At 72.8% G+C, this 57,671-nt stretch carries 42 protein-coding genes (1 of these 42 running past the window's edge); 12 read left to right on the forward strand and 30 right to left on the reverse strand.

Features of this window, described 5'->3' with window-relative positions; all coding sequences use genetic code 11:
- Window positions 1–459 precede the first annotated feature (459 nt).
- Window positions 460–1,017, forward strand: coding sequence for a GNAT family N-acetyltransferase (locus Q6349_RS00005; protein WP_304602346.1), 558 nt, complete (start codon window positions 460–462; stop codon window positions 1,015–1,017).
- 11 nt (window positions 1,018–1,028) lie between these two features.
- Here the strand turns inward: Q6349_RS00005 and Q6349_RS00010 are convergent, their stop codons facing one another.
- The 5 genes from Q6349_RS00010 to Q6349_RS00030 all read right to left on the reverse strand — a co-directional run bounded on the left by Q6349_RS00010 (window position 1,029) and on the right by Q6349_RS00030 (window position 7,005).
- Complete coding sequence (locus Q6349_RS00010; protein WP_304602347.1) at window positions 1,029–2,030, reverse strand: sugar phosphate isomerase/epimerase; 1,002 nt, start codon at window positions 2,028–2,030, stop codon at window positions 1,029–1,031.
- Between the two features lie 19 nt (window positions 2,031–2,049).
- Window positions 2,050–3,228 carry a Gfo/Idh/MocA family protein gene (locus Q6349_RS00015; protein WP_304602348.1) on the reverse strand — a complete coding sequence of 393 codons (1,179 nt, stop codon included), beginning with the start codon at window positions 3,226–3,228 and terminating at the stop codon, window positions 2,050–2,052.
- A 102-nt stretch (window positions 3,229–3,330) separates the two neighbouring features.
- Window positions 3,331–4,398 carry a substrate-binding domain-containing protein gene (locus Q6349_RS00020; protein ID WP_304602349.1) on the reverse strand — a complete coding sequence of 356 codons (1,068 nt, stop codon included), beginning with the start codon at window positions 4,396–4,398 and terminating at the stop codon, window positions 3,331–3,333.
- 64 nt (window positions 4,399–4,462) lie between these two features.
- Window positions 4,463–5,488, reverse strand: a complete 1,026-nt coding sequence (locus tag Q6349_RS00025; protein WP_304602350.1) for an ABC transporter permease — start codon at window positions 5,486–5,488, stop codon at window positions 4,463–4,465.
- Entirely contained in the window at window positions 5,485–7,005 is a 1,521-nt protein-coding gene (locus Q6349_RS00030; protein WP_304602351.1) for a sugar ABC transporter ATP-binding protein, read from the reverse strand. Before Q6349_RS00030 ends, Q6349_RS00025 begins: the two co-directional genes overlap by 4 nt.
- Before the next feature lie 177 nt (window positions 7,006–7,182).
- On the opposite strand from Q6349_RS00030, the gene Q6349_RS00035 reads away from it, so the two are divergent.
- Both Q6349_RS00035 and Q6349_RS00040 read left to right on the forward strand, forming a co-directional pair.
- Window positions 7,183–8,328, forward strand: coding sequence for an ROK family protein (locus tag Q6349_RS00035; protein ID WP_304602352.1), 1,146 nt, complete (start codon window positions 7,183–7,185; stop codon window positions 8,326–8,328).
- Window positions 8,325–8,996 carry a ThuA domain-containing protein gene (locus Q6349_RS00040; protein ID WP_304602353.1) on the forward strand — a complete coding sequence of 224 codons (672 nt, stop codon included), beginning with the start codon at window positions 8,325–8,327 and terminating at the stop codon, window positions 8,994–8,996. Before Q6349_RS00035 ends, Q6349_RS00040 begins: the two co-directional genes overlap by 4 nt.
- 28 nt (window positions 8,997–9,024) lie before the next feature.
- On the opposite strand, the gene ligA is transcribed toward Q6349_RS00040, so the two are convergent.
- Complete coding sequence (gene ligA / locus Q6349_RS00045; RefSeq protein ID WP_304602354.1) at window positions 9,025–11,457, reverse strand: NAD-dependent DNA ligase LigA; 2,433 nt, start codon at window positions 11,455–11,457, stop codon at window positions 9,025–9,027.
- Between the two features lie 43 nt (window positions 11,458–11,500).
- Window positions 11,501–21,223: a SpvB/TcaC N-terminal domain-containing protein gene (locus tag Q6349_RS00050; protein ID WP_304602355.1), complete on the reverse strand. Its 9,723-nt coding sequence runs from the start codon at window positions 21,221–21,223 to the stop codon at window positions 11,501–11,503.
- A 148-nt stretch (window positions 21,224–21,371) separates the two neighbouring features.
- Here Q6349_RS00050 and Q6349_RS00055 point away from each other — a divergent pair, with 148 nt between their 5' ends.
- Both Q6349_RS00055 and Q6349_RS00060 read left to right on the forward strand, forming a co-directional pair.
- Complete coding sequence (locus tag Q6349_RS00055) at window positions 21,372–22,148, forward strand: hypothetical protein (protein WP_304602356.1); 777 nt, start codon at window positions 21,372–21,374, stop codon at window positions 22,146–22,148.
- Window positions 22,149–22,236: 88 nt separating this feature from the next.
- Window positions 22,237–23,733 (forward strand): NAD(P)/FAD-dependent oxidoreductase, encoded by a 1,497-nt coding sequence (locus Q6349_RS00060; protein WP_304602357.1) that lies wholly within the window; start codon window positions 22,237–22,239, stop codon window positions 23,731–23,733.
- Between the two features lie 7 nt (window positions 23,734–23,740).
- Here the strand turns inward: Q6349_RS00060 and Q6349_RS00065 are convergent, their stop codons facing one another.
- The 5 genes from Q6349_RS00065 to Q6349_RS00085 are packed head-to-tail and all read right to left on the reverse strand — an operon-like array spanning window position 23,741 to window position 27,704.
- Window positions 23,741–24,970 (reverse strand): hypothetical protein, encoded by a 1,230-nt coding sequence (locus tag Q6349_RS00065; protein WP_304602358.1) that lies wholly within the window; start codon window positions 24,968–24,970, stop codon window positions 23,741–23,743.
- Entirely contained in the window at window positions 24,967–25,590 is a 624-nt protein-coding gene (locus Q6349_RS00070; RefSeq protein ID WP_304602359.1) for an ATP/GTP-binding protein, read from the reverse strand. The genes Q6349_RS00065 and Q6349_RS00070 overlap by 4 nt, the downstream gene beginning before the upstream one ends.
- On the reverse strand, window positions 25,571–25,924 hold the full coding sequence (locus Q6349_RS00075; RefSeq protein ID WP_171245552.1) for a DUF742 domain-containing protein: 354 nt from the start codon (window positions 25,922–25,924) through the stop codon (window positions 25,571–25,573). The genes Q6349_RS00070 and Q6349_RS00075 overlap by 20 nt, the downstream gene beginning before the upstream one ends.
- A gap of 12 nt (window positions 25,925–25,936) precedes the next feature.
- Entirely contained in the window at window positions 25,937–26,359 is a 423-nt protein-coding gene (locus Q6349_RS00080; RefSeq protein ID WP_216077205.1) for a roadblock/LC7 domain-containing protein, read from the reverse strand.
- Window positions 26,337–27,704, reverse strand: a complete 1,368-nt coding sequence (locus Q6349_RS00085; protein WP_304602360.1) for an ATP-binding protein — start codon at window positions 27,702–27,704, stop codon at window positions 26,337–26,339. The genes Q6349_RS00080 and Q6349_RS00085 overlap by 23 nt, the downstream gene beginning before the upstream one ends.
- Window positions 27,705–27,891: 187 nt before the next feature.
- On the opposite strand from Q6349_RS00085, the gene Q6349_RS00090 reads away from it, so the two are divergent.
- Window positions 27,892–30,063: a prolyl oligopeptidase family protein gene (locus Q6349_RS00090; RefSeq protein ID WP_304602361.1), complete on the forward strand. Its 2,172-nt coding sequence runs from the start codon at window positions 27,892–27,894 to the stop codon at window positions 30,061–30,063.
- Window positions 30,064–30,087: 24 nt separating this feature from the next.
- Here the strand turns inward: Q6349_RS00090 and Q6349_RS00095 are convergent, their stop codons facing one another.
- The 11 genes from Q6349_RS00095 to Q6349_RS00145 all read right to left on the reverse strand — a co-directional run bounded on the left by Q6349_RS00095 (window position 30,088) and on the right by Q6349_RS00145 (window position 46,767).
- The gene (locus Q6349_RS00095) at window positions 30,088–32,565 is read right to left on the reverse strand and encodes a glycoside hydrolase family 65 protein (protein ID WP_304602362.1); all 2,478 of its coding nucleotides are present in this window, start codon (window positions 32,563–32,565) and stop codon (window positions 30,088–30,090) included.
- A complete protein-coding gene (locus Q6349_RS00100; protein WP_304602363.1) occupies window positions 32,562–33,302 on the reverse strand; it encodes an HAD family phosphatase in 741 nt (246 codons plus the stop codon). The genes Q6349_RS00095 and Q6349_RS00100 overlap by 4 nt, the downstream gene beginning before the upstream one ends.
- A 157-nt stretch (window positions 33,303–33,459) precedes the next feature.
- Window positions 33,460–36,186: a bifunctional acetaldehyde-CoA/alcohol dehydrogenase gene (gene adhE / locus Q6349_RS00105; protein WP_304602364.1), complete on the reverse strand. Its 2,727-nt coding sequence runs from the start codon at window positions 36,184–36,186 to the stop codon at window positions 33,460–33,462.
- A gap of 162 nt (window positions 36,187–36,348) precedes the next feature.
- The gene (locus Q6349_RS00110; protein ID WP_304602365.1) at window positions 36,349–37,386 is read right to left on the reverse strand and encodes a hypothetical protein; all 1,038 of its coding nucleotides are present in this window, start codon (window positions 37,384–37,386) and stop codon (window positions 36,349–36,351) included.
- Window positions 37,383–38,516, reverse strand: a complete 1,134-nt coding sequence (gene mnmA, locus Q6349_RS00115; protein WP_304602366.1) for a tRNA 2-thiouridine(34) synthase MnmA — start codon at window positions 38,514–38,516, stop codon at window positions 37,383–37,385. Before mnmA ends, Q6349_RS00110 begins: the two co-directional genes overlap by 4 nt.
- Window positions 38,513–39,760, reverse strand: a complete 1,248-nt coding sequence (locus Q6349_RS00120; protein ID WP_304602367.1) for a cysteine desulfurase family protein — start codon at window positions 39,758–39,760, stop codon at window positions 38,513–38,515. Before Q6349_RS00120 ends, mnmA begins: the two co-directional genes overlap by 4 nt.
- Before the next feature lie 236 nt (window positions 39,761–39,996).
- Window positions 39,997–42,168, reverse strand: a complete 2,172-nt coding sequence (locus tag Q6349_RS00125; RefSeq protein ID WP_304602368.1) for a PhoX family phosphatase — start codon at window positions 42,166–42,168, stop codon at window positions 39,997–39,999.
- 112 nt (window positions 42,169–42,280) lie between these two features.
- Window positions 42,281–43,393, reverse strand: a complete 1,113-nt coding sequence (locus Q6349_RS00130; RefSeq protein WP_304602369.1) for a molybdenum cofactor biosynthesis protein MoaE — start codon at window positions 43,391–43,393, stop codon at window positions 42,281–42,283.
- On the reverse strand, window positions 43,390–43,869 hold the full coding sequence (moaC, locus tag Q6349_RS00135) for a cyclic pyranopterin monophosphate synthase MoaC (protein WP_304602370.1): 480 nt from the start codon (window positions 43,867–43,869) through the stop codon (window positions 43,390–43,392). The genes Q6349_RS00130 and moaC overlap by 4 nt, the downstream gene beginning before the upstream one ends.
- On the reverse strand, window positions 43,866–45,194 hold the full coding sequence (glp, locus tag Q6349_RS00140) for a gephyrin-like molybdotransferase Glp (protein WP_370375587.1): 1,329 nt from the start codon (window positions 45,192–45,194) through the stop codon (window positions 43,866–43,868). Before glp ends, moaC begins: the two co-directional genes overlap by 4 nt.
- 1,165 nt (window positions 45,195–46,359) lie before the next feature.
- Window positions 46,360–46,767, reverse strand: a complete 408-nt coding sequence (locus Q6349_RS00145; protein WP_304602372.1) for a hypothetical protein — start codon at window positions 46,765–46,767, stop codon at window positions 46,360–46,362.
- Window positions 46,768–47,007: 240 nt separating this feature from the next.
- Here Q6349_RS00145 and Q6349_RS00150 point away from each other — a divergent pair, with 240 nt between their 5' ends.
- The 4 genes from Q6349_RS00150 to Q6349_RS00165 are packed head-to-tail and all read left to right on the forward strand — an operon-like array spanning window position 47,008 to window position 50,112.
- Complete coding sequence (locus Q6349_RS00150) at window positions 47,008–47,415, forward strand: molybdopterin-binding protein (protein WP_304602373.1); 408 nt, start codon at window positions 47,008–47,010, stop codon at window positions 47,413–47,415.
- Window positions 47,412–48,218: a molybdate ABC transporter substrate-binding protein gene (gene modA, locus Q6349_RS00155; protein WP_304602375.1), complete on the forward strand. Its 807-nt coding sequence runs from the start codon at window positions 47,412–47,414 to the stop codon at window positions 48,216–48,218. The genes Q6349_RS00150 and modA overlap by 4 nt, the downstream gene beginning before the upstream one ends.
- Entirely contained in the window at window positions 48,215–49,063 is an 849-nt protein-coding gene (locus Q6349_RS00160; RefSeq protein ID WP_304602376.1) for an ABC transporter permease, read from the forward strand. The genes modA and Q6349_RS00160 overlap by 4 nt, the downstream gene beginning before the upstream one ends.
- Entirely contained in the window at window positions 49,060–50,112 is a 1,053-nt protein-coding gene (locus Q6349_RS00165) for a sulfate/molybdate ABC transporter ATP-binding protein (RefSeq protein WP_304602377.1), read from the forward strand. The genes Q6349_RS00160 and Q6349_RS00165 overlap by 4 nt, the downstream gene beginning before the upstream one ends.
- Here Q6349_RS00165 and Q6349_RS00170 read toward each other — a convergent pair.
- From Q6349_RS00170 to Q6349_RS00190, 5 genes are read right to left on the reverse strand one after another with little or no spacing between them, the layout of a single operon-like run.
- Window positions 50,100–50,465 (reverse strand): HepT-like ribonuclease domain-containing protein, encoded by a 366-nt coding sequence (locus tag Q6349_RS00170; RefSeq protein WP_304602378.1) that lies wholly within the window; start codon window positions 50,463–50,465, stop codon window positions 50,100–50,102. The genes Q6349_RS00165 and Q6349_RS00170 overlap by 13 nt on opposite strands.
- On the reverse strand, window positions 50,462–51,034 hold the full coding sequence (locus tag Q6349_RS00175; protein ID WP_304602379.1) for a nucleotidyltransferase domain-containing protein: 573 nt from the start codon (window positions 51,032–51,034) through the stop codon (window positions 50,462–50,464). The genes Q6349_RS00170 and Q6349_RS00175 overlap by 4 nt, the downstream gene beginning before the upstream one ends.
- A gap of 39 nt (window positions 51,035–51,073) precedes the next feature.
- Window positions 51,074–51,940, reverse strand: coding sequence for an ABC transporter permease (locus tag Q6349_RS00180; RefSeq protein ID WP_304602380.1), 867 nt, complete (start codon window positions 51,938–51,940; stop codon window positions 51,074–51,076).
- Window positions 51,927–52,886: an ABC transporter ATP-binding protein gene (locus Q6349_RS00185; protein ID WP_304602381.1), complete on the reverse strand. Its 960-nt coding sequence runs from the start codon at window positions 52,884–52,886 to the stop codon at window positions 51,927–51,929. The genes Q6349_RS00180 and Q6349_RS00185 overlap by 14 nt, the downstream gene beginning before the upstream one ends.
- Complete coding sequence (locus Q6349_RS00190; protein WP_304602382.1) at window positions 52,883–54,103, reverse strand: hypothetical protein; 1,221 nt, start codon at window positions 54,101–54,103, stop codon at window positions 52,883–52,885. The genes Q6349_RS00185 and Q6349_RS00190 overlap by 4 nt, the downstream gene beginning before the upstream one ends.
- A 90-nt stretch (window positions 54,104–54,193) precedes the next feature.
- Here Q6349_RS00190 and Q6349_RS00195 point away from each other — a divergent pair, with 90 nt between their 5' ends.
- Window positions 54,194–54,850, forward strand: a complete 657-nt coding sequence (locus Q6349_RS00195; protein WP_304602383.1) for a response regulator transcription factor — start codon at window positions 54,194–54,196, stop codon at window positions 54,848–54,850.
- On the forward strand, window positions 54,847–56,166 hold the full coding sequence (locus Q6349_RS00200) for a HAMP domain-containing sensor histidine kinase (protein ID WP_304602384.1): 1,320 nt from the start codon (window positions 54,847–54,849) through the stop codon (window positions 56,164–56,166). Before Q6349_RS00195 ends, Q6349_RS00200 begins: the two co-directional genes overlap by 4 nt.
- A 20-nt stretch (window positions 56,167–56,186) precedes the next feature.
- On the opposite strand, the gene Q6349_RS00205 is transcribed toward Q6349_RS00200, so the two are convergent.
- Both Q6349_RS00205 and cobA read right to left on the reverse strand, forming a co-directional pair.
- Window positions 56,187–57,284 carry a uroporphyrinogen-III synthase gene (locus Q6349_RS00205; RefSeq protein ID WP_304603065.1) on the reverse strand — a complete coding sequence of 366 codons (1,098 nt, stop codon included), beginning with the start codon at window positions 57,282–57,284 and terminating at the stop codon, window positions 56,187–56,189.
- Between the two features lie 31 nt (window positions 57,285–57,315).
- Window positions 57,316–57,671: the 3' end of a uroporphyrinogen-III C-methyltransferase gene (cobA, locus tag Q6349_RS00210; protein WP_304602385.1), read on the reverse strand. Its footprint extends 439 nt past the window's final position; only the last 356 of its 795 coding nucleotides appear in the window; its start codon lies beyond the right edge, outside the window; it ends in the stop codon at window positions 57,316–57,318.

Raw genomic sequence — 57,671 nt, forward strand, 5'->3', positions numbered from 1 at the left:
AACTAGTTGTCCGATCCAAAGGAACCAATGAAGGTTCAAAATTTGGCATTGACTATCAAGCACACTGTTGAGTTCTCAAACAACCGACACACACCATCCGAAAGCCGGAACTTTCCGTTCCGACCCCGTCCGGGGCAACCCTTCAACCTTACCCGAACCGATCCGCCCTGTCCAACTCGCTGCTGCAAATCAGTGAGCGACCTGCTCGAGGTCAGGCCCCTGCCTCGTCCGAGGGGCGCACGAAGCGCCCTGTCCGTTCGAGGAGAGTTTCAACCCCGGCGGCCACCTCGCGGTGTCCGTTCCCTGTCGGGCTGACGTGAAAGAACATTACACGTCCCCGGCAGCGAGTCCAAGCCCGTGCGGGGTGACCCGGCGCACAGTGACCGCCGACACCGTCGTCGCAGGTCGTGCAGGGTGGGCTGAGCCGCGGAACGAGGCCGTTCGCGCTAGGTTCGCACCGTGAGCGCACCACCCGTCGTCGTCCGTCCCGGCCGGGAGGAGGAGGCCGCCGAGGTCGCCTGGCTCGGGGCCCTGACCTTCCCCCTCGCCTGCCCGCCCGGGACCTCGGCCGTCACCATGGCCCACCACATCGCGCACCGGCTCACGCCCGAGACCTTCCGCAGCTGGATTAGGGCCGACGACTGCTCCCTCCTCGTCGCCGACGCCGGCGGACTCGTCGGCTACGCGCTGCTGCTGCGGGGCGAGCCGGAGGGCGTCGCCGAGCGCGAGGCGCTGCGGACGACCGTCGGCGCGGGACCGTACGTCGAGCTCTCGAAGATCTACGTCCACCCCGACCGGCTGGGTGACGGCACCGCCGGCACCCTGATGACCGGAGCCGTCGAGGGCGCCGGCGTCCTGGCACCGCACCGGCCGCTGTGGTTGGGGACCAACGGGGACAACGCCCGCGCCCAGGCCTTCTACCGCAAGCACGGGTTCGCCGTGATCGGCGCCCGCACCTATGACGTCGGGGGTGTGCAGCACGACGACGTGGTCATGCTGCACACCCCCGTGGAGTGAGCGGGTCGGCCTCAGTCCTTCGTGGAGAAGGCCGCGTCGAAGGCTGCGTCCGGCGGGTCGAACGCGAGCCGGCGCACGAACTCCAGTCCCTCGGGCGCCCCGACGAGGCGGTCCATGCCGGCGTCCTCCCACTCCACCGACAGCGGGCCGTCGTACCCGATGGCGTTGAGCATCCGGAAGGCGTCCTCCCACGGCACGTCGCCGTGGCCGGTGGAGATGAAGTCCCAGCCCCGCCGCGGGTCGGCCCACGCCAGGTGGGACGACAGCCGACCGTTGCGACCGTTCAGGCGCTTCTTCGTGTCCTTGCAGTGCGCGTGGTAGATGCGGTCCTGGAAGTCCCACAGGAAGCCCACGGGGTCGACGTCCTGCCAGACCATGTGGCTCGGGTCCCAGTTGAGGCCGAAGGACTCCCGGTGCCCGATCGCCTCGAGCGTCCGCTGCGTCGTCCAGTAGTCGTAGGCGATCTCGCTCGGGTGGACCTCGAGGGCGAAGCGGACGCCGACCTCCTCGAAGACGTCGAGGATCGGGTTCCAACGGTCGGCGAAGTCCTGGTACCCCGCCTCGACCATGTCGGCCGGGACCGGCGGGAACATCGCCACGGTCTTCCAGATGGAGGACCCGGTGAAGCCGACGACGGTCCGCACGCCGAGCTTCGCCGCCATGCGCGCGGTGTCCTTCATCGCCTCGGCCGCCCGCTGCCGGACGCCCTCCGGGTCGCCGTCGCCCCAGATCTCCGGCGCCAGGATCTCCTGGTGCCGCCGGTCGATCGGGTCGTCGCAGACCGCCTGGCCGGTCAGATGGTTCGAGATCGCCACGATCTGCAGCCCGTGCCGGGCCATCAGGTCCTGGCGCCCCTGGACGTAGTCGGCGTCGTCCCAGCGGGAGACGTCGAGGTGGTCACCCCAGCAGGCCAGCTCCAGGCCGTCGTACCCCCACTTCGCGGCGTGTCCGGCCACCTCCTCCAGGGGCAGGTCCGCCCACTGCCCGGTGAACAGGCTGATCGGTCGTGTCATGGTCGTTCCTCTCTCGTTCTCAGGCCAGCTCGATCCAACGGTGCTTGTCCGACGCGCTCCGCTCCACCGCATCGAGCACCCGTTGCACGGCGAGACCGTCCGCGAAGGACGGCGCGGGCGCCTGACCGGCTGCGAGCGCTCCCACCAGATCGACGACCTGATGGGTGAACGCGTGCTCGTAGCCGAGCCCGTGTCCCGGAGGCCACCAGGCCGCGACGAAGGGATGCTCGGCCTCGGTCACCACGATCCGTCGGAACCCGGCCGTCACCGCCGGTTCGGACGCGTCGTAGAAGTGCAGGACGTTCATGTCCTCGAAGTCGAACGCCAGCGACCCGGCGGACCCGTTGATCTCGATCCGGATCGCGTTCTTGCGCCCGACGGCGTACCGGGTCGCCTCGTAGCTCGCCATGGCGCCCCCGGACATCCGGCCGAAGAACACGGCCGCGTCGTCGACCGTCACCGGCCCCGTCTCGGTCCCGCCGGTCCCGGAGAGCCCCGAGAACTCGGTGGCCACGGGACGCTCGGGCACGAAGGTCTCGAGCATCCCGGCCACGCCCGTGATCCGCTCGCCGGTGATGAACTGGGTCAGGTCGACGACGTGGGCGCCGATGTCGCCCAGCGCGCCGGACCCCGCCTTGTCCTTGTCGAGCCGCCAGTTCAGCGGTGTCGAGGCGTCGGAGAGCCAGTCCTGCAGGTACTGCGCACGCACGTGGCGGATCTCGCCGATCCGCCCGTCGACGACGAGCTGCCGTGCGAGCTGGATGGCGGGGACACGCCGGTAGGTGAACCCCACCATCGCGTGCACCCCGCGGCGCGCGGCGCGGTCCGCGGCGGCCACCATCTGCTCCGCCTCGGCGACGGAGTTGGCCAGCGGCTTCTCGCACAGCACGTGCTTGCCGGCGTCGAGGGCCGCGACGGCGATCTCGGCGTGGGTGTTCCCGGGGGTGCAGATGTCGACGAGATCGATGTCGTCCCGCTCGAGCAGCCGGTGCCAGTCGGTCTCGGCGGACCCCCACCCGAGCCGGTCCGCGGCCGCGGTGACCTTCTCGCGGTTCCGTCCGGCGACCGCCGTCATCTCGGTGCGCAGCGGCAGGTCGAAGAAGCGGGGAGCGGTGCGCCAGGCGTGGGAGTGCGCCGCACCCATGAACGAGTAGCCGACCATGCCGACGCCCAGGCGGGCGCCGTCTGCTGCAGCCATTGGAGTGTCCTTTCATTCCTCGTGCGGCCCGGGCGCCCATGCGGGCGGACGAGCCGCGGTGGCGGGGCCCGCAGGCCCCGCCACCGTCGGGGTGCGGTCCGGTCAGGACTCGAACGCGTTGGGCAGGTACTGGTCGACGTTGTCCGCCGTCACGACCGGGGCGAAGAGCTGGACGGTGCGCGGCACGCTCGACGAGGCGAGGTCGCTCATGTCCTTCTCGTGCGCCACCAGGCGGGCCAGCTTGATGCCGTCGGCGGCCTGGGTCGCCGGGTAGATGACGGTCGCCTGGACGACGGAGTCGCCCTCCTGGATCTCGCGCATCATGTTGGCCGAGCCCGCACCGCCGACGACGAAGAACTCGTCACGACCGGCGTTCTCGATCGCCTGGAGGACGCCGACACCCTGGTCGTCGTCGTGGTTCCAGATGGCGTCGATCTCGGGGGCCGCCTGCAGCAGGCTCGAGGTGACCGACTCGCCGCCCTGGACGGTGAAGTCCGCCGCGACCTGGTTGTCGACGTCCAGCCCGCACTCGGACAGCGCGTCTTCGAAGCCCTGGCTGCGGTCCTGGGTCAGCGGCAGCGAGGCGATGCCCTGGATCTCGGCGACGACGGCGTCCGGCTGGTCGCCGAGCTGCTCGCAGATGTACTGGCCGGCCGAGACGCCCATGCCGTAGTTGTCGCCCAGCACCGTGGAGCGGGCGGCGAACGGGTCGGAGAACTCGCGGTCCACGTTGATGACCGGGATCCCGGCCTCCATGGCCTCGATCGCGACGTCGGTCAGCGCGGCGCCGTCGAACGGCAGGAGCACGATGGCGTCCACACCGTCGGCGATGAAGCCTTCGATCTGGCTGATCTGCACGTTGACGTCGTTCGTGCCCTCGGCGACACGGAGGTCGACGTCGTCGTAGTTCTCGGCCTCGGCCTCGGCGGCCGAGGTGATCGCGCCCATCCAGCCGTGGTCGGCGGCAGGGGCGGAGAAGCCGATGACGACCTCCTCGCCGGCCTCGTCGTTGTCGGAGACGGCCGTGGAGCCGCCGCCCTCCTCGGAGGACGCCTCGCTCTCCTCCTCGGCCGGTTCGTTGCTCACGCAGCCGGTCAGCAGGAGCGCCGAGGCGGCGAGGGCAGCGGGGATGCCGAGCATGCGCTGGCGGCGGTTCATACGTGCGGACATGGGATCTTCCTCGATTCGGTCCGGATCGTGCTGGGTGGGTGTGGTGGTGTGTGCGGGGGTGGGGTCAGCTCGATCTCGAGGGTGCCGAGATCCGCTGCTGCAGCAGCACGGCGCCGACGATGATCGCGCCCTTGGCGATCTGCTGCACCGAGCTGTCGAGGTTGTTGATGATGAAGACGTTCGAGAGCGTCGCGAAGATGAGGACGCCGATGACGGTGCCGATGATCGTGCCGCGTCCCCCGGCCAGGAGCGTGCCGCCGACGACGACCGCGGCGATCACGTCGAGCTCGTAGAGCAGGCCGTTGGTCGACGAGCCGGCCCCGGTCCGGGCGAGCATCATCGTGCCGGCGATGCCGACGGTGAGACCGGAGAGCCCGTAGACGTACATGAGGTGACGCTTGACCTTGATGCCGGCCAGGCGCGCCGCCTCCGGGTTGCCGCCGACCGCGACGGTGCGGCGACCGAACGTCGTGCGGTTGAGCAGGAACCAGCCGGCGACGACGACGAGCGCGAAGATCCACACGATCTTCGGCACGCCCAGGAGGTTGCCCTCGAAGGTGTTCTCGAACGACGACGTCTGGACGAGCTGGGTACGACGGTTCGCGATGAGCTCGGCGAGCCCGCGGGCCGCGACGAGCATGGCGAGCGTCGCGATGAACGCGACGACGTTCCCGTAGGCGATGATCACGCCGTTGACCAGCCCGGCTCCGAGCCCGACGAGGAGCGCACAGCCGACCATGACGATCCAGCCGTACTGGCCGGCCAGGTCCTGCGTCGCCAGCGTCGTGGCCCACACCGTCGTCAGGCCGAGCACGGAACCGACCGACAGGTCGATGCCGCCCGTGGTGATGACGAAGGTCATGCCGATGGCCATCACCCCCGTCACGGACGCCAGGCTGAGGATGATCGTCAGGTTCGTCAGGCTCGCGAACCGTTCGCCGCCCGTCAGGAACCCGACGAGGCACAGCAGGAGGAGCGCGGCGACCAGCCCCAGGTTGCGGACGACGGTCCCCGAGAGGGCCCGGCGGCCGCCTGCTCGTGCGCTCGATGCTTCTGTCGTCGGACGTGACGACACCTTCTGCTCGCTCACGCGACACTTCCTTCCATGACCATGTCGAGCACCTGGTGCTCGTCGATCGACTCGGCGGGCCCTGAGTGCACGACCTGGCCCTCGGAGATCACGAGGACGCGGTCGGCCAGGCCCAGGACTTCGGGGATCTCGCTGGAGACGACGAGCACGGCGGTCCCGGCGTCGGCGAGGCGGCGGATCAGGGAGTAGATCTCCGACCGCGCGCCGACGTCGACGCCCCGGGTCGGCTCGTCGAGGAGAAGGACCTCGACGCCGTGCACCAGCCAGCGGGCGAGCATCGCCTTCTGCTGGTTGCCGCCCGACAGGGTGCGGATCGCCCGGTCGACGTCCGGCGGACGCAGGTCGAGCGCCGTGGCCTGCTCCTGGGCGGCCTTCTTCTCGGCACGTTCGTCGAGCCAGCCGCCGCGTGCCATGCCCGCGAACGTCGACAGGGTGATGTTCCGGTAGACCGGCTCGTCGAGCACGAGACCCTGGCTCTTGCGCTCCTCGGGAGCGAGCCCGATGCCGGCGGCGACCGCCCCGGACACCGAACCGCGGTGCAGCCTCTTCCCGTCGAGCGTGATCTTCCCGCCCGTCGCCCGACGTGCGCCGTAGATGGTCTCGAGGATCTCGGACCGCCCCGAGCCGACGAGGCCGGCCAGGCCGACGATCTCCCCGGCACGGATCGACAGGGAGACGTCGGAGAAGACCCCGGCGAGGGCCAGGTCGGTGACCTCGAGCCGGACCGGCGCCTCCTCGGGCACGCCGGGCCGGTCGGGGAACGCGTACTCCATCTCCCGGCCGGTCATGAGCTTGATGAGCTCGTCGGTCGGCGTGGTCGACACTTCCAGGTTCCGACCGACGGTGCGGCCGTCCTTGAGGACGGTGATGCGGTCGCCGATCCGCCGGATCTCCTCCAGACGGTGCGAGATGTAGATGATGGCGATGCCCTGGCGGGTCAGCTCGTCGACGACCCGGAAGAGGTTGTCGACCTCGCCGGAGTCCAGGACGGCCGACGGCTCGTCCATGACGATGACGCGTGCGTCCCGCGAGAGCGCCCGTGCCATCGAGACGATCTGCTTGCCGGCGGCCGGCAGCTCCCCGACCTCCTGGTGCGGTGAGATCTCCGGGTGCCCCAGGCGGTCCATGAGCTGCCGGGTCCGCTGCGCCGCCGAGCGGCGACGCGTGAAACCGGCGGAGGCGAGCTCGTGCCCCAGGTAGATGTTCTCGGCGACGGTCAGGCCGTCGACCACGTCCAGCTCCTGGTACATCGTCGCCACGCCGTGCTCGAGCGCGGCGTCGGGGTGCGGGATGGCGATCTTCTCGCCGTCGAGCAGGATGGTGCCGGCCGTGGGCTGGTGGGCCCCGGCCAGGACCTTGATGAGCGTGGACTTCCCGGCGCCGTTCTGGCCGAGCAGGCAGTGGACCTCGCCGGGGAGGACGTCGAGGTCCACACCGTCGAGCGCCTTGGCACCCGGGAAGTGCTTGACGATCCCTTGCATCTGCAGCAGCGGCGCTGCGGGGTCTTCGGTGACCATGCGACGACTCTAGAGAGACTTCTGCTCGTCGTCAATCATAAGTTCCGAGACTTTCGGATCGTTACCTCGCTGTGATGCGAACTCCGTCGACACATGCGATGGGGAATGAAGGCGTGGTTCACTGTGCTCATGGAAGGGCTGGCGAAGTTTCCCCCGCGTCCCACGGGAGCCGGAGCGATGTTTCAGCTGTTCCGGGACGGTCGACCGCGCACCCGTGCGTCGCTGGTCGCCGCCACCGGGCAGTCGCGCTCCACCGTGGCCGGACGCATCGACGCGCTGCGTGCGATCGGGTTGCTCGCCCCCGCCGGCGAGGCGACGAGCACGGGTGGCCGGCCGCCGTCGACCTTCGCCTTCGACCCGACGTCGCGGATCGTCCTCGGCGTCGACCTCGGCGCCACGCACGCACGACTCGCGGTCACCGACCTCGCCGGAGAACCGATCGGCGTCCTCGAGGAACCGGTCTCCATCGCCGACGGGCCCGGGCACGTCCTGGACTGGGTCGCCGAGACGGGGTCCAAGGTCGTCGCCCAGGCCGGGAGGCGTCTCGACGAGCTCGCCGGGGTCGGCATCGGCCTCCCCGGCCCCGTCGACCACACCACGGGACGGCCCGTGAACCCGCCGATCATGCCCGGCTGGGACGGCACGGACGTCCCCACCGAGCTCCACGCGCGCCTCGGCGCCCCGGTCCAGGTGGACAACGACGTCAACATCATGGCCCTGGGCGAGCACCGGACCCTGTGCTCCGAGGTCGACGACCTGCTGTTCGTCAAGGTGGCGACCGGTATCGGTGCCGGCGTCATCATGGACGGCGAGCTGCGGCGCGGCGCCCAGGGTGCGGCGGGCGACCTCGGCCACATCACGGTGCCGCGCGCCTCGGACATCCCGTGCCGCTGCGGCAACACCGGATGTCTCGAGGCCGTCGCGGGCGGCGCCGCCATCGTCGCCGACCTGCGGGCACGCGGCGCCGACGTCAGCACCACCCGTGACGTCGTCGACCTCGTCCGCGCCGGCGACGTCGCGGCCGGGCAGGCCGTGCGCCAGGCGGGCCGCGACATCGGCAGCGTGCTGGCCGCCTCGGTGAGCCTGCTCAACCCCGCCCGCATCGTCATCGGCGGCATCCTGTCCGACGCCGGCGAGCACCTCATGGCCGGGATCCGCGAGATCGTCTACCAGCGCTCGCTGCCGCTGGCGACGCAGCACCTCCGGATCGCCACCACCGGTGCCGGTGCCCAGGCCGGCGTCGTCGGGGCCGCGTTCCTCGTCACCGAGCAGTACCTCGCGGCGCCGTCCGTCGACGCGCTCATCGCCCAGGAGGAGGCGTGAGCACGCGCAACGCCCTGGTCGTCCGGGGCGGGTGGGACGGCCACGACCCCGTCGGGACGACCGAGATCTTCATCCCGGTCCTCAAGGACGCCGGCTTCGAGGTCACCGTCGAGGAGTCGCTGGAGGTCTACGCCGACGAGGGTGTCATGGCCGGCAGCGACCTGATCGTCCAGTCGTGGACGATGGGCGACATCCTCGTCGAGGAGATGCACGGCCTCCGCGTCGCCGTCGAGAACGGCACCGGCCTCGCCGGCTGGCACGGCGGCCTCCTGGACGCGTTCCGCGGCGCCACCGACTTCCAGCACCTGGTCGGCGGCCAGTTCGTCGCCCACCCCGACGACGTGGTCGACCACGAGATCGCCGTCCACCCCGACCGTGCCGACCACCCGGTGGTCGCCGGCCTGCCCGCCCGCACGCGGCTGACCACCGAGCAGTACTGGGTACAGCACGACACGGCGTGCGACGTGCTGATGACGACCACGCACACGTCCCGCCCCGGCACCCCGTGGCACGAGGACGTCACGGTTCCGGTGGCGTGGACCCGCTCCTGGGGACGGGGCAGGGTCTTCGCCTGCTCCGTCGGTCACACCGTGGCGGACGTCCAGGAACCGACGATTCACGAGGTCATCTCGCGCGGCCTGCTCTGGGCCGCGCGCAGCCCGCGCTGACCGGCCCGCGACGTCCGGACCTCGTCTCTCAGGCGCCGAGCGCCTCCGGGCCGCCGTCGAGCAGCACCGTGAACTGCGCCTCGTCGAGGATCGGGACCCCGAGCTGCTCGGCCTTGGTGGCCTTGGAACCGGCCTTCTCCCCCGCCACGACGTAGTCGGTGTTCTTCGACACGGACCCGGCGGCCTTGCCGCCCGCCGCGACGACGGCCTCCTTCGCGCCGTCCCGCGAGTAGTTCTCCAGCGACCCCGTGACGACGACGGTCAGCCCGGCGAGCGGTCCCGTCGGCCCCTCGGCGGCCTTCTCCGCCATCACCGCCGGGCCGGGGTGTCCCGGGGTCTCGAAGCGGACGCCCGCGCGGGCCCAGGTCTCGACGATCTCCCGGTGCCAGTCGACCTCGAACCAGGCCTGGACCTCGTCCGCGATGACCGGGCCGACACCCTCCACGGCGGCGAGCTCGTCACGGGACGCCGCACGGATCGCCTCGAGCGACCCGAACCAGTCCGCGAGCGCGCGGGCCGCGACCGGGCCGACGTGCCGGATGTTGAGCGAGACCAGGATCCGCCACAGGTCCTTGACCTTCGCCCTGTCGAGCTCGTCGAGGAGCTTGGTGGCCTGGGCGTTGGGCTCGTACAACGACTCCCCCGCCTCGACGGCTGCTCGTTCGTCGGCCTTGGACAGCTTGCGCTTCTTCTGGAACGGGCGCACCGCCTTGACCGTCTGGACCGAGCCGTCCGGCATCTCGAACTCGGCCGACTCCCCGCGCCCGTCCCACTCCTTCGGCAGGCCGGTCTCGGAGTCCCGCACCACGGCGCGGATCGGCGCCAGCTCGTCGAGCGTCAGGTCGAACAGCCGTGCCTCGGTGCGCAGTGGCGGCTCCTTCGGCTCAAGCGGTTGCGTCAGGGCGGCCGCGGTCACCTCGCCGAGCGCGTCGACGTCGAGCCCGCCGCGGGAGCCGATGTGCTCGACACGGCCCCGCACCTGGGCGGGGCAGGACTCGGCGTTCGGGCACCGGAGGTCGACGTCACCCTCCTTCATGGGCCGCAGCGGCGTCCCGCACTCGGGGCAGTCCGCCGGCATCACGAAGTCCTCGCGGGGATAGCCGTCGTCGGCGAGCGCCGTGACCGGGCCGAGGATCTCGGGGATGACGTCGCCCGCCTTGCGCAGCACGACCATGTCGCCGATGCGCACGCCCTTGGCCTTCACGACGTCCTGGTTGTGCAGGGTGGCCTGGCGCACCGTGGACCCGGCGACCAGGACGGGCTCCATGACGGCGTACGGCGTGGCGCGACCGGTCCGCCCGACGCCGACCTGGATCGCGAGGAGGCGCGTGTTCACCTCCTCGGGCGGGTACTTGTAGGCCGTCGCCCAGCGCGGCGCGCGGCTGGTGGCGCCCAGGAGGCGCTGGTCGGCCAGGGCGTCGACCTTGACCACGATGCCGTCCAGCTCGTGCTCGATGTCGTGGCGGTGCTCGCCGAAGTGGTCGATCATCTCGAGCACCGCGTCGACGCCCTCCACGACCCGGTTGTGGGGCGAGATCGGGATGCCCCACCGCGCGAAGAGGTCGTAGGCGTCCGAGAGGTTGGCCAGCTCCTCGTGCTGCCCTTCCGTCCACTGGAGCGCGCCGACACCGTGCGCGTACAGGCGCAACGCCTCGATGCGGGCGAGCCCCGCCTCGTGCTCGAGCCCGGTCTTCTTGTCCAGGAGCTGACGCAGCCCGCCGGCGGCGGCGTTGCGCGGGTTCGCGAACTGGGGGAAGCGGCGCAGCGCGGCCACGCGGGCGCGTTCCTCGTCGAACTCGCGGGTGGCCGCACGCTCCCGCGCCTCGGCGACCGCCCGGTCGCGCAGCTCGACCTGCAGCTCGTTGAGCCGCGCGAAGGACGCCGTCGGGATGAACACCTCCCCGCGGATCTCGACGACGTCCGGGTGCTCGTCACCGTCGAGCCGGTGCGGGATCTGCGCGATGCGCAGCGCGTTGGCGGTGATGTCCTCGCCCGTACGGCCGTCCCCGCGGGTGGCGGCACGGACCAGGCGCCCCTGCTCGTACAGCAGCGCGATGGCCAGGCCGTCGATCTTGACCTCCGACAGGTAGCCGACGGCGCCTCCGGGCACGTCGAGGTCGCGGGCGACCCGGGCGTCCCAGGCGCGCAGCTCGTCCGTGCTGAACACGTTGTCGAGCGACAGCATCGGCTCGAGGTGGTCGACGTTCGCGAACGCGGTCGAGGCCTGCCCGCCGACGCGCTGGGTCGGCGAGTCCGGCCGGCGCAGCGCCGGGTGGGCGGCCTCGAGCGCCTCCAGCTGGTGCATGCGCGCGTCGTACTCCGCGTCGGAGACCTTCGGCGCGTCGTGCTGGTAGTAGGCGGCCTGGTCCTCCTCGACGAGGGCGACGAGCTCGGCCCAGCGACGCTGGGCCGAGGCCTCGTCGAGCGCGGACGGGTCGAGGGTGGCGTCGGTGTCGGTCACGCCCCCATCTTGCCGTGGGACACCCACACCGCGCGTCCGCGGCTCAGAAGGACGCCGACCGGGGTCTGGTGGCCGACGCCGGCGGCGGGAGCGCACCCCCGCCGCCCGCGGCGTCGAAGGACGCCGACCGCCCGCGGTTGGCGGCCGCGGGCACGCCCCCGCCGCCGGCGCCTCCGCCCTGGGCCGCCTGGCCGCCCTGGCCGCCCTGGCCGCCCGGCGCCGCGCCGCCGGCCGCCGGACCGCCGGCCCCGCCCTGGTTCCCGGCGTTGCCCGGGCCCGGGTTGGGCCCGTTCGCGGCCCCGCCCTGCTGACCGCCCCCGGCCTGGGCACCGGCGGAGTCGGAGCTCTTGCCGATGTCCCACAGCGAGATGCCCTCGAGCTTGATCGACGGGCTGCGCAGCGAGCCGGAGGCCTTGAACCGCAGCAGGGTGAAGAACTTGTCCACCTTGTCGGAGGCGTCCTGCCACTTCTGCTGGCGGGCCTGGCCCGCGGCGTCGTAGCTGAGCAGGAGCTGCCCGAACCGGGCCGGCGACGGCCGGTTCGCCCGCGTGGTGTCGGAGACGGTGAACGTCCCCTGCTTGTTCTTCTCGAAGTTCTGGCCGGCGCTGACGGGTGCCCGCCCGTCGGAGTCGACGTACCGCAGCGGGTTCGCCGCCGCGTAGGTGTACGCCGAGAGCAGGCCGGGGTCCGCGACGACGGCGTCGGGGTCCTCGGTGAGCAGCGGCTCGGTGGACAGGAACCGCTGGTCCCGCCACGAGTACCACCGCTCGCCGAAGTTGACCGTCTTGTAGGTGCTGTCGTTCCACCCGCCGGCGAACAGGTACGGGGTGTCCTTGATCCGGCTCTGGCCGGCGACCCACTTCTGACCGGACGGCAGGTACTCCAGGTACTGGAAGACGCTGCCGACCTCGTCGGTCACCACTCGCAGGCTGCCCTGCAGGTCGGTGTGGAAGTACTGCACGTACAGGTCCTCGACCGGCGGGCACAGCCCGTCGCCGTCGGGGTCGGCGGCCCCGACGTCGCAGGCGCAGGCCTGGGTCTCGGGGTCGCACACGCAGTTCTCGTCGACGGTCGGGTCGCAGCCCTCGGGAGGCTGCGGCGCCGGGGCCGTGCGGTGGCTGGCGACCTTCGTCGTGCCGAGGTAGATCTCGGCGTACCGGTGACCGTCGTTCTCCAGGCGCCAGGCCTCGTTGACGAAGAAGTACGTGCCGCCCGGCCCTCGCTCGAGCACCAGGTTGCCGTCGGCGTCGTACCGGTAGGAGGTGTCGTTGCCGTCCTCGCCGATCTCGACCAGCCGGTCCTCGGCGTCCCACTCCATGCGGCGGTCCAGCTCGGAGGAGTCCGAGCTCGCGCAGGGCTCGGTCCACCCGGTCATGTTGCCGTTGACGTCGTGCTCGTAGCTGCGGCCGCCCGCCTGGACCACCTGGTGCGGGTGGTCGGGGTCGAACTGCTGGTCCAGCCACGCGTACGTCGACTCGGGGTCCTGGTTGTCCGAGCCGCCGCCCGACCCGCTGTACGGGTCGCACTGCGGCTCGTCCGTCGACCCGGAGTCCGGCAACGAGCCGTCGCCCTTCTTCGAGTTCGTCTTCTGCTGCGAGCGCCCCGGACCCTTGCCCCCGCCCTTGCCGGTCGTGGACTCGGTCGCGGTCGCCTGCGTGACGTCGACGAGGTTGCCGTTCGGCGTCCGGTCCGCGGTGTACTCGTAGGTGCGGTCCTCCTGCCGGTCGACGTAGCGCCCCTCGGCCCCGGCCAGCCGGTAGTGCTGGTCGTAGGTGTAGGCCTGCTGGGCGGGCCCGGGCAGGTTGTTCGCCGGGATGTCGCCGAGCTCGTCGAGCGACCCGGCGGACCCGCCGTCGTAGAGCGCGTTGGCGACGTCGGTGACGTTGCCGACGACGTCGTAGGAGTACCGCAGCTCCTGCAGCTCGCGGGCGACCGAGGTCGTGCCGTCCCACTGCTCCTGCGCGGCGGCGTCCGTCGCGATCCCGGTGAGGAACCGGCGGTCCGGGTCGTAGTCCTTCTCCGTGGTGACCCCCGTGCCGGTGGTCACGGTGCGCACCTCGCCGAACTCGTCGTAGCCGGCGTGGGTGACGTAGACGATCTCCCGGTCCGGACGCGGTACGGGGTCGCCCTCGACGGTGTAGGCGTCGTGCTGCGGCGCCAGGGACCACAGCCCGGAGACCTGGCCGCCCAGGTCGTACTCGTGGTGCAGCACCTCGCCGGTGCCGCCGTCGTCACCCGGGTACGTGAGCGTCACGACGCGCTGCAGCGAGTCGTACTGCCACCGGGTGGCCCACGTGGGCTGCGGCTCGTCCTGGCCGATGCCGAACGGGTCGACGCCGCGGGTGACCGCCTCGGTGGAGACGTTGCCGTCCACGTCGTAGGCGTACTCGCGGGCCACCGCCGGCGTCGCCTCGCGGGCCACCCGGCCCTCGCTGTTGCCCGGTGCCCCGGCCCCCAGCTCGTCGCCGTAGGTGTACTCGACGTCGCCGGTGTCGTCCGGGTAGGTGATGCTGCGCAGCCGGTCGAAGTCGTAGGCGTGGACCACCGACGTGCCCTCGGCCCGGCGCACCTCGTCGACCGTCTCCGCGACGTCCCCGGCCGGGGTCCAGGCCCGTTCCAGGAGCCCGGAGTCGGGCGTCTCGACGGACGTGCCGAGGTCCAGCATGTCGTAGCCGTAGCGGCTCACCGCGCCGGCCGTGTCGGTCACCTTCGTCAGGCGGGCCAACGGGTCGTAGGCGTACGTGGTCAGCAGCGGCGTCGTCCCGGTCCGGGCGGACTCCACGATCCGCTCGTCGCCGATCCCGGCGGCCGGCAGGGCGTCCAGCAGCCCGTCCGTGGTGCCGCCGGTCGGCGCCGGGCTCTCCACCACGGCCAGCACCGCGCCGCGCACGTCGGAGAACCGCTGCACCTCCCGCTCCAGCGGGTCGGTGACGGTGACGCTCGCGACCTGGTGGCTCAGGTGCGGCGGCTCGGTGATGTCGTAGGCGCGCCGCTCGACGCTGCCGTCGGGCAGCACCACACGGGTGAGCCGGTCGAGCAGGTCGTACCGCCGCTGGGTCGGGTCCGTCACCGGCACGTGCGTGTCGGCCGGGTCCCCGGACGAGTTCCGGGTGTTGTAGGTCGTCAGGCCCGGCGGCAGGTCGCCGCCCCCGGGATACGTGGCCTCCTCGACGACCGGGTACCACTCGCGCACCTCGCGCCCCAGGGCGTCGAAGTCGACGGCGCCCTCGACGACCATCGCGGGCGTGTCGCCGAGCGCGACGACCTGCGCGTCCCGCTTGCGCTGGACGACGCGTGCCATGCCGTCGACGAACGCCGCGGTGTCGAGGGTGTCGGCCGCCGGGGTGCCGTCCGTGAGCACGGCGTCGTGGTGGCGTGCGGCCGCCCACGCGTGCCCGTCGGAGTTGAACCCGCCGTAGGCGTAGGTCACCGTCGCCGGGCCCGACCCGCTGCCGTCGCAGGCGAAGTCCCCGGACTCGCGGGGCGTGGCCACCGCGGCGATGCGCCCGAGCGCGTCGTAGCAGTACTCGGTGGTGTTGCCGTTCGCATCCGTCGTCGTCGCCGGCAGCCCGACCGTGTAGTCGTACGTCGCGGTCGAGGTCACCCCGTGCGAGTCCGTCACCTGGGCGATGTCGGTCACGCGGTGGTCGTCGTAGACGTAGTCCACGCAGTAGCGCTGCTCCTCCGCAGCGCGCGTGGCGGCGTCCACCTCGTCCTGCGGGGCGTCTGCCGCGGGGACGCAGCCCTCGAACACCGACTCCTCGGGCAGCGCCGGCGGCGTGCCGCCGCAGGCCGAGGAGTCGGTCTCGCCGGTGAGCACGTTCGCCGGGTACCGCACGGCGTCGTAGTTGCCGTACGGCTCGAACGCCATCTCGGTCACCGCGACGACGTCGTCGCCGCAGACGTCCTGGCCCTGCGTCTCCACGATCCGGATCGGCACGGCGTTGCCGCACAGGTCGAGGCTGCCGTCACGGTACTTCAGCACCTCACCCGAGTCGTCGGTGCCGGCGTGCACCGCCACGGTGGCGGGCACCTGCACCCACGAGCTGTCGTCGCCGCCGTAGCGCGGCGTGGTGCACGGCGGGTACGTCGTCACGGTCGTGGTGTCGTCACCCGTGGTGCCGGTCTCCGCGTGGTCGACGGCGGTGAGCGTGTTGCCCAGCCCGTCGTAGGTGAAGTCGGTCGTGCGGGCGTGCCCGTCGCCGTCGGCGTCGAACCGCGTGAACGTCTCGGACGTCAGCCGCGGGGCGAGGGCCAGGTCGAACAGCGCCGTGCGGGCCGGGTCCCCGACGTCGGGCACGACACCGGTGAACTCGTCGCCGTTGGCGGGCTCGCCGGCACCGGGCTCGCCGACCACGACGTGAGCCAGCTCCCACGTGGTGTCGGTCCGTTCCAGCAGCCGGTCGTCGCCCTCGGTGTCACCCGGTGCGAGCAGGTCGACACGTTCGGCCAGCCCGTCGTCGAACGGGGTGTCGTTGCGGTACGTCCAGCGGGTGATGCGCTGCAGACCCGGGTCGTAGGACGGGCCGTCGGCCGGGTCGGCGTCGACGTCGTACTCGCGCTGCTCGACCGCGTCGAACCCGAGCATCGTGCGGTGCAGGTGGTCGTAGGCGTCGCCGGAGTAGGAGAACTCCCGGCGCTGGACGTCGGTGCCGTCGCCGGGGCGCCCGTCGTCGTACTCCACCTCGCTCATGACCCACAGCGAGTTCGGCTGGACGATGCTGTTGCCGGTGCGCTCGTAGTCCACCCGGACAGCACCGCCGAGCGGGTTGTCGACCGCCTTGAGCAGGTTGGTGCGGCCGGCCTGGTTCAGCCGGACCTCGACGTGCTCGTCGGTCAGGCTCTCCACGACGTCGAGGTAGCCGTCGCCGTCCATGTCGGTCATGTCCACGACGGTCCGCGAGCGCTCGTAGCCACCGTGCACGCCGGGGTTGATGATGACGTAGCAGGCCACCAGGCAGATCGGGCCGACGGAGACGGTGAAGTCGAAGCCGCCGTTGACCGAGGTGCTGCGGGCCAGGTCGGCCCGGTTGTCGATGGTCAGGTCGCCGACGCCGAAGTCGGGCGACGGGTACGTGCCCAGCACCTTCGCGGTGCGGCCGTTGCCGTCCGCCGCGCCGAAGACGGTCTTCGGCGCGCTCTCGTTGCCGTCGGCGTAGACCATGCGGTCCAGCACCCCGTCGCCGTCGACGTCGATCCAGGAGGCCTCGGACAGGGTCCCGCCCTCGGCACCCCCGACGCCACCGCCGAACTCGTAGGCGTTGAGCTGGAAGCCGCCGGACAGCGCCCCCGACACGCTCTCGGAGGCCTCGAACACCCCGCCGGACCACTTCACCGGGTCGGCGTAGCCGTAGCCGGTGCCGAGCGCCACCTGCACACCGCTCTCGGACCAGGTCTCCACGAGGTCGGTCACGCCGTCCCCGTTGACGTCGTCGAGGTCGACGCTGACCTGGACGCCCTGACCGGTGCTGTCACCGTCGGGCAGGAGGTCGTCGACGCCCCCGTCGAGCCCGTCGGTGTTGTCGCCGAACGGGTTGGTCCACTGGCCCTGGATCGAGAAGCCCAGCCCGATGCTCATGCCCCGGGTCTTGTTCTTGGACGTCCCGTTCTGGGCCCCGACCGTCGGGCTGCCGGCGGAGGTCTTCGTCTGCTCGCTGCCCTCGATGGAGACGGGCGACCCGCCGAGACCGCCGCCGACGGAGACCGCCGTCGAGATCGTGTTCTCGACCTCGCTGCCGCTGTCCAGGCTGCCGCCGCGCGGACCGGTGTAGTCGGCGTCGCTGCCGGAGCGCACGTCGGGGAAGCCGTCGCCGTTGAGGTCCTGGAAGTCGGTGACCGTCCGGCCGCCGCCGATGGCCCCGCTGAGGCTGGCCGGCCCGAGACCGAGCGCGGCGTTGAAGTCCCCGTCGATGGTCAGCACGCGGGGTGCCGGGCGGGCGTCGTCGCTGCTGCCCGGGCTCGTCGAGCCGCCGGAGGTGCCGCCCGGGTCGACCACGGCGATCTCCTCGCCGATACGGGTCGAGCGGATACCGGTGGCCGTGACGAACAGCCCCTCCTCGGACGCCGCACGCCAGCGGTCGGCGGCGCCGCCGTCCGGACCGGGCAGCGGGAAGTAGGGCAGGGCCTTGTCGAACGAGTCCGCCACCTTGTCGGCCGACGACCCCAGGTCGCCGGGCTCGCCGGCGACCTCGGTCGCGTCCGGGGCGTCCGGGATCTCGGTGTCCTCGTCGAAGTCGTCGACGCCCTCCGGCTCCAGCTCGAAGTGGTCGCGCTGCAGCAGGGCGTCGCCGCGCGGCTCGTCGGGGTCGTCGCGGGGGATGTCGGGGTGGTCGGCGTCGTAGCCGGCGGCGGTCCACCCGCGGTTGCCGGAGGCGAAGACCGACTGGACGTCGGGGGCCACGAGCCGGGCGGTCAGGTCGCCGGCGCCCTTGTCGTCCTCGTCGTCGTCCGACGTCGCCACGACGCTCAGGCTGCCGTTCTCCAGCACGTGGGCCGCCATCGGGGCGTCGTGCAGGGAGACCTCGACCCAGTAGTCCTGGCCGGGTTCGGCGTCGAAGTCCAGGGTCGTCTCCCCCTCGACCCGGTACTCGGACGGCAGCACGAACGGCCCGTCGTCGTGGTTGTGCTCGACGGTGAACTCGTCGGACTTGGCCACCACGCCGACGATGCCGTGCTCGTCCTCGCTCTTGACCGTCACCACGGCGGGCGAGGACGCCCAGCCCTCGTCGTCGGGTTCCACCTCGAGGTAGTCCCAGATCCGGTCCGCCACGACGCCGACGTCGAGGGTGAAGGTCCCGGCCGCGTCCGGCGACCAGGACAGGTACGGCCCCGTCACCTCGTCGGAGACGGAGAAGACCCGCACCGACGGGATGACGACGGGCCCGGTCGACGACGGCAGCACGGCGTCGGCCGGCAGGTCGTCCGGCGTGGCCTCGCCGTTCGGACCGGACTCGGCGACCGGGTCGGCGAGCTCGAGCTGGACGTCCAGCGCGAGCGACCGCGGGTCGACCGGGGAGTCCGAGGCGACCTCCAGCGCGAGCCAGTCGGGGTTGTCCACGACGCTGTCGCAGTCCTCGGCGTCGCCGTCGTCGAAGCAACCGGCGGGCTCGGCCACCTGACCGACCTCGGAGACGTCGAACGTGTAGGTCAGCTCCACCGACGTCGGGGCGACCTCGATGGGGTCCTCCCCGGGTGGTGCCTCGGGTTCGTCGCCGGGGGCCGGGCCGGCGCCCAGCAGCCCCTCGGCACCTCCGTCGGGGGTGAGGGTGACGACCGACGAGGTGCCCTCGGTCGAGCCGGCGTTGAGCCCGTGGCTCGCGACGACCTCGACGTCGTCGGTCAGCAGGCCGGTGCGCTCGAGGGTGACCGTCAGGGTCGCCTCCCCGGGGTTCGGCAGCAGGGTGCGGCCGCCGTCCCGCCCGAACGTCGTGAAGTCCTCGGCGGCGTCGTAGGAGAGGACGTCGCGTCCCTGGGCGTCCGGCAGCGGGTCGCTCGTCGGCACGCCCGACCCGACGGACGAGTACGTGACCGCCGGTGCCCACTCGACGAGGTCGTCGGTGCCGTTGTCGATGACGTGGGTGCGGAAGAAGATCTCGTCACCGGCGTCCACGGACACGGAGACGGCATGGTCGACGCTCGGGCTCGCGCCGGTCAGCGTCTCGTCGAGCGGGCGCTTCGGCGTGGTGTCCAGGGTCTCGATCATGACCCGCACGCCGTCGCCGTCGTAGTTGCCGGCGTCGGCCAGGGTCGCGGTCCCGGTGACGTCGACGACGCCGTCGTAGGGCGCGACCCACCGCCGCACGGTGTCGTAGCGCGGCGCCGAGGCCTCGAGAAGCTCGTCGACCCCCTCCGGCTCGGCACTGGCGAGCTCCGAGGAGAAGCTGCCCATCGGCACCGCGGTGCCGGCGGAGGAGGCCACGAACTCGATGGAGCCGTCCGACTCGTCGTAGACGCTGAAGAACACCTGCCAGCCGCTCGACCCCTTCTTGATGAGGTCGGGACGGCCGTCGGCGTTGACGTCCGAGAAGTACCGGTCCGCCCAGTCGAACCCGAACGAGCCGCCGACCTGGATCGAGGCCACGGGGTAGAACTCGGCGTGCAGGTCGACGCCGAAGTCGGTGCCGGTACCGATCTTGGCCTCGTCGATCGTCATCGGCGCACCGAACCGGTCGGCGTGACCGGACAGGTCGTCACCGGGGCGCGACAGGTTGCGGGCGTACTTCACCGCGCCGTTCTCGACCCAGACACGGTCCGGCAGGCTGTCGCCGTCCATGTCCATGAACGTGGTGACGTCCTCGCTGTTGCCGCCCGAGAGGTTGAAGGAGCCGCCGAACGAGCCGATCTTGCTGGGTGCGACCGGGTTGAACCCGATGTACGAGCCGCCCTCGGCACCGCCGCGGAACGAGGTGGCCAGCGCGCTGGAGGCCGACACGTTCGACCCCGTGCTCACCGAGGAGTCGGTGTCGGTGTCCCAGCGGACCGGGTCCCCGAACAGGTCGAACGCGTCCCCGTCGCGCGGGACGTCGTCGAACCACTTCATGCGGTGCCACGCCTCGACGACGCCGTCACCGCCGAACTGGCCGACGCGCTTGACCAGGCTCTTGTCGAAGGGACCGGTCTTGTACTCCAGCGCGTACCCGCCGAGCAGCTCGCCGAGGTTGCCCGCGTCGATCTCGCCCGGGCCGTCGTCGGTGCGCGCGCCGGGGGCGTGGTAGCGCACCTGGATCTCGCGCAGCAGGTCCGCGGTGACCACGGGGGCGCCTCCGGAGGCGTCCACCAGCGGGTCGGGCCGGGCGTCCACGGAGCCGCCGGAGGCGACGGTGGTGCCGCCGACGTCGCCGTCGCGCAGGAAGTAGACGCTGTACGGCGGGTCGTCGACGACGCCCTCGGAGTCCGGCTCGACGTCGAACCCGGTGTAGGTGATCTCCCGCAGGTACATCTCCAGGCCCGGCCCGCTCGACGAGCTGCCGTAGCCGACGCCGGTGGCGGTGTCGTACTCGAACCGCATGACGTTGCCGGAGATGTCCTCGACGTAGGTCAGCGGCCAGTGGAAGGCGTTCCCGGCCGCGGTGGTCAGCACCTGTCCCTGGCCGTCCGGGTCGCCGCCGTACCAGCGGTCGTTGCCGTCCTTGTCGGTGACCTGCCACCAGTAGGCGCCGGGGGTGTCCCCGTGCCGGACGATGCGCTCGTACTCGGTCTCGACCTGCCGCACGAAGTCGGTGCGCGGCCCGGCCTCGCGCGCCCCGTAGTCGCCGCCGTCCCGGATGGAGTGCGGGAACAGCCGTGCGCCGTCCAGCGCGTAGGTCTCGGTCTCGACGTCGGCGGCGAACCGGGGTGCGCCGTAGGTCGGGTCGACCGCGATCGCCCCGGCGTCGAGGTCCCAGCCGAGGCCGAGCCAGCCGTTGCCGCCCGAGGAGTCGTAGGTCAGGTCGAGGTCCGGCTCGACGCCGGCGCGGCCGGGCGGCACGAGCACCGGGTAGGACATCTGCGCGGCGCCGGCGCTCGTGGGGTCGGGCGGCTCGACGAGGGACAGCGCCTCGGTCGGGTCCCCGTAGTCCAGCTCGGCGAGGTCGACGCCCCCGAGGTCGTCCGGCGACGTGCCGGGGACGTCGTCGAGCGTCCCGACGGCGGGGTCCGCGAGGGGCTCCGCGACGCCGGGTGCCGCGGTGAGGGTCACCACCAGGGCGGCCGAGGCCGCCATCGCGGTGGCCGTGGTCCATCGTCGTGCCGCCGTGCGTCGCTCGCGCCGGGCAGGTCCTGCGGCCATGGGAGTCCCCTCTCGCACGGCCGAACGCCCGCCCGACCTCTCTCGAGACTACGGATGTGATCTGCGCCACGGTCGGGCGGGACGGCCCCTCGCGCAGATCTCACCCGGGTGAAGCCGGCCCACGGTGCACCTCTGGGAGGATGGAGCCATGTCCACGACGCTCGCCGACCTGGGCATCGACGTCGACCTGCGGGTGACGCCCTGGCACTACCCGGGCCCGGCCGCTCCCACGTCGGGCCTGCTGCACGACGGCACCTTCGGTGCGCTCCGGCACGACGGCGGCACCTGGGTCGGTGAGGACGGCACCTCCCTGGACGAGCTGCTGGCACGCGCCCGCGTCCCCGCGCGACGCCACCGGCACGCGGTGGTCGCCATCGGCTCCAACGCCGCTCCCGGGGTGATGCACCGCAAGTTCACCCGGCTGGGCGTGAGCACGACGGTGCCCATGCTGCACGGCGCGCTCTCCCACGTGTCGGTCGGGCACATCCCCCGCGTCAACCCGGCGGGCTACGTCGCCGCCGTCCCGCGCAGGGCGTCCGACGTCCGCAGCGCCGTCGTCGTCTCCCTCCTCACGACGGAGCAGGTCGTGGCGCTGGACGTGACCGAGCACAGCTACGTCCGCCGCTCGGGCGCGGACGGCCTGCACCTGGCCGGGCACGACGGGCCGTGGTCGCTGTACGTCTCCACGATCGGTGCGATCTCCGGCGCCGACGGCGCGGCCGTGCCGCTGGGCACCCAGTCGGCGCTGTGGGACCTGCTCCACGTCGACGCCGACCTGGCGGCGGTGACGGGCCGGGGCGGTCACCGGGCGGTCGCCCGACGGCTCGCCGCCGACCGGTGTCGCCGTGACCGCGTGAGCCGCCACCTCCTCGAGCGCGGCCGGGTCACCGGGACCGGCCTGGAGTCGCTCGCGGCCGCGGCCTGAGGAGATCATCGCTGGTCAGACCTATCGCCCGGAGTGTCCGCCCCGCTACGATTCAGGCGTTTGAGACCGAATCGATCCAAGGACGCTCATGAAGATCGCTGTCGTCGGGGCCGGGTTCGCAGGACTGGCCAGCGTGAAGACCCTCCGCGAGTTCGGCCACGAGGTCGCCGTGTTCGAGAAGGCCCCCGACGTCGGCGGCGTCTGGAGCTCGACCCGCCGGTACCAGGGTCTGTTCACCCAGAACAACAAGGACTCGTACTCCTTCACCGACCTGCCCATGCCGAAGGACTACCCCGAGTGGCCCAGCGGTGAGCAGGTCCAGGCCTACCTCGAGCAGTACGTCGCGGTGAACGACCTGGCCGGGTCGCTGCGGCTGTCGACCGAGGTCGTGCGCGCCGAGCTGACGGACGCCGAGGACGGCTGGCTGGTCACCGCGCGCCGCAGCGGCGAGGCGGTCGGCGACCCGGAGCGCTTCGACCACCTGGTGGTGGCCAACGGGATCTTCTCCGACCCCGTCATCCCCCGGTTCGAGGGGATGGCGCAGCTCCTGCGGGCCGGCGGGAAGGTCGTGGCCTCCGGCCAGATCGGGTCGGTCGAGGACGCCCGCGACAAGCACGTCGTGGTGGTCGGCTACGGCAAGTCCGCCTGCGACGTGGCGGCCGAGATCGGCCCCGTCGCCGCCTCGACCTCCGTCGTCGCACGCCAGCTGCTGTGGAAGCTGCCCAAGAAGCTGGGCAAGGCGCTGAACTACAAGTACCTGCTGCTGACGCGCCTCGGGGAGGCGCTGTTCCGCTACCAGACGCTCGACGGCTCGATGGAGCGTTTCCTGCACGGAGCGGGCGACCCGGTCCGGCGGTCGATGGTCTCCAGCGTCGGCACCGTCTCGCGCAAGCAGCTGCACCTGGACGAGCTGGGTCTGGTCCCGCGCGGCGAGTTCTCCGACATCGCCCGGTCGACGGTCTCCCTCGCCACGGACGGCTTCTACGAGCAGGTGGCCGACGGCACGATCGTCGTCCACCGGGACACCGAGATCGAGCGGTTCGCCACGGACGACGACGGCGCCCCCGTGGCCGTGCTCAGCGACGGCGACACCGTGCGCGCCGACCTCGTGGTGTGCGGCACCGGGTTCCACCAGCGCGTGCCGTTCCTGGACGCCGACCTGACCGCGCGGCTCCTCGACGACCGGGGCAACTTCCAGCTCTACCGGCAGGTGCTCCCCCACGACGTGCCGCACCTGACCTTCGCCGGGTACAACTCGTCCCTGTTCAGCCCGCTGTCGGCCGAGATGGCCGCCGTCTGGACCGCCGCCCACCTCGCGGGCGCGATGGACCTGCCCCCGGACGAGGTCCGGCGCGAGCACGTCGCCGACAGGGTCGACTGGATGGAGAAGCGCACCGAGGGCCGGCACGCCCGGGGCACGAACGTCATCCCCTTCTCCCTGCACCAGATCGACGAGATGATGCGCGACCTCGACGTCGACCTGCCGCGCCGGACCCGGGTGGCCCAGTGGCTGCTGCCGGTGGACCCGGGTGCCTACCGTCGGGTCGCGGACACGGTCCGGGAACGGGTCACGACGTCGGCCTGAGCCGCGGTCAGCGGAACCGGACCGGGAGCTCGCGCGGGTAGCGGAACCACGCGGAACGCACGACGGGCACCTGGTCCGGTTCCGTCGCCAGCTCGATCTCGTCGACGCGCGCCACGACGTGCCCGACGATCAGCCGGGTCATCAGCGGGGCGGTGCGGTGCGCCGGGCAGGCGTGCGCGCCCAGGCCCCAGGTGAGGTGGAACCGGGAGTCGACCTGCTCCCACGGGTCCACCGCCTGCACGGCGTCGTCCCCGTTGGCCGCCACCACTGCGGGCACGACCGCGTCGCCGGCGGCGATCGGCTGGCCGCCGAGCACCGTGTCCGTGATCGCGTAGCGCGGCAGCAGGTGCGGCATCGGCGGCTCCCGGCGGGAGATCTCGTCCAGCGCGTCGTCCAGGGACAGCCGCCCGCCGTGCAGCCGCGCGCCGAACGCCGGGTCGGCCACGACCCGACGGATCGCGCTCGCCGCGGCGGCGGTCGCGGCGTCGTGCGCGGTCCGGAACAGCGCGCCGACGGCGCCCATGAGCTCCAGGTCGTGCTGGTGGCGCGGGTCCGCGATGAGGGCCGAGGCGAGGTCGTCGCCGGGCTCGGCGCGCCGACCGGCGACCATCGTGGCCAGCAGGTTCTCCATCTCGTCCGCCGCGTCCGGGGCGTCCTCGCCGCCGGCGCCGAGGGCGACGGTCAGCTCGTGCATCCGGCGGGCGTCGGCGAGGTTCATCCCCAGCAGGTCGGCGAGGACCCGGACCGGCACGTCGACGGCGTAGTCGGCGACCAGGTCACCCCCGCCGCGCGCCGCCAACCGGTCGAGGGCCGACGTGCAGGCCACGGTCACGGTGCGGGCGAGACGGCGCTCGTCGAGCGTCGCGAGCGCGTCCTGGACCGGCCCGCGCAAGCGCCGGTGCTCGGCCCCGTCGACGTCGAGGAGCGAGTCACGGGAGGCCAGGACGGCCCGGACCGGCGACCTCCAGGCGACCAGGCGTTCCTGCTCGTAGCGCCAGCGGCGGAACTCCCGGGTGAAGTGCACCTCGTCGCGCAGGAGGCTGCTGACCTCGTCGTAGCCGAGCGCGAGCCAGGCGGGCACCCCCGGTTCCAGGTCGACCGGGGCGACGGCACCCCACCGCGACCGCAGCGCGTCGTAGCGCTGGTGCGGGTCGGGTGCGCCCGCGAGATCGGCCAGCAAGGGCCGGTCCGCCACGTCCTCGAGGCGGACCACCCGTCCCGCGGCGGTGATGCTCATGCCGCCGCGGCCTGGCGTGCACGCTGCTCGAGCGCGTGGGCGACCAGCGTGGTGAGCGCCTGGACGGCCCGCGGGCGACCCCGGACGTCACCGCTGACCACGGGCGTGCCGGCCGGCAGGTCCAGCGCGGTGCGCACCTCCTCGACGCTGTGCCGCGGGGCGCCGGGGAACTCGTTGACGACGACGGTGAGCGGCAGCTGCGTGTGGTCCTCGAGCTGGTCCAGGACCTCGAAGCTGTCGGCGAGATTGCGGGTGTCGACCAGCACCAGGACGCCCACCGCCCCGTCCGCCAGGCCGGACCACAGGTCCCAGAAGCGGCGCTGCCCCGGGGTGCCGAACAGGTAGAGCGCGGTGTCACCGCCGACCGTGACCCGCCCGAAGTCCATCGCGACGGTGGTGGTGGACTTCTCCCCCGTGCGTCGGTCGACGCCGACGCTCGCCGTGGTGATGCTCTCCTCGGTGCTGAGCACCGGGATCTCGCTGACGGACTGGATCAGCGTCGTCTTGCCGACGCCGAACGGGCCGACCACCAGCACCTTGACGGATCGCTTGACCGTCGCGGCGAGGTGTCGCGCCCGGGCCGGTGCGGTGCCGGCCGGGTCAGAGGCTGCGGAGTCCATCGAGCACCTCCTCGAGCAGCTCGGTGTCGGGCAGGTCGTGCGTCGCCGTCGAGCGCAGCGCCAGGAAGCCGCCGTCGAGCAGGTCGGAGGCCAGCACCGCCACCAGGCTCACCGGCAGACGCAGGTAGGCGGCGACCTCGGCCAGCGCCAGCGTCCCGCGGCAGGTGCGCAGCAGCGTGTGCTGGTGCCGGCCGGCGTGGCTCGGCAGCTCGCGCCCGTCGTCGACGGTGCACAGCAGCGTCTCCGGGCGCAGGGTGTTCCGGGTCGGGCGGGACCGCCCGCCGGTCAGGACGTACGAACGCACCGGGTGGTCGCGGTAACCCTCGGTGTCCATCGTCCGCCCCCCTCAGGCCCCGACCGGGTCCGTGCCGAGCGCCCGCTCGCCGATCATGAGCACCTGGGCCTGCATCTGCTGGGCGACCAGGCCCGGGTCGACGCCGGCGTCGGTCACCACGGCGAGCCGGGACCCGTCGCCGGCACCGCGGACGAAGAGGAACCCGCCGCCGAACTCGACCACGACCTGGCGCAGCCGGTCGCCCTCGCCGAACTCCCGGCCCATCGACAGCCCGAGCGCGACGAGGCCGGCGCAGGCCGCGGCGACCTTGTCGGCGGTGTCGGGGTCCGTGACGTCCGTGCGGACCTTGACCAGGCCGTCCGAGCTCAGCACGACGGCGTGCCGGACCCCGCGGACCCCCGAGACCAGGTCGAGCATCCAGCTGTCCGGGTGGTCGGTCGCGGGCGGCGTGTCAGCGCTGCTCTGCGTCGTCATCTGTCCTCCGAGGTCCCGTCGCGTCGGACGGATCATGGGTGTCCGTGTCCTGCAGCGGCGCTGCGTCGGTGGCGGCGAAGAAAGCGCCGATCCAGGCACCGGCCTCCTCGGCCGTCGGTTCCGGCGCCGGGGGCGCCGACGGTGCGGTGGAAGGTGCCTGGACAGAGGGGATGCCGGGGCCGCTGGTCGGGGTGCGGTCCGTCGCGGCGCGACGGGAACGGCGCTGCGGCAGCACGGGCGGGCCCGCGGAGGAGACCGGGTCGGAGGCGGACCGGGGGTCCGTCAGCGCCTCGGGGACGTCGGCGCCGACCGGTGCGGGGACCGGCGGCGGCTCGTCGACGCTCGCCGCGAGCACGTCGGGCACGTTGTCGACCGTCTCGGTGATCTCCTCCGGGATGCGGACGACCGCTCGCAGACCGCCGTAGACGGAGTCGGCGAGCTCGACCCGGAGGCCCAGCGAGCGGGCGTACGTCCCCACGACCGCGAGCCCGGTCTGCGGGACCTCGCCCAGGTCGGAGATCGTGATCTCGTGCTCGCCGGCCGCGATGCGCCGCACGCGGTCCAGCTCCCGCGGGTCCATGCCCACGCCGCAGTCGTCGATCTCGATGACGGCGCCGCGCTGCACCTGCCGGATCACGACGAGCACCTGGGTGTTGGGCGGGGAGCACTGCGTGGCGTTGGCGAGCAGCTCGGCGATCACGTGGATCAACGGTTCGACGGCCCGACCGGTCACCGCGAGCCCGGGGTCGCCGGAGACCTCGACCCGCCCGTACGCGGTGATCCTCCCGGCGGCCCCGCGGACCACGTCCGGCAGGGCGAGCGGGGCGTCCCAGGCCTGGCCCGGCCGGCGCTGGCCGCAGAGCGCGACGAGGCTCTGCGCCTGGCGGGCGTGCTGGGCGGCCGCGTGGTCGACACGCATGGAGGTCTCGAGCACGTCGTGGTCGGCCGCGTGCCGCTGCGCCATGCGGGTGGCCTCTTCCTGGATGCGGTGGGCCGACGCCTGCACCTTGCGGCTCAGCGCGATGACCGCCGTCTCCACGGCGGCCCGCTCGCCGGCCCGCTCCGCCTCCAACGCCTCCGCGGCGCGCCGGGTGTCCTCCAGGTCGCGGGACGTCTCGTCCAGGGCGACCGCCAGCTCGTCGCGCTCGGCCGCCAGCGCACGGAACGCGGCGTCCTCGCGGCGTGCCGCCCCCGACAGCAGGACGGCGGCGAGGACCGGCAGCAGCAGCGCGGCGGCGCCCACGACCCACACGGACCAGCCGGGACCCCGCTGGCCGAGCAGCGGCAGGGCCGCGATGCACAGCACCATCGCGGCGACGCACACGGCCGCCAGGACGCGACCCATCACGGGCGGTCTGACTGAGGTCGTCGTGCTCACCGCACCCCCGGTCGGCAGGATGGCGGGTTCCGCGAACCCCCCGGACGGACTGTGGGGGTGTCGGCCCCCTGACCAGGGTGTTTCTACCACAGGGGACCCGCGCGCGAAAGGGCGCCCCACCGTCGGGCGGACGACACCGGGATAGGGTCCCCGCATGAGTGCCGACCCGCTCCCGCCAGCCGCCCGTCCCGACGCCCCGGACCCCGACACCGACCCGTTCGCCTGGCTGGAGGACGTCGTCGGCGACGAGTCGCTCGACTGGGTCCGGCAGCGCAACGAGCACGCCCAGCAGGCGCTCGGCGGGGCGGACCTGACCAGGACGCGAGCGGCGGTCCGCGAGGTGCTGGACTCGGACGACCGCATCCCCGCGGTGTCCCTGATCGGCGACCACCTCTACAACTTCTGGCGCGACGCCACGCACGAGCGCGGTCTGTGGCGTCGCACGACGCCGGACTCGTACCGCAGCGAGGACCCCGCGTGGGAGACGGTGCTCGACCTCGACGCCCTGGCGGAGGCCGAGGACGAGTCGTGGGTCTGGCACGGCGCCTCGGTGCTGCGCCCGACCCCGGAGCAGCTGGCGGCCGGGGAGCCGTGGCGCCGGGCGCTGGTCGACCTGTCCCCCGGCGGGTCGGACGCCGACGTGACGCGCGAGTTCGACCTGGTCGAGAAGCGGTTCGTCCCGGCCGCCGACGGCGGGTTCCACCGCCCGCTGGCCAAGGGCGGGCTCGCGTGGGCGGACGAGGACACCGTGTACGCGTTCACCGACCTCGGCGAGGGCACGACGACGTCGTCCGGCTATCCGCGCACCGTCGTGCTCTGGCGCCGCGGGACGGAACTGACGTCGGCCCCGGTCGTCTACGAGGGCTCGACCGACGACATGGCCGTCATGGGCAGCCGCTCGCGGACGCCCGGCTTCGAACGCGACCTGGTCCGCCGGTCGATCGCGTTCTACCGGTCCGAGACGTACCTCGTCGAGGGCGTCGGGACCCCCGGGCAGGAGCTCGTGCGCCTCGACGTGCCCCTCAGCGCCGAGACGGGTCTCCATCGCGAGTGGCTGACGATCGAGCTGCGCGAGGACTGGGAGGTCGACGGCCGCACCTACCCCGGCGGCGCCCTGCTCGCCGTCGTGCTCGACGACTTCCTCGCCGGCTCGCGGGACCTCACCGTGCTCTTCGAGCCCACCCCGTCGACGTCGCTCGTCGGCGGTGCCTGGACGCGGCACCACCTCGTGGTGACGGTCCTCGAGGACGTCGCGCACTCCGCGTACACCCTCACCCCGCCGGACCTGGACACCGGAGACGACCCCCGGTCCCCCTGGGCCCGTGGCGACCTGCCCGTCGGGGGCGAGCTGCTCACCGTCGGCGTCCGGGCGGTCTCGGCCGTCGACAGCGACGACGTCTGGGTGACCCGCAGCGGGTACCTCGAGCCCACCACGCTCGCGCTCGCCACCGTCGTCGGGCCTGGGGAGCGACCACGCGACCCGGAGGTCCTCAAGAGCGCGCCCGCATTCTTCGACGCCTCCGGGATGGTCGCCGAGCAGCACTTCGCGACCTCCGACGACGGCACCCGCGTGCCCTACTTCGTCGTCGGACGCTCCGACCTCGTGCGGCCGGCCGACGGGTCGGGTCCGGGGACGGCACCGACGCTGCTGTACGGGTACGGGGGGTTCGAGATCCCGCTGCTGCCCGGGTACTCCGGCACGGTCGGCCGTGCCTGGCTCGCCCGGGGCGGGGTGTACGTCGTCGCGAACATCCGCGGCGGGGGCGAGTACGGGCCGTCGTGGCACCAGGCCGCCCTGCGCGAGAAGCGGCACCGCGCGTACGAGGACTTCGCCGCCGTGGCCCGCGACCTCGTCGCGCGTGGCGTCACCACGCCCGAGCACCTCGGTGCGCAGGGCGGCTCCAACGGCGGCCTGCTCGCCGGGAACATGCTCACCCGGTACCCCGAGCTGTTCGGTGCCGTGGTCATCCAGGTCCCGCTGCTGGACATGCGGCGGTACTCCCACCTGCTGGCCGGCGCCTCGTGGATGGCGGAGTACGGCGACCCGGACGTGCCCGAGGACTGGGACTTCCTGCAGACCTTCTCGCCGTACCACCGGCACGACCCGGCACGGGAGTACCCCCCGGTGCTGCTCACGACCTCGACGAAGGACGACCGGGTGCACCCGGGCCACGCGCGGAAGATGGCGGCGAAGATGCTCGCCGCCGGCCAGGACGTCACGTACTACGAGAACATCGAGGGCGGGCACGGCGGCGCGGCGAACAACGCCCAGGCCGCGCACATGGCCGCTCTCGCGTGGACGTTCCTGCGCGACCGGCTCTCCTGACGGGCCCGCGCGGCGGGCCGCCGGTCAGGCGTGCGGGACGATCGCCGTGATGAGGGTGCCGTCCGCACGGCGGTGACCCGCCAGCGCCCGGCGGCCCGGACGCCCGTGGCGCACGGGTCCCTGGCCGGCGAGCGGGACCGTCGCGGGCACCCCGGGACGGACCCTGACCTCCTCGCCCCGCACCGCGACCGTGACCTCGTCGCCCGACTCGGCCACGAGCTCGATCGATCCCGGCAGCACGGTCACCCGCAGCCGCGTGCCCTTCCAGGTCAGGCGGTACCTCAGGGACTCCCAGCCGCGCGGCAGCCGCGGGTCGAACGTCAGGTCGCCGTCGTGGTCGCGCATGCCGCCGAACCCGCTGGCCAGGACGGCCCACGTCCCGCCGGCCGAGGCCACGTGCACACCGTCGGCGGCGTTGCCGTGCAGGTTCGCGAGGTCGACGTAGAGGGACGACAGGAAGTAGTCCAGCGCCAGCCGGTGGTACCCGACCTCGGCCGCGATGATCGACTGCGCGACGCCGGACAGCGTCGAGTCCCCCGTCGTCAGCGGGTCGTAGTACTCGAAGTTGGCGAGCTTCTGCGCGGGGGTGAACAGGTGGCCCTGCAGGACCATCGCGGCGACGACGTCGGCCTGCTTGAGCACCTGGAAGCGGTAGATCACCAGCGGGTGGTAGTGCAGCAGCAGCGGCCGCCGGTCGCGCGGGGTGCGGGCCAGGTCCCAGATCTCCCGCTCGAGGAAGTGCGAGTCCTGCGGGTGGATGCCGACGCCCTCCTCGAACGGGATGGCCATCCGCTCGCCCGCGCGCGCCCACTCCATCGGCTCCGAGGGCTCGAGCCCCAGCCGCTTGACCAGGTGCTCGTACTCGTCGGGGTCCTCCCTGCGCAGGGCTCCCACGACGTGCGCCGCGGCGCGGAGGTTGAAGCGGGCCATGACGTTCGTGAAGAGGTTGTCGTTGACGACCGTCGTGTACTCGTCCGGGCCGGTGACACCGTGGATGTGGAAGAGGTGGTCGCCGTTGGCACGCCAGAACCCCAGGTCCGCCCACAGCCGGGCGGTCTCCACGAGGATGTCCACGCCCTCGCGGTGCAGGAAGTCCGTGTCACCCGTCGCCCGGGCGTACTGGAGCAGCGCATAGCTGACGTCGGCGTCGATGTGGTACTGCGCCGTGCCCGCCGCGTAGTAGGCCGACGCCTCCTCCCCGTTGATCGTCCGCCACGGGAACAGCGCACCGCGCTGGGACAGCTCCCGCGCCCTCCGGCGGGCGGCGTCGAGCATGTGGTAGCGGACACGGAGCGCGTTGCGGGCGAACCGCGGGCTCGTGTACGTCAGGAACGGCAGGACGTAGATCTCGGTGTCCCAGAAGTAGTGGCCGCCGTACCCCGACCCGGTCAGCCCCTTGGCCGGCACCCCGCTCCCCTCGCTGCGCGCCGTGGCCTGCGCGACCTGGAACAGGTTCCAGCGCACCGCCTGCTGGATCTCCTCCTGGCCGCCGACCTCGACGTCCGACCGCTCCCAGAAGGCGTCCAGCCAGGCCCGCTGGTCGGCGTACCGCGCCGCCAGCGCGCCGTCCGCCGCCCGGTCGAGCGTGCGCCGGCAGCGGTCGACCAGCTCGCGCGGCGGGACACCGCGCGAGGTGTGGTACGCGACGGTCTTCGTCAGGCGGATCGGACGTCCCGGCTCCGCCTGGACGCGGAACACGTGCTTGGCGAGGTCCTCCTCGACCTGGGTGCGGACGGTCCACTGGTTCTCGGTCTCGAACCGGTCGTCCGCCGCCACCGCGAGGGTCATCCCGGAGTTGGTGCACCGGTAGCCCAGCACGAGACGCTCGTCGTCGCCCCACTGCGCACGGGGCTGGAGCACCCGGCCCCGGAAGTCCTCCGCCTTGCGGGGGTCGAACCCCTCGCCGAGGGCGGCGGAGCTGACGTGGTACTCGTCCTCCCCGTCCTGCCGGTTGAGGATCTGCGAGGAGATCGCGACCGGCGCGGCCGCGTCGAGGAGGGTCACCTCGAAGGTCATGACGGCGAGGTGCCGTTCGACGAACGAGACCATGCGGTCCGAGCGCACCCGCACCAGCTTGCCCGACGGCGTGCGCCACAGCAGGTCGCGACGCAGCATCCCGTCACGCAGGTCGAGCGACCGCTCGTACTCGAGGAGGTCGGCGACGGACAGCAGGAGCGGCTCGTCGTCGACGTAGAGCCGGATGACCTTGGTGTCGGGCACGTTGACGATGGTCTGGCCCACCTTGGCGAACCCGTAGGCCTCCTCGGCGTGGCGGATCGGCCACGTCTCGTGGAAGCCGTTGACGAAAGTCCCGTGCGCGAAGGACTCGCGCCCCTCCTCGACGTTCCCGCGCATGCCGAGGTAGCCGTTCCCGACGGCGAACAGCGTCTCCGTCGTGCCGAGGTCCTCGTCGGAGTACCTCGTCTCGACGAGGCGCCACGGTTCCGCGGGGAACCGCTGCCGGTCGACGGTCCTCTCCTCGTCAGGGGTCTTGAAGCTCACGCCGCACCCCGGGGGCTGGGTCCGTCGAGCACCGAGGCGTCGACCTCACCCAGGTCGGCCACGACGAGGTCGGCGCCGTGCTCGCGCAACGCCTCGGCGCCCACTCCGCGGTCGACCCCCAGGACGAGGCCGAAGGGTCCGGCGGCGCCGGCGCGGACGCCGGAGATCGCGTCCTCGACGACGACCGACTCCGCCACGGGGACGCCGAGCAGCTCAGCGGCGCGCACGTAGGTGTCGGGCGCCGGCTTGCCCGCGATGCCCTCCCGGTTCGCCACGTTGCCGTCGACGACCACGTCGAACCGGTCGGCCAGGCCCGCGGCGGCGAGCACGGCCGGCGCGTTCCTGGACGACGAGACGACGGCGACCCGCGCACCCGCGCCGGTGACGGCGTCCAGGAACCGCACCGAGCCGGGGTACGGGTCGACACCCTCCTCGACGAACATCCGGTTGACGATCTCGTCCTTGCGGTTGCCGAGCGCGCAGACCGTGTCCTCGCCCGGGGGGTCGTCGGCCGTGCCGTGCGGGATCCGGACACCCCGGGACGCGAGGAACGTCGCGACACCGTCGTAGCGGGGCTTGCCGTCGATGTGGGCGAAGTAGTCGGCCTCGGTGTAGGGCTCCAGGCCGTGGGCCGTGGCGTAGGGGGCGAAGAGCCGCTCCCACGCCCGCATGTGGACCTCGGCCGTCGGGGTCAGGACCCCGTCGAGGTCGAAGAGCACGGCACGCAGGGCGGGCATCCGGGGTCCTTCGGGTCGGCACGGGAACCGGCCGGCCCCCACCCCAGGTTATCGGCACCTGGGGCGCGAACCGCCGGTGAAGCACGCCGCGCACGCACGGGACAGGGCACCGGCTCGTGGTCCGGTGCCCTGCCGGGACGTGCGGGGGGCGTCGTGGTCAGCGACCGAGCGAGGTGTACCCGCCGTCGGACTTCCGCGCCTCGGCAGCCGCCTTCTGGGTGGTGCCGTAGTAGGCCGCGACCATGATGTCCTTCATGTCCTGCAGCATCGGCAGCCGCGGGTTGGCCGGTGCGCACTGGTCCTCGTAGGCCCGCATCGCCAGCGTGTCGAGCCCGCCGATGAAGGCCTCCTCGGCGACACCCTGCGCCCGGAACGACGGCTCGATGCCGATGCTCCGCGTCAGCTCCTCGACCGCCCGGGCGTAGGACTCGACGCCCTCGGCCGGGGTGGCGGCCGGCAGCCCGAGGTGCTTCGCGATCTGCTGGTACCGCTCCGGGGCGACGTACCGCTCGGCCTTCGGCCAGCCGGTGACCTTGCCCGGCATGAGGCCGTTGTAGCGGATCGCGTGCGGCAGGAAGATCGCGTTGGTGCGCCCGTGCACGAGCTTGAACGTGGCACCGACGGTGTGCGACATCGCGTGCACGATGCCGAGGAACGCGTTGCCGAACGCCATGCCCGCCATCGTCGCGGCGTTGTGCATCTTCTCCCGCGCCTCGATCGCCTCGCCGCCCTCGAGGACGGAGGTGCCGATGTTCTCGAACACCAGCTTGATCGCGTGCAGCGCCAGGCCGTCGGTGAAGTCGTTCGCGTAGACGGACACGAAGGCCTCGGTGGCGTGGGTCAGCGCGTCCATGCCGGAGTCGGCGGCGAGCTTCGCCGGCATCGTGGCGGTGAGCACCGGGTCGACGATCGCCACCGACGGGGTCAGTGCGTAGTCGGCCAGCGGGTACTTGAACCCGGTCGAGTGGTCGGTGATCACGGCGAACGGGGTGACCTCCGCCCCGGTGCCCGAGGACGTCGGGATGCAGACCAGCTGGGCCTTCTCGCCGAGCTCCGGGTACCGGAACGCCCGCTTGCGCACGTCGAAGAACTTCTCGCGCAGGTCGCTGAAGGCCACCTCGGGGTGCTCGTACTTGAGCCACATGACCTTCGCGGCGTCCATCGGCGAACCACCGCCGATCGCGATGATCGTGTCCGGGCGGTGGTCACGCATCAGCAGGGCACCGCGCTCGACCGTCTCGACGCTCGGCTCGGGCTCGACGGTGTCGATGATCTGCACGGCGACCTTGTTCGCGCGGCGCTGGAGCACGTCGAGGATCTTGTCGACGATCCCGAGGGACTGCATGACGCCGTCGGTCACCACGGTGACGCGCTCGACGTCCGGCATGTCGACCAGGTACTGGATCGCGTTGGGCTCGAAGTACGTCTTCGGCGGCACCTTGAACCACTGCATGTTGTTGTTCCTCCGCGCGACCCGCTTGATGTTGACGAGGTTCACGGCGCTGACGTTGTTCGACACCGAGTTGTGCCCGTAGGAGCCGCAGCCCAGCGTCAGCGACGGGATGAGCGCGTTGTAGATGTCCCCGATGCCGCCCAGGGCGCTGGGCTGGTTCCACAGCACCCGCACCGCCTTGACGGCGTGCCCGAACCGCTCGGCGAGCCCGGCGTCCGTGGTGTGGATCGCCGCCGAGTGGCCGAGACCGTCGAACTCGACCATCTGCTCGGCGAGGCGGACACCCTCGTCGGTGCTGCGCGAGCGCAGCACGGCGAGCACGGGCGACAGCTTCTCGCGGCTCAGCGGCTCCTGCGGCCCGACGCCGGAGATCTCGGCCAGGAGCACCGAGGTGTCCTCCGGGACCTCGAAGCCGGCCTGCTCGGCGATCCAGGCCGCCGACCTGCCGACGGCGGCGGCGTTGAGCTTGGCACCGCTGCAGGCGGCCGTGTCGGCGCAGGCGCCGAAGAGGTACTCCTCGAGCCGGGCCTTCTCCTCGGGGGAGGCGACGTGGGCGTGCATGGTCCGGAAACCGTCCATCACCTCGTCGTAGACCTCGTCGTCGATGATGACGGCCTGCTCCGAGGCGCAGACCACGCCGTTGTCGAAGCCCTTGGACAGGACGACGTCGTTGACGGCACGGCCGATCTTCGCGGTCTTCTCGATGTAGGCGGGGACGTTGCCGGCGCCGACGCCGAGGGCGGGCTTCCCGGCGGAGTAGGCGGCGCGCACCATGGCGTTGCCGCCGGTGGCCAGGATCAGCGAGACGCCGTCGTGGTGCATCAGCGCGCTGGTCGCGGCGAGGCTGGGTTCGGTGACCCACTGGATGCAGTCCTCGGGCGCGCCGGCCCCGATCGCGGCGTCGCGCACGATCCGGGCGGCCTCCGCGGAGGAGCGCTGGGCGTTGGGGTGGAAGGCGAAGATGATCGGGTTGCGCGTCTTGAGGGCGATGAGGCTCTTGAAGATCGCGGTCGACGTCGGGTTGGTGACCGGGGTGATGCCCGCGACAACCCCGACGGGCTCGGCGATCTCGACGATGCCGCGCAGCTCGTCGCGCGCGACGACCCCGACCGTCTTGAGCTCGGCCATCGAGTGGGTGACGTGCTCGCAGGCGAAGATGTTCTTGGTGGCCTTGTCCTCGAAGACACCACGCCCGGTCTCGTCGACCGCGAGCTGGGCCAGGTTGCCGTGCTCCCGCAGCGCCGCGACCGACGCCTTCTTGACGATGTGGTCGACGTCCTCCTGCGTCAGCGTCGCGTAGGCCGCCAGCGCCTTGAGCCCGCGCTGGACCATCGCGTCGACGGCGACCTCCGGCGCCGGGGGCTCGACTGCCGGGACGTCGGTCGGCGTGACCTCCGGTGCGGCGCTGGTCGTGGTGGTGTCGGTGCTCATGTCGCCCTCCCCTGTGGGGCTGTGGCCGTTCCTCGGCCTCCGGATCTGACAAGTGAAGACTTTCACAAGATGTGGTCAGACCACAAGGCGCCCAGGGCGAGAGACAGGACACATCCGCAGGTCAGATGGCTGAGGCAACCATCTGCGAGGGGTGGCGCGGGGTCAGTCCGCGGCGCGCTCGGCGAGCGCCTCGGCCACCCGGCCCAGGTTCGCCAGTCCCGCCCGGTGGTCGTCCACCGAGCCGGGGGTGCGCCGCGGGGCCGCCAGGACGGTGACCGACTCCAGCCCGGCGGCGGGCAGCCCGATGCGGCGCCACGGCTCGGCGACGAGCCGCACGAGACCGCCCAGCTCGGGGCCTGCGCACTGCGACACCCTGGCCGGGGGCAGGCCCGCCCAGAGCCCGACCTTGCGCTCGGTCGCCCGCGCCACGAGCTCCCAGGCACGTTCGTTCCAGCCCTCGGGGGCGACGTCGGCCAGGTCCAGACCGATGGCGTCGGCTCCGGCGAGCACCACGGGCGGGATCCCCACCCACGTGCCGCCGAGGTGGACGACGACCCGGGCACCGGCGTCGTGCACCGCCTCGACCACGGGGCGCAGACCCTCCACGATGTCCGGACCGGGCACCCCGCGGAGGCGCGAGAAGCCGGAGAAGGTCGGCAGCACGCCGGCGTGCACCTGCCCGAGCAGCGGCTCGGCGAGCTGCACGACGACGTCCGCGCCGGGCACCTGGTCACGCACCTGCGCGACATGGACGGCCAGTCCCACGGCCAGCGCCTCGGTGAGGGCCGCCCGCCCGCCGACATCGGCCAGCACCCGGTCGCCCCGCGCGGACCACAGCTCGGCGGCGAGGGTCCACGGGCCCGTCACCTCGACGGCCAGCGGCCCCGTGTACCCGTGCCCGGCGATCGCCAGGGTGGTGAGGTCCTCGGCCAGCAGGGACCGAGCGCGGCGGGCGTCGACGCCGTCGTGGTCCGCGAGCTTCCAGCCGTGCGGGCCGAGCTCGACGGCGTGCTCGGCCAGCAGCAGCGAGGTCCGGGCGGTCGCCCCCGCACCCGGACCACGGCCCGCGAGCTGGACGAGGAACGGGATCGGCTCGACGCCGGTGGGCAGGTCGGCGAGGTCCCCGAGCACGGTCTGCTGGGCATCCAGCACGTCGCGCTCTCCCCCGGGCCAGGGCCCGTGCCCGCTGACCGCCGTCACGCGTGCGCCACGGTGGCCGTCGGGGCGGCGCTGGACACGGCACCGGCGCGGCGTGCGCCGGAGACGGTGCCCTGGCCCAGCACCCGGGTGCCGCGGTAGACCACGATCGACTGCCCGGACGCGATCCCGCGCAGCGGCTCGCCGAGCCGGACCTCCAGGCCCGCCGCGCCGTCGGACGTCGCCCGGACCTGGGCGGGGACCGCCCGGCCGTGGGCGCGCACCTGGACGGTGACGTCGGTCCAGTCGTTCGGGGCCGGGACGAGCCACGTCGCCCGGCCCGCGTCGATGTGGTCGACCGTGAGCAGCTCGGAGGGGCCGACGACGACGGTGTTGGACTCGGTGTCGACGTCGACGACGTAGCGGGGCTTGCCGTCGGCGGCGGGGCGGCCCAGGCCGAGGCCCTTGCGCTGGCCGATCGTGTAGGCGAAGGCGCCGCGGTGCTCGCCGACGACGGTGCCGTCGGTGTCCACGACCTCGCCGGGCTTCTCGCCGAGGCGGTCGCGCAGGAACCCGCGGGTGTCGCCGTCGGCCACGAAGCAGATGTCGTAGGAGTCCGGCTTGGCGCTGACCGAGAGCCCGCGGCGCTCGGCCTCGGCGCGCACCTCGTCCTTGGTGGCGAAGTGGCCCAGCGGGAACACCGAGCGGGCGAGCCGCTCGGGGCCCATGACGGCGAGCACGTAGGACTGGTCCTTGGCGTCGTTCGGCGAGCGGTGCAGCTCGGGGCCGGCGGGGCCGTGCTCGATGCGCGCGTAGTGGCCGGTGGCCACGGCGTCGAAGCCCAGCGCGGTGGCCTTGTCGAGCAGCGCGGTGAACTTGATGTGCTCGTTGCAGCGCACGCACGGGTTGGGCGTGCGGCCGGCCGAGTACTCGGACAGGAAGTCCGCGACGACGGTCTCCTCGAAGGTCTCGGACAGGTCCCACACGTAGTACGGGATGCCGAGCACGTCGGCGGCGCGGCGGGCGTCCCCGGCGTCCTCGATGGAGCAGCACCCCCGGGACCCGGTGCGGAACTGGTCGCGGTTGCGGCTCAGGGCCATGTGCACCCCGACGACCTCGTGCCCGGCCTCGACGGCGAGCGCGGCGGCGACGGCGGAGTCCACTCCCCCGGACATGGCGGCCAGGACCCTCATGCGGCACCTCCGGTCAGCGGGCGGGTGGAGACCAGACCCGCGGCACGGGCGCGGTCGGCGACCTGGGGCAGCGCCTCGAGCAGCCGGTCGACGTCGGAGCGCGTGGACGTGGCGCCCAGGGAGAACCGTAGGGCACCGCGGGCGTCGGCCTCGTCGACCCCCATCGCGAGCAGCACGTGGCTGGGCTGCGGCACCCCGGCCTGGCAGGCCGAGCCGGTCGACGCCTGCACCCCGGCGGAGTCGAGCAGGTACAGCAGCGAGTCCCCCTCGGCGCCCGGGAAGGTGAAGTGCGCGTTGGCCGGCAGCCGGGCCGGGCCGCCCGAGGCCGCGGTGGCGGCCGGGTCGGGACCGCGCAGGACGGCGTCGGGCACCACCGAGCGGACGCCGGCGACCAGGGCGTCGCGCAGCTCGGCGAGGCGCTCGGCACGTTCGGCGCGGTGGGTGACGGCGTCGTGCAGCGCGACCGCGAACGCGTGGATGGCGGCGCCGTCGAGGGTGCCGGACCGCACGCCGCGCTCCTGGCCGCCGCCGTGGGAGACGGCCTCCAGCGGGAGGTCGCGGCGGGCGAGCAGCGCGCCGACGCCGACCGGTCCGCCGAGCTTGTGCCCGGTGACGGTCAGCGCGTCCACGCCGGAGGCGGCGAACCCGACCTCGACCTGGCCGACGGCCTGGATGGCGTCGGTGTGCACGGGGACGCCCTGCTGGTGGGCCAGCCGGACGACCTCGCGGATCGGCTGGACGGTGCCGACCTCGTTGTTCGCCCACATCACCGAGACGAGCGCGATCTCCTCGGGGGCGTTCGCGAGCTCGGCCTTGAGGGCGTCGAGGTCGATGCGGCCCTCGTCGTCGACGTCGAGCAGCGTGATCTCGGCCCCGGCATGCCCGGCCAGCCAGAAGGCGGGGTCGAGCACCGCGTGGTGCTCGACGGCGGAGATCAGCACGCGCCGCCGGCGGGAGTCCTGGGTGCGACGCCCCCAGAAGATGCCCTTGACGGCGAGGTTGTCGGACTCGGTGCCGCCGCCGGTGAAGATCACCTCGCTGGGGCGGGCGTCGAGGGCGGCGGCGACGGACTCGCGCGACTCCTCGACGGTGCGCCGGGCGGAGCGGCCGGCCGAGTGCAGGGACGAGGCGTTCCCGGTGCGGGAGGCCTCGGCGACGTACGCCTCGAGCGCCGCCGACGACATGGGTGTCGTCGCGGCGTGGTCGAGGTAGGCGCCGGGCGCCCCAGGGTCTGTCACGGTCATCAAGTCTACGAACCGTGACGCCCCCGTCCCGCATTCCGCGAATCAGGACCGATCTCACCCGGTCAGGGCACTCTTCCCCGGGTCAGGGCACTTTTCCGCGGGTCAGGACAAATCTTCGCGGGTCAGTACCGGTCCTGGCGAGTCAGGGGCCCTTCCCCGGCCACCGCCGACGGATCCGCACGGGCCGGGCCCTGACTCGTGCGGATCCGCCCTGACTCGGCGAAGCGTGTCCTGACTCAGCGGCCGCCGCGGGGCTCGCGGAAGGGGCCGGGCCCCTGGTGCTGCCCGCGCGGCGTCTCCCCGGCACCGGCCGGGAACACCTGGATCGTCGACGGCCGCGGACCGCGCCAGGCACCGGCCGGGACCGGCTCCCCCTCGGCGAGGTAGTCCGGGAAGTACGACGTCTGCGCGCCCCAGCTGCCGTCGTCGCCCGGGTGCTGGACGTTGACGTACGCCATCGAGTCCCGCACGTCGACGACCGGACCGCAGGTCTCGGCGCTGCGCGGCACGGCGAGGAACTGCTCGACCCGGCCCCGCTGCGCGCCGTCGAGCGTCACCTTGAACAGGCCGTCGCTCTTCTGGATCGACGACGGCTGGCCGTCGGTGGAGATCCACAGGTTGCCGTCGGCGTCGAAGGCGACGTTGTCCGGGCAGGAGATCGGCGAGACCTTGTCGGCCGGGAAGCCGGAGAAGTAGGTCGAGTCGTTGACCTCGGGGTCGCCGGCCACGATGAGCAGGTTCCAGGTGAACGTGGTGGCCGTCTGGTCGCCGCCGTCCTCGATGATCTCCACGACGTGGCCGTCGCGGTTCGACCCGCGCGGGTTGGCCTCGTCGACGCCCGGGTAGCCGTCGCGGGCGCGGTTCGAGTTGTTGGTGCAGGCGACGTAGATGCGGCCGGTGAACGGGTTCGGCTCGACGTCCTCGGGGCGGTCCATCTTGGTGGCACCGACGGTGTCGGCCGCCACGCGGGTGAAGACCAGCACCTCGGCCAGGGACATGCCGTCCACCTGCGACTCGCCGTCGAGCACCAGCGGCAGCCACTCGCCGGTGCCGTCGAAGGCGCCGTCGGAGGGCACCGCGCCCGAGCCGTCGATCTCCGAGGCCGGGGAGTCGCCGTCGAACCGCGCGACGTACAGGTCGCCCGAGGACAGCAGTGTCTTGTTGTGGGCGCGCGCCCCCGCGCTGTTGCCCTCGCGCATGCGGTCGGTCGAGACGAACTTGTAGACGTAGTCGAACCGCTCGTCGTCGCCCATGTAGACGACGGCGCGCTTGTCCGCGGCCAGGATGACGTTGGCACCCTCGTGCTTGAACCGGCCGAGCGCGGTGTGCTTCACCGGCGCGGCCGTCGGGTCGTACGGGTCCATCTCGACGACCCAGCCGAAGCGGCGGTTCTCGTTCTCGTAGCCGGGGTTGTTGCCGTCGAACCGCGGGTCGTCCAGCTCCCAGCCGTAGCGGGTGGCCGTGTTGCGCAGGCCGTAGCGGGCGTCGCGCGCGTCCTGACCGTTGACGCGCAGGTACCCGTGGAAGTTCTCCTCGCCGGAGACGACGGTGCCCCACGGGGTCGTGCCGCCGGCGCAGTTGTTCAGCGTCCCGAAGACCTTCGTGCCCGTGGGGTCGGCGACGGTCTTGAGCAGGTCGTCGCCGGCGGCGGGGCCGTCGATCGTGAACTCGGTGCCCAGGTGGATGCGGCGGTTCAGCGGGGCGATGCGCGAGTACTCCCACGGCGTACCGGTCTTGTCACGGGTCACCTCGACCACGGACATGCCGTGCGCGGCCCGCTCGATGGCCCGCCGCGTCGCGGCGTCGTAGGAGGCGTCGAACATGATGTCCGGGTTGGTGTACTCGTGGTTGGCCACGAGCACGCCCTTCGTCCCGCGGCGGGTCTCGACCATGGACCGGATGTGCTGCGGGTCCTCGGGCAGGATGTCCAGGTAGTCGCAGTTGTAGCCGAACTGCCGGGCCTGCTGCTCGGGGGTCTGGTGCGCGGGGTCGAACGCGCGTCCGCCCGGCAGGATCGGGTCGCCCCACCGGATGATCGGCGACCACGCGTAGCCCTCGGGGACGACGACGGCGTCCTGCTCCATGGGCTGGGCGGCGATGGCGCCGAACGCGAGGCCCTTGATCGGCTTCTTCCCCGCGACGGAGGCCGCAGCGGGCGGGGCGCCGAGGGCCTGGGCACCGACGACGACGGCCGCCGCCGCAGCGGCAGCACCGCCGAGCATCACGCGGCGGCTCAGCGCCCGCGAGGCGATGTCGCGGAAGTACTCGTTGGCGCTGAGGTTCGGCGCGGGGTGCGCGCAGGCGTCGGCGCACTTGAACCGGCACGTCGCCGCAGCACGCTTGCCGCGGGCGTAGTGGGGCGTGGCCACCACGGGCAGCTGCGGGCGGGACTCGGGCGTGATCGTCATCGGGGCTCTCCTGGGCAGAGGGGGCATGACCAGCCCTGACGCTAGGAACGCTGCGTGGCGGGACGGCGTCAACCGCCTGTCACCAGGGTAAACAGCGGATGAGTGCCCGGGGTCAGCCGAGCGAGGCCACCCACTCGCTGGAGCCGTCGGTGAACCCCTGCTGCTTCCAGATCGGCACCTCGGCCTTGAGCTCCTCGATGAGGTCGCTCGCGGCGGTGAAGGCGGCCTGGCGGTGCCCGGCGGCCACGGCGGCGACGACCGCCACGTCCCCGACCTGCAGGTCCCCGGTGCGGTGCACGACGGCGGCGCGCACGGTGTCACCGGTCACCGCGGCCGTGCGGGTGGTCACCCGCTCGGCGACCTCGTGGAGGATCTCGGCGGCCTGCGGATGCGCCTCGTAGTGCAGGGCGGTCACGCCGCGGCCCTCGTCGTGGTCGCGGACGTGCCCGACGAACGTGGCCACCGCCCCGCAGGTGTCGTCGCGGACCAGGTCGCTCAGCTCGACCAGCAGGCCGTCGAGCGGGGCGTCGAGCACGTCGGCGCGCAGGACGGTCGCCCGGTCCGTCGCCGTGGCGGCCTCGCTCGCGACTCCTGCCTCACCCCCGACCGCCGCGGTCGTACCCACCGTCCCGGGGTCGTACCCGGCGGGTGCGACCCCGTGACGGACGGTACGACCGGGCGCGACTTCGTGGTGGTGGCCGTGGCCATGACCCTGGGGGTGTCCGCCGTCGTGGTCACGGCCGGCGAGCTGGTCGACGGCGTGCGGCAGCACGTCGGCCAGGGCGTCGAGACCGTCGACCACTCCCCCGACCGACCCCGGCAGGTTGACGATCAGCGTGCGGTCGGCGACCCCGGCGATCCCCCGCGAGAGCGCGGCACCGGGGACGGCCTTCTTGTACGGGTCCGTGGGGGCCAGCGACCTGGCGCGCACGAGCTCGGCGATGCCGGGCACCTCGCGGTCCAGCACGGCGCGGGTGGCCTCGGGGGTGGCGTCCGTCGGCGAGATCCCCGTCCCGCCGGACGTGACGATGACGTCCGGGGCGGCGTCGTCCCCCTCGACCAGCTCGAGCAGGGCGTCGCGGACGGGTTCGCCGTCCGGCACGACGACGACGGGCAGCACCTCCCAGCCGCGGGCGGTGAACCACTCCGTGGCGGCAGGTCCGGAGCGGTCGGTGTAGACGCCGGCGGCGGCGCGCTCGGAGGCGACGATGATCGCGGCCTTCATGACTGCTCCTCCCGGGTCCAGTCGCCCGACTTCCCACCGGACTTGGCGACGACCTCGATGTCGGTGAGAACGGCGGCCTTGTCGACGGCCTTGATCATGTCGTACAGCGTGAGCCCGGCGACGGTGACGGCGGTCAGCGCCTCCATCTCGACGCCGGTGCGGCCGGTGGTCTTCACGGTCGCGGTGATCTCCACGTGGTCGCCGACGGGGGTGAGGTCGAGGTCGACACCGGAGAGCGGCAGCGGATGGCACAGCGGCACGAGGTCCGGGGTGCGCTTGGCGCCCATGATCCCCGCGATACGAGCCGTCGCGATCGCCTCGCCCTTGGGCAGGTCGCCGGACGCGATCCGGTCGACGACGTCGGCCCGGGTGCGCAGCACGCCCCGGGCGGTGGCGCGGCGTTTCGTGACGTCCTTCGCGGTGACGTCGACCATGTGGGCGGCGCCGTCGTCGCGGTAGTGGGACAGGTCGCTCATCGGATCTCCCAGTAGTCGACGTCGTCCCCCGCGTCGAGGTGCGCGACGCCGGGCGGTACGTGTACCAGCAGCGTAGCCATCGCGAGGTGGGCCAGGAGGTGGGATCCCGGCCCGCCGACCATCTCGACCCGGCCGTCGGCGTCGAGGCGGCCCCGGCGGACCTGGTGCAGGTGCTCGGGTGAGTCGATCGCCTCGGCGAGCGGCGCCCGGCCGCGGGGCCGGTGGGCGGGGACGGCGCCGGTGGCCTCGGCGAGCACCGGGCGCAGGAACAGCTCGAAGGAGACCAGGGCGCTGACCGGGTTGCCGGGGAACGCGACCAGCGGCACGTCGCGCGGCGCCGTCGGGTCGCGCAGCGCGATCGTGCCGAGTCCCTGCGGCCCGCCGGGCTGGACGGCGACGTGGCCGAACCAGGCATCCGCGAGGGTCTGGCGGACCACCTCGTACGCACCGGCGGAGACACCGCCGCTGGTGACGACGAGCGCGACGTCGTCCGGCGGCTCGGCCAGGGCCGCACGCAGCGCGGCCGGGTCGTCCGGGACGACCCGGTGCGTGACGCGGCACCCCACCTCGGCCAGGGCGGCGGTCAGGGCGGCGCCGTTGGCGTCGTAGAGCTGTGCCGGGCCGAGCGGCTCGCCGGCCGCGACGAGCTCGGACCCGGTGGAGATCAGCAGCACGTGCGGCGGCTCGGCGACCTCGACCTCGGTGACGCCCGCGGCGACGAGGACGCCGAGCTGTGCCGGACCGAGCCGGGTGCCCGCGGGGACGACGACGTCACCGGCGGCGACGTCGGAACCCGCGCGGCGGACGAAGGTGCCCGGCGCCACCGGTGCGCTGAACCGGACCGTCGCTGCCATGCCGGGCTCGGGAAAGGCCGGCGGGTCGGCCTCCTCGATCTTGATGACGGCATCGGCGCCGTCAGGGATCGGGGCACCCGTCATCACGGGGGCCGCGGTGCCGGGCGTGAGAGGTGGCGGCTGCGTGCCCGCCGGGACCGGCGCCCCGACCGGCAGCTCGACCGGGTCCGACGGGGTGGCGTTGGCGAGGTCTGCGGCGCGGACCGCGTACCCGTCCATCTGCGAGTTGTCGAAGCCCGGCAGGTTGATCACTGCAACGGCATCGGCAGTCAGGAATCGCGGCGCCTTCCCTACGCCTGGCCGCTGGACGGCAAGGAGTCCCGTCAACTGAACCGTCGAGCGCCGCGGGGCCTTTAGACCGGCACACACCGCCTCTCTGACGGCTCGTTGATGCCTCTCCACAGTCCGCCGGCCAGCCTCGTGATCCACAGGCAAAGCATACGAGCGCCACACACGCGACCCGAGGAGCACTCCTTCCCGGCAGTCGCCGCAAGCTGCCCGCGAGGCCGCAGATACACGACTCGCATGGAGTGCCATGATGGCCCTGCAAGATGCAGTCGAACACCAAAACTCAGATCGCTGATCGCGCATCTCGAACGATCCGCCAATGATTGGCCGCTGGCGAACTGAAGAGGTCCTGATAGAGCAGACGCAGGCCGAATGCCTGCACTCAGCCCGCCGACTTTCTCCAGCGACACGAAAATCAAGCACCAGCCAATGCGCCTTGTGGGCCACCTATCATCACGCTAGCGCACGCCAGCTCGTCGGCCAAGACATGCCACGCCGCCGCGCGGACCGTCGCACTATTCATCTAGACTTTCGTCAGCATCCCGCCGGCGCCGGTAGGCAAGATATCCTGGCGTACCCTGCCCTTCGGGGGGTACCAGCACGCTGGGCCAGGCGAACAGGCCTTCGATCACCGCCCAGAGGCAAAAGAGCCCGGTGAACGCCAAAGTCACGACCAAAGCCTTGTCATACATGGGCAACACCGCTGGCCCCAAGATCCCGGTCCAACCCAGGAGCAATCCCCACGTCAGCATGATAAGAGATGCCTGCGCCCTAATCCTTACCAGGACTAGGGCGACCTCCACGCTTCCGGCGCCAATTTCTGAGGCAAACCTGGCCACGTCAATGCGGCCCGCTTTTGGACCAAAGGCTCGTAGAACGCCGCCGCCGATTGCATAAACACTTACCAGGACCGCCAGCACCCCCGCAACCAACCACAGAGCCCTGTGGATTGGAGAGGTTAGCATCAATTCGAACTTGCCCATACGTTAGTCCATCCATTCCCTTCCATCTCAACCTAGCGGCGCCAACATCTGCACAAGAGAATCTTCGAGGTTCTTTCAACCTCTCAGGGCCCGCTGTGCACAACCTCCGCCCAACGCTCAAGAAGATCAGCCGAGAGGTCCCTGTTCAGGAAAGCATCGAGTGCGAGTCGAATGTTTGCGCGACCAAGTTGGACCGCGGAACCCGCGTCGAGCGGACCAGAAGTTCGGAGCCTCGACAAGGTGGGTAATATTCCCGTTCAACGAGACAAGAGACTCCAGGAGGCTTCGGTGATCGAGATGTGCGCTCATGGGTTCAACACGTTCTTCGCGCGAAGAATTCATGGCGCGGAACGAGGGCAGGCCCTTCAGGCCGCACCGCGCGAGGATGTTGCCATCATTCTTCCCAGGAGGAACGTCGACAGCCCGACGAGGACGCATGCGACACCAGCCGCCGCCGCTCCCCAAAATTCAGAGGCGAGATAGACGACGCCCACTGATGACACCAGTGCAGAAACTGCTATCAACCACACAAAGCCATTCCTGAGCGCCGGGAATGGTCGTGAGGCCTTCTTGCTGACGGCGTACGATCTGGCGAGCGCCGTCCCCGGAAACACTCCGGCGAACGCAATCCACGGAATCCCACCCGCCCAGTCTATCGCTACCAACATCACGATGGCGGCCGCCGCAACCAGTGAAGACGCCAATCTGCTGGCATGGTTAATTCTCGCCATTCGCGCGTGCTGCCTGGCCCAGAACTCGTCAGCAGTGACCATTCTTCTCGAATCTCCCGCTCGCCGTCGTGGACACACCGGACGCACACGCACCTTCCGTGAAGGATGACGCCCTATCGCTTCCGCCCGGTTGCCGGCCACAACCTAGCCATGCCCTGGACTCGGCACAAGGGAATCTTCAACACTCCTTGACGCTCTTCGACGCCGCCGCCTGCAGGAACGACGTTCAGCCGCAGCCCGACCGAGGCCACGGCACGCAATCGCGCCGCGTATCCTCGAGGAATGCCGCAGATGAGGATCAGCGAAGCCGCCGTCTACCTCGGCGTCAGCGACGACACCGTCCGCCGCTGGGTCGACCGCGGGCTGCTCACCGCCGACCGCGACGACTCCGGCCGCAAGGTCGTCGACGGCTACGAGGTGGCCGTGGTCGCCCGCGAGCACGCCACCCCGCCCGGGCTGCCACACGGCATGAAGAGCTCGGCCCGCAACCGGTTCGTCGGGCTGGTCACCGACCTGACGGTCGACACCGTCATGGCGCAGGTCGAGCTGCAGTGCGGCCCGTTCCGCGTCGTCTCCCTGATGAGCAGCGAGGCCGTCCGCGACCTCGGGCTGGAACGCGGCTCGGTCGCGGTGGCCACCATCAAGTCGACGAACGTCGTCATCGAGACCCCCCACCGGGGCCACGCATGACGACGGCACTCCCCCGCCGCACGACGCGCGCCACCGCAACGCTGGCCGTCGCCGCGAGCGCCACCGTCGCGCTCACGGCCTGCAGCACCGGCACGGCGGCCACCTCGGACGGTGAAGCGGACACCACGCTGACCGTCTTCGCCGCCGCGTCCCTGACCGCGGCGTTCGACGAGATCGCCATGGACTTCGAGGCCGACCATCCCGGCGTCGAGGTCCGACTCAGCCTCGCCGGGTCGTCCAACCTGGTCGCGCAGGTCCAGCAGGGCGCCCCCGCCGACGTCGTCGCCACCGCCGACACCGCGACCATGAACACGCTCGTCGCGGACGAGCTCGTCGGCACCCCCCAGGCTTTCGCCACCAACACGCTCGAGATCGCCGTCCCGGCCGGCAACCCGGCCGGCATCGCCGACCTCCAGGACCTGACGGACCCGACCGTGAACCTCGTGGTCTGTGCCCCGGAGGTGCCGTGCGGCGCCGCCACGACCGCCGTCGTCGACCACGCCGGCCTCACGCTGCAGCCGGTCAGCGAGGAGCAGAGCGTCACCGACGTGCTGGGCAAGGTGAGCGCGGGCGAGGCCGATGCCGGGCTCGTCTACGTCACCGACGTCACCCGGGCCGGTGACCAGGTCGAGGGCATCGCGTTCGACGAGTCCGACGCCGCGGTGAACACCTACCCGATCGCCACGGTCGACCGGACCGGGCAGAACCCCGACCAGGCCGACCTCGCCCAGCAGTTCGTCGACGCCGTCCTCTCCCCCGACAGCCAGGCCGTGCTCGCCCACCTCGGGTTCACCGCACCATGACCGCCCCGGCCACCGCCGAGCGCGCCGCAACCGCCCGCGCGCGACACGACCCGGCCGAGGTCCCCGCCGGGCTCCCCCGCTGGGCCTACCTGCCCGCCGTCGTCGGCGGCCTGTTCATCGTGCTGCCCCTGGTCGCGATGGGCACCCGCGTCGACTGGTCGAACTACGGGGCCCTGGTCACCAGCGAGTCGGCCCGCGCCGCCCTGGTGCTCAGCCTGCAGACGGCGACGGCGAGCACGCTGCTGTGCCTGGTGCTCGGCATCCCGATGGCACTCGTGCTGGCGCGTGGCCGGTTCCCCGGCCAGCGCCTGCTGCGCTCCCTCGTCCTCGTCCCCCTGGTGCTCCCGCCCGTGGTCGGCGGCGTCGCGCTGCTGTCCACCTTCGGCCGCCGCGGCCTGCTCGGGGAGTCGATGGAGGTGCTCGGCCTGCAGATCGCGTTCTCGACGACGGCGGTGGTGCTCGCCCAGAGCTTCGTCGCCCTGCCGTTCCTCGTCGTCAGCCTGGAGGGAGCCCTGCGCACGGCCGGCGGGCGGTACGACGTCGTGGCGGCGTCGCTCGGCGCGAGCCCGACGACGGTGCTGCGGCGCGTCACCCTGCCGCTGGTGTGGCCGGGCCTGGTCTCCGGGACGGTGCTGGCGTTCGCGCGGGCGCTCGGCGAGTTCGGCGCCACCATCACCTTCGCGGGCAGCCTGCAGGGCGTCACGCGCACGCTCCCGCTGGAGGTCTACCTGCAGCGAGAGACCGACCCGGACGCAGCCGTCGCGCTGTCCTTGCTGCTGGTGGCCGTCGCCGTCGTCGTCATCGCCGCCACGCACCGCCGGGGCGCTGGAGGTGTCGTGCGATGACGTTCACCCTGACCGCCACCGTCCCCTCCCGCGGGCTCGACGTCCGCCTCGACGTCGCCGAGGGCCGCACGCTCGCGCTGCTCGGACCCAACGGGGCCGGCAAGTCCACGGCCCTCGGTCTCGCCGCCGGGACGCTGCGCCCGCACGACGGCGAGATCACCCTGGACGGCCGGGCGCTCGCCGGCGCGCGGGACGGACGCCGCACCGCGTGGGTGCCCCCGCACCGCCGTCGGGTCGCGCTGCTCGCCCAGGACCCGATGCTGTTCCCGCACCTCAGCGTGCGCGAGAACATCGCGTTCGGCCCCCGGGCCCAGGGCGCGACCCGCCGCGAGGCCGTCGCACGGGCCGACCGGTGGCTGGCAGAGATCGGCCTCACGGAGCTCACCGACCGCCGCCCGGCGGCGCTGTCCGGCGGGCAGGCGCAACGCGTCGCGATCGCCCGGTCGCTGGCCGCCGCGCCCCGGCTGCTGCTCCTCGACGAGCCGATGGCGGCCCTCGACGTCGACGTCACCCCCGCGCTGCGCCAGACGCTCCAGCACCTGCTCGCCGAGCAGACGACGATCCTGGCGACCCACGACGTCCTGGACGCGCTGCTGCTCGCGGACGAGGTCGCCGTCGTCGACGGCGGGCGCGTCGTCGAACGCGGCCCGACGGCGGAGGTGCTGTCCCGCCCGCGCAGCGCCTTCGCCGCGTCGATCGCCGGCCTCAACCTGCTGTCCGGGACCTGGACGTCCGACGGCGTCGCGACCGCGGGCGGGGAGGTGGTCCACGGGCACGGCGCCCCCGACGTCGCCCTCGGCGCCGCGATGACGGCGGTGTGCCGCCCGGCGGCCGTCGCCGTCCACCTCGAGCCTCCGCACGGTTCGCCGCGCAACACCTTCCGCGCCACGGTGCGGTCCCTGGCACCGCACGGCGACCTCGTCCGGGTGCGCACCGACCGGCTCGCCGCCGACGTCACGCCCGGATCAGTGGCCGAGCTCGGCCTGACCCCGGGGCGGGAGGTGTGGCTGGCGGTCAAGGCCGCCGAGGTCGACGTCTACCCCGTGTGAGGGTCTGTCCACGTCCGGCGAAGCGCGCGGGCTGTCTCCTCCACCGCGGTCAGGTCGACGGTCACCGCCGTGCGCAGGAGCTCGACATCCAGCACCGCATACTCGTGGACCAGGACGTTGCGCATCCCCACCATCCTGCGCCACGTGTCCCCGAAGGCCCCGGCCACTTCTCCTGCACCGACCGTCTCGGCGGCGATCAGGGCGTCGATGGTCGCCACGAGCTGCATCGCCACCGCATCCTGGAGCAGAGGATCATCCAGGTCGAGGCCACGCTGCAGATGCTCCCGCAGCTGTCCGACGTGCTGCAGGGCCCGGTCGACATGCCACTCCGGGCTCCGGCGCGCCGCACTCACAGCTCGACGGCCTCTCGCGAGATCGTCTCGGCCACCTCGGGTCGCACCGCTCGGGAGTTGATGATGTCGACCGGAACTCCCAGAAGGTCCTCGGCATCAGCCGCGAAGGCACCGAGGTCAGCGAACGAGCGCCCCCGCGGGACGTCGACCAGCAGATCGACGTCCGAGTCCGGACGATCTTCGTTGCGCGCCACCGACCCGACGAGGCGGAGCCGCAGGAGACCGTGCGTCGCGGCGAGCTCACGCAGCCGTGACCGATGTCGCGCCACGACCCAGGCGAGCGGGGACGAGGGCCTGAACCTGCCGGTCGCCGTCGCGCCGAGCATCATCTGGAGGCCAGGCACATAGGGCGAGGACTCGTCGAACGAGACCAGTATCCGCCGCCCGGCCCGACGCCCCGTGAGCACACCGGCTGCCATCAGGGATCGGACCTCGCGGGAGACCGAGGACACGGGCTCCCCCAGCCGACGGGCGATGTCGGACGACGTCAGCGCGCTCGACGACCGGAAGATCTCGCGCAGCACCTGCTCCTGGAGGTCGGAGCGGAACAGCGGTGCGGTCGTCGTCACGGCCCCAGTATATTGCTCATCTGGTGAGCAATACCAGCGTCAGGACGACACGTCCGCCGTCGTGAACCGGCTCCAGGCGAGCGCCCCGAAGATCGCGACCCACGCCCCCTGCACGGCCAGCCCCGCCAGCAGCGTCGAGGCGTCCACCTCGAGGCGCAGGAACTCCCCGAAGTCGAGCCAGTGGTGCGTGAGCAGCCCCGGGTGGATCGCGGAGAGCTGGGGCAGGGCGTCGAGCACCCCGCTGACGATCGCCACGACCACCGTCGAGGCCATCGCGGCCACCGGGACCTCGGTGAGCGTCGACAGGAACAGGCCCACGGCGACCAGACCGGTCAGCGACGCGATGACGTAGCCGACCACGCCCAGGGTGCGCAGCATCCCCTCGGCCAGCGGGATCGTGTCCCCCGAGAGCAGCACGACGTCGCCCACCCCGAAGTAGGCGGCGCCCGCCGCCAGGCCGACGACCGCGATCGCCACGACCGCCGCGCCCGCGAACGCCAGGGCGGCGACCGCCTTGGCCAGCAGCAGCCGGGTGCGTGGGACGGGCACCACCAGCAGGTACCGCAGGGTGCCGGTCGAGGCCTCGCCCGCGATCGCGTCGCCGGAGACGATCGCCACGCACAGCGGCAGCAGGAACGGCAGGCAGCTCACCAGCGCCGCGAAGACGAGGAACACCCCGTTGCCGGTCACGCGGTCCAGGAACGGCGGACCCTGGCCGGCTACCGGCGTGCTCTGCGTGACGAACAGGACGGTCCCGATGAGCAGCGGGACGGCCGCCAGGCCCGCCAGGAGCACCAGGTTGCGCACCCGGCCGAACACGAGGCGCAGCTCGCTGCGCAGCAGGCGGGCGGTCGCGCGGGCCGGTGCCGCCGGGGCCACGGGAGCGGGCGCGTCAACGATCGACATCGAAACCCTCCCCCGTCAGCCGGACGAACACGTCCTCCAGGGTGGGCCGGCGGACCTCCAGGCCGAGCAGGTCGATGCCGTCGCCGACCACCGCCTGGGCGACCTTCTCCACGGCGGTCCCGCCCAGCGGCGCGGCGACCACCTCGCCGTCGACGCGCACGTCCTCCAGCCCGAGCCCGGTCAGGACGCGGACGACATGACCGCGCTGGTCCGGGCGGGTCATCACCCGGACCTCGGTGGTCCCCGTCTCGGCGATCTCGGCGCGCGTCCCCTGCGCGAGCAGCTCGCCGCGGCTCATGATCCCGACGTGCGAGCACACCTGCTCGATCTCGCTGAGCAGGTGGGAGGAGACGAGCACGGTGGCCCCGCCGTCGGCGAGCTCGCGCACCAGCGCCCGCACCTCGCGCGTGCCCTGCGGGTCCAGGCCGTTCGTGGGCTCGTCGAGCAGCAGCAGGTCCCGTGGCCGCAGCAGCGCCGCCGCGAGCCCGAGCCGCTGCTTCATCCCCAGCGAGTACTGGCGGTACCTCTTGGCCGCGGCCGCCATCAGCCCGACCCGCTCGAGCGCGGCGTCGATCCGGCCCGGGCGGGACCGCTGCGGCGCGGTGGCGTCCACGGCGTCCAGCCGCTCGAGGTTCGCCCGCGCCGAGAGGTACGGGTGGAACGCCGGACCCTCGACGAGGGCGCCGACGCGCGGCAGCACCGCCGGCCCCCCGCCGGGCATCGCCGAACCCAGCAGCTCCACCGACCCGGCCGTGGGTGACACGAGCCCGAGCAGCATGCGGATCGTCGTCGTCTTGCCCGACCCGTTGGGGCCGAGGAACCCGTAGACGGCACCCCGCGGGACGACCAGGTCGATGTGGTCGACGGCGACCTGCCCCGAGCGGAACCGCTTCGTCAGGCCACGGGTGCGCACCGCGGGTTCCGCGGCGGGCCCGCCTGCCGTCATCCGGCGAGCTCCTCGAGCGTCGCCGGCGGCACCGCCCCGGCCAGGACCCGGCCGTCGTCGGTCACCAGCACGGACAGCAGCGCCGAGGTCAGCAGCCGCCCGCCGTCGACGGGCGTGGTGAGCTGGTCGTAGAGGGCCTGCGTGTCGAGCTCCGGGATGCCCGGCAGCTCGCCCTCCTCGGCGTCCGTGAACTCCTCGAGCAGGTCGTCGGCACCGCTGGACCCGGTGCTGCCCCCGGGCAGCCGGCCCTCGGCCGTCGCGCCGAGGATCTCCTCGACGTCCACGTCGGAGACCTCGACCACGGTCTCCCAGCCGGTGCCCGAGACCGCGAACCCGGCGTCCTCGCCCAGCGCCTCGCTGCCGGGCTTCTCCATCGTGCCCGGCTCGGGCAGCGGGACCTCGACCTCGCGCACCTCCGCACCGGCCGGCGGCGAGAAGTCGAACACGCTGGGGTCGGGGGCGTCGAACGACACGTCGGTGAAGCCCACCTCGAGCGCCGGGTCCTCGGTGTCCTGGACGCTCCACACCTGGGTGCGCAGCACCACGGAGGTCTCGGCGTCGACGGCGACACGGATCCGGTCGACCAGGGTGCCGTCGGTCTGCGGGCGCAGCTCCACCTGGTAGGCGGAACGCCCGGCGACCTCGACGGGGTCGGTCGTGGTGATGTCGGTGTAGATCCGTGCCTGGGCCAGGGCCAGGTCGGCCGCCTCGGACGGCGTCGGGACGTCGCCCTCCACGCTCGGCTCGGCCGCCTCGTCCGCGAGCGCCTCGTACCGCTCGAGGTCCGCGGGGTCGACGACGTAGTGGACCGCCTCGTCGTCGGCACTGGAGTACGTCCACGCCTCCGGCCCGGAGCGGACCACCGAGTACTCCGAGACGTCGCCGAGCAGCGCGGCCCGCGAGGAGTCCTCGCCGTCGGACCAGACCCGCATCGTGGTGCTGCCCCCGAGCAGGTCGAGCGGGCCGGCACCCTGCAGCTCGGAGACGGTGACGTCCGGCAGCCCGAGGCGGGCCGTGTAGACCACGGTGCCGGAGACCGGGACCTTCTCGGCGGCGGCGACGCGGTCCACCAGCTCGTCGGCGGTGACCGCGGGCAGTTCGTCGCTCGCCACGGCACCGACCGTGGCGGGGACGAGGAAGGCGGCGGCGACGGCGCCGGCGGCGACCGCCGGGACCGCCCACCGCACCCGGGGCGAGAGGCTGCGCGTGGTGTCCATGGGACCACTGTGGCCGAGGGTGCCTGAGACCAGGCTGAGAACGACCGGCCTGGGCACGCGGACGGTTCCCGTCGGTGCCATGCTGCGGTGGTGCGCATCCTGGTGGTGGAGGACGAGGCGGTGCTCGCGCGGGCCCTGCGTCGTGGCCTGCAGGCGGAGGGGTTCGCCGTCGACGTCGCGACCGACGGCGACACCGGGCTGCAGCTCGCCCTCGAGGACGACCACGACGCGGTCGTCCTGGACCTCATGCTCCCCGGACGGTCCGGCCTGGAGATCCTGCGGGAGATGCGGCGCGCGGAGATCTGGACGCCGGTGCTCGTGCTCAGCGCGAAGGACTCCGACGACGACGTGACCCGCGGCCTGGACGTCGGCGCCGACGACTACCTGGCGAAACCTTTCGCGTTCAGCGTGCTGCTCGCCCGCCTGCGCGCGCTGCTGCGCCGCGGGGCACCGCCACGCCCGGCCGTGCTGCAGGTCGGGAACCTGACCCTCGACCCGGCCACCCGGGAGGTGCGACAGGGCGACGTGCCCGTCGAGCTCACGACGCGGGAGACGGCGCTGCTCGAGCACCTCATGCGCCGGCCCGGCGAGGTGCTGACGAAGGTCGAGCTGCGCGACCACGTGTGGGACACCGCGGGTGACGACCTCAACGTCGTCGAGGTCTACGTCGGCTACCTGCGCCGCAAGCTCGGCCGGGCGGCGGTCGAGACCGTGCGCGGCGCCGGGTACCGGGTCGTGGGACGGTGAGTCGCCGGGCCGGGGCCTCGGGCTCGTCGCTGCGCCTGCGGCTCACGCTGGTCGCCGCCGGGCTGACCGGCGCCGCCCTGGCCCTCGGTGCGCTGGCGCTGACGACCGTGGTGTCCCAGAGCCGCATCGCCGCGACCGACGCCGTGCTCGCCGGCACGGCCGACCAGGTCGCCGAGCTCGTCGCCGAGGACCGGCTGCCCCGGGTGCTGGCCGCCGACGAGCCCGGCGAGATCGTGCAGCTCGTCGACGCGTCCGGCCGCGTCGTCGCGTCGTCGCCGAACGCGAGCCGGACGCTCCCCCTGCTGGCCCCCTCCGTCCTGGACACGACGTCCGACGGGGCGCAGACCCGCCAGGACTCGGCCTACGGGTCGGGTCCGGTGCGCGTGCTCGTGGACACGCTGCCCACGGGCGAACGGGTCGTCGCCACGCTCCCGCTGGCCACGGTCGAGGGAGTGCTCGGGGCGCTGCGCCTCTCCCTGGGCCTCGTCGTCCCGCTGCTGACCCTGGCGCTGGGCCTGGTCACGTGGGTGCTGCTCGGGCGGGCGCTGCGACCGGTGGAGGAGCTGCGCGCCGCCGCGGACCGCGTCAGCGGTGTCGGTGGTCCGGGCACGCTGCCGGTGCCGCAGGCCCAGGAGCTCGCCGCGCTGGCCCGGACACTCAACGCGATGCTCGACCGGCTGGAGACGTCGGCGCAGCGGCAGATCGACTTCGTGGCCGACGCCGCCCACGAGCTGCGGTCCCCGATCGCCGCGCTGCGTACCAGCATCGAGGTGGCCGGAGAGCACCCCGAGGCGTACGAGCGGGCCGAGCTGATGGCCGACCTCCAGCACGAGGTGGTCCGTCTGCAGAACCTGGCGGACGACCTGCTCGTCCTCGCCCGGGTCGGCGCGTCCCCGCTGGAGGTGCAGGACGTCGACCTGCGCGAGGTCGTCCGTGAGGCCGCCGGGGACGTCGACCTGCGCGGCGAGGGCCGGGCGGTGGTCGACCCCTCGGCGGTCGTGCGGGTGGTGCGCAACCTGGTGGACAACGCCCGGCGGTTCGCCGACGGGCGGGTCCGGGTCGAGGTGCGCGACGGGGTCGTGACGGTCGACGACGACGGTCCCGGCATCCCGGCGGCGGACCGCGAACGCGTCTTCGACCGGTTCACCCGGCTCGGGTCCGGGCGGGGGCGCGACGCGGGCGGGGCGGGCCTGGGACTGGCCATCGCCCGCGAGATCGCCCGCGAGCACGGCGGCGAGGTCACGCTGGACGACGGCCCCCTGGGCGGGTTGCGTGCCACGGTGACCCTGCCGACGAGCGCGGACCAGGACACCTGAGCGGCGCTGGCCGGCGGTGGTCAGCGGTGCGCCAGCTCGAGGCGGTAGCCGCGCTTGACGACCGTCTTGACCAGGTCCTTGCGCCCGGTGGCCTCGCGCAGCCGGGCGATCGCGACCTCCACGGCGTGCCCGTCGCGGGACACGCCCGGCAGGACGTCGAGCACCTGGTCCCGCGTGACGACGTCCCCGCCGGCCGCGGCCAGCAGGCGCAGGACCTCGACCCCCGTCGGTGACAGCGGCAGCACCTGCCCGTCCAGCACGGCGACGCGGGCCCGGATCACCAGCGGGCCGGCGACCGTGCCCAGCGCGACGGAGTCGATGTGCTCGTAGTGCCCGACCAACGTGCGCACCAGCGCCCCGAGCCGGCCGCGCTCGGGCTCCAGCGGCGCCACGCCGCGGGCAGCCAGCGGCCGGGACGTCACCGGGCCGACGGAGGCGGCGATCATCTCGCCGCTCGCGCACCGCGCCACGACCTCGTCGAGGACGCCCGCGTGCTCCACGGCCTCCATCCAGGCCTCGGCCCCCGGGGCGGAGGTGAACACCACGGCGTCGATCTCACCCTCGGCGGCGGCCCGGACCGACGCCGTCACGGCCTCCGGGTCGGGCGCCGGGCCCCAGCGGTACACGACCAGCGGGGACACCCGCGCACCGGCCGTGGCGAACACCTCGTCCAGCCCGTCGGCCCCGGCACCGTGGTGCTGGATCGCGATGTGCAGCCCCTGCACGCCCTCGCTGAGCAGCACCTCGGCGACCTCGGCCGACGTCTCGGACTCCGCCACCCAGTCGGTGGCCAGCCCGGCGGCCTGGACGGCGCCGCGCGCCTTGGGGCCCCGGGCGACGATGCGGGCCTCGCCGAGGACGCGCAGCAGGTCGTCGGCGAGCCCGTGGGCGTCCGCCGCCTCGATCCAGGCCCGGAAACCCACCCCGGTGGTGGCCACGACGACGTCCGGCGGGTCGTCCACGAGGGTCCCCGTCGCGGCGATCAGGGCGTCGTCGTCCACGTGCGGGACCATGCTCAGCGCGGGCGCGTGCCGGATGGTCGCGCCCCGGCGCTCCAGGGCGGCGGCGAGCTCACCGGAGCGCCGGTCGGCCGTGACGAGCACGGTGCAGCCGGCCATGACCTGTCCGAGGGCAGGTCGCGCCGCGGTCTCAGCCACGCGTGCTCCCCACGACGGGGTCCCCGGGCTCGGCACTCGTCGCCCCTTCCAGCAGTCCCGGTGCCGCGACGGCACCGATCACGATCACGGCGGGCGCCCGGACCCCGACCTCGTCGGCCCGCTTGGCCGCCAGGTCGAGGACCGTCCGGGTGACCCGCTGGTCGGGTGTCGAGCCCCGCTCGACCACCGCCACGGGCGTCTCCGGACCCGCCCCGGCGTCGAGCAACCTGGTCACGATCGCCGGCAGGGAGGACACTCCCATGAGGATGACCAGCGTAGCCGTCCCGTCCGTGACGCAAGACACCGCGGTGTCGTCCAGCTGCTGCTCCCCGACGCGGGTGTGCGCCG

It is taken from the genome of Isoptericola sp. 178, assembly GCF_030586525.1.
GTDB classification, from domain to species: domain Bacteria; phylum Actinomycetota; class Actinomycetes; order Actinomycetales; family Cellulomonadaceae; genus Isoptericola; species Isoptericola sediminis.

Excerpts from the sequence above, each read along its gene's own strand:
- Q6349_RS00190 (WP_304602382.1), bottom strand. The coding sequence starts at position 54,103 with ATGGACACCACGCGCAGCCTCTCGCCCCGGGTGCGGTGGGCGGTCCCG.
- Q6349_RS00070 (WP_304602359.1), bottom strand. The coding sequence starts at position 25,590 with ATGGACTCCGCAGCCTCTGACCCGGCCGGCACCGCACCGGCCCGGGCG.
- Q6349_RS00065 (WP_304602358.1), bottom strand. The coding sequence starts at position 24,970 with ATGAGCATCACCGCCGCGGGACGGGTGGTCCGCCTCGAGGACGTGGCG.
- Q6349_RS00030 (WP_304602351.1), bottom strand. The coding sequence starts at position 7,005 with ATGGTCACCGAAGACCCCGCAGCGCCGCTGCTGCAGATGCAAGGGATC.
- Q6349_RS00130 (WP_304602369.1), bottom strand. The coding sequence starts at position 43,393 with ATGAAGGCCGCGATCATCGTCGCCTCCGAGCGCGCCGCCGCCGGCGTC.
- Q6349_RS00125 (WP_304602368.1), bottom strand. The coding sequence starts at position 42,168 with ATGACGATCACGCCCGAGTCCCGCCCGCAGCTGCCCGTGGTGGCCACG.
- Q6349_RS00160 (WP_304602376.1), top strand. The coding sequence starts at position 48,215 with ATGACCGCCCCGGCCACCGCCGAGCGCGCCGCAACCGCCCGCGCGCGA.
- Q6349_RS00055 (WP_304602356.1), top strand. The coding sequence starts at position 21,372 with ATGTCCACGACGCTCGCCGACCTGGGCATCGACGTCGACCTGCGGGTG.
- Q6349_RS00185 (WP_304602381.1), bottom strand. The coding sequence starts at position 52,886 with ATGACGGCAGGCGGGCCCGCCGCGGAACCCGCGGTGCGCACCCGTGGC.
- Q6349_RS00075 (WP_171245552.1), bottom strand. The coding sequence starts at position 25,924 with ATGGACACCGAGGGTTACCGCGACCACCCGGTGCGTTCGTACGTCCTG.
- Q6349_RS00120 (WP_304602367.1), bottom strand. The coding sequence starts at position 39,760 with ATGACCGTGACAGACCCTGGGGCGCCCGGCGCCTACCTCGACCACGCC.
- adhE (WP_304602364.1), bottom strand. The coding sequence starts at position 36,186 with ATGAGCACCGACACCACCACGACCAGCGCCGCACCGGAGGTCACGCCG.
- Q6349_RS00090 (WP_304602361.1), top strand. The coding sequence starts at position 27,892 with ATGAGTGCCGACCCGCTCCCGCCAGCCGCCCGTCCCGACGCCCCGGAC.
- mnmA (WP_304602366.1), bottom strand. The coding sequence starts at position 38,516 with ATGAGGGTCCTGGCCGCCATGTCCGGGGGAGTGGACTCCGCCGTCGCC.
- Q6349_RS00050 (WP_304602355.1), bottom strand. The coding sequence starts at position 21,223 with ATGGCCGCAGGACCTGCCCGGCGCGAGCGACGCACGGCGGCACGACGA.
- Q6349_RS00015 (WP_304602348.1), bottom strand. The coding sequence starts at position 3,228 with ATGGCTGCAGCAGACGGCGCCCGCCTGGGCGTCGGCATGGTCGGCTAC.
- moaC (WP_304602370.1), bottom strand. The coding sequence starts at position 43,869 with ATGAGCGACCTGTCCCACTACCGCGACGACGGCGCCGCCCACATGGTC.
- Q6349_RS00085 (WP_304602360.1), bottom strand. The coding sequence starts at position 27,704 with ATGGGTCGCGTCCTGGCGGCCGTGTGCGTCGCCGCGATGGTGCTGTGC.
- Q6349_RS00150 (WP_304602373.1), top strand. The coding sequence starts at position 47,008 with ATGCCGCAGATGAGGATCAGCGAAGCCGCCGTCTACCTCGGCGTCAGC.
- Q6349_RS00145 (WP_304602372.1), bottom strand. The coding sequence starts at position 46,767 with ATGGTCACTGCTGACGAGTTCTGGGCCAGGCAGCACGCGCGAATGGCG.
- Q6349_RS00180 (WP_304602380.1), bottom strand. The coding sequence starts at position 51,940 with ATGTCGATCGTTGACGCGCCCGCTCCCGTGGCCCCGGCGGCACCGGCC.
- modA (WP_304602375.1), top strand. The coding sequence starts at position 47,412 with ATGACGACGGCACTCCCCCGCCGCACGACGCGCGCCACCGCAACGCTG.
- Q6349_RS00165 (WP_304602377.1), top strand. The coding sequence starts at position 49,060 with ATGACGTTCACCCTGACCGCCACCGTCCCCTCCCGCGGGCTCGACGTC.
- Q6349_RS00080 (WP_216077205.1), bottom strand. The coding sequence starts at position 26,359 with ATGACGACGCAGAGCAGCGCTGACACGCCGCCCGCGACCGACCACCCG.
- Q6349_RS00010 (WP_304602347.1), bottom strand. The coding sequence starts at position 2,030 with ATGACACGACCGATCAGCCTGTTCACCGGGCAGTGGGCGGACCTGCCC.
- Q6349_RS00060 (WP_304602357.1), top strand. The coding sequence starts at position 22,237 with ATGAAGATCGCTGTCGTCGGGGCCGGGTTCGCAGGACTGGCCAGCGTG.
- Q6349_RS00100 (WP_304602363.1), bottom strand. The coding sequence starts at position 33,302 with ATGCCCGCCCTGCGTGCCGTGCTCTTCGACCTCGACGGGGTCCTGACC.
- Q6349_RS00205 (WP_304603065.1), bottom strand. The coding sequence starts at position 57,284 with ATGGCCGGCTGCACCGTGCTCGTCACGGCCGACCGGCGCTCCGGTGAG.
- Q6349_RS00035 (WP_304602352.1), top strand. The coding sequence starts at position 7,183 with ATGTTTCAGCTGTTCCGGGACGGTCGACCGCGCACCCGTGCGTCGCTG.
- Q6349_RS00020 (WP_304602349.1), bottom strand. The coding sequence starts at position 4,398 with ATGTCCGCACGTATGAACCGCCGCCAGCGCATGCTCGGCATCCCCGCT.